Below are 56860 nucleotides of genomic sequence, written 5' to 3' on the forward strand. Positions count from 1 at the left end.
GGATTCACACTGTCGATCCATCCCCCGTTCGACGCGGCTCTGAATTCACCGCCGATCAATTGCAGATAGTCGACGACATTCGACGACGGCGCGGTCGGTGATTCGTTCGTTGCAATTGACATGCTTTTTCTCCCTGGGACAGATCGAAACAGTTATACGACGTGACGTAGGTTCTCGATGATCGTCACATTCGCCGTGCCGCCTCCCTCACACATGGTCTGCAATCCGTAGCGACCTCCGGTGCGTTCCAATTCGTTCAGCAGAGTCGCCATGAGCTTCGTCCCGGTTGCACCGAGCGGGTGACCGAGAGCTATGGCACCACCGTTCGGGTTGACGAGGGCCGGATCGATATCGATTTCCTTCAGCCAGGCCAACACCACAGAGGCGAAGGCTTCGTTGATCTCCACTGCAGAAATATCGCTTGCATCCAGACCCGCTTTGCGCAACGCGAACTCGGTGGCAGGAATGGGCGCGGTGAGCATGAAGATCGGGTCGTCGCCGCGAACCGACAAGTGGTGAATTCGAGCCCGCGGAGTCAAACCGTGCTCCGCGACGGCGCGTTCCGAAGCGAGCAGCAGCGCAGATCCGCCATCTGTGATCTGACTCGACACGGCAGCAGTCAACCGACCACCCTCGACCAACGTTCTCAGGCCCGCCATCTTCTTGAGCGAGGTGTCGGCGCGCGGACCTTCGTCCCGGTCCAGGTCGTTCACCGAGACCAGCTCGTTCGCAAAACGCCCAGCATCCGAAGCCGCGAGCGCACGTCGGTGACTGGACAGCGCGAACTCCTCCATCGCTGTTCTCGAGATGTTCCATTTCTCGGCGATCAGCTCGGCGGCGTGAAACTGCCCGACAGGTTGGGAACCGTAGCGTTCTTGCCACTTCTTCGACCCCGAGAACGGATCTTCGTAACCGTATTCCCGGCCCGCCAGCATTGCCGAGCTGATCGGCAGTGAACTCATGTGCTGGACTCCACCTGCGACGATGAGATCCGCCGTACCGGACAGAATGGCCTGTGCGCCGAAATGTACTGCCTGCTGCGATGACCCACACTGCCTGTCGACTGTCGTGCCGGGCACAGCCTCCGGATAGCCGCCGGCCAACCAACTGCTTCGAGCGATATTTCCTGCCTGCGGGCCGATCGTGTCCACACAGCCGAAAATCACATCGTCGACCGCTGCCGGATCGACGTCGACGCGATTCAACAGTCCTTGGAGGACCTCTGCGCCGAGGTCGATCGGGTGGACCGCGGCAAGCGATCCGCCTCGCCTACCACCCGGCGTACGTACCGCATCGACGATGAAAGCTTCTGGCATGTCGTTCCTTTCGTAATGACCGCGTCGGACCTCGGTGACCGAAAACGTCGATCAAGCCGTGTAACGAGCGGCCGATCCAGCGTTGACGTCGATGACGGACCCAGTGATATGGGGTGTCGACGGCCCGATCAAGAACATCACGGCCGCAGTGATCTCTTCCGGCCTCAACAACGTGACCGGCTGAACGTGATGGGGTGCCAGTACCGGTTCGACGTCCGCCCACGAAGGCGATTCGAGGTCCGGGCGAAGGGCTTTGTACAGTGCGTCGTTGTGCACCATCGGCGTCGAGGTATTGCCCGGGGCAACGGCATTGACGGTGATCCCGAATTGTGCCAGGTCCAGGGCGGCCGCCTTGACCAACCCGATCACCCCCCACTTCGACGCGACGTAGGGCACCGATCCCGGAACGGCCATTCGTCCTTGGTTGGACGCCGTGGCTACGATTCGGCCGTAATTCTGCTCGATCATGATGGGAGACACTGCGCGCATGCTGTGAAATACACCGGAGAGGTTGGTTCCGATGACTCCGCTCCAGACGTCGAGCGACGCGTCCTGGATCGACCCACCGCCGTGTATTCCTGCATTCGCGACGAGAACGTCGATCCGACCGAATCTCTCTCTCACTCGAGCAACAGCATCGAGTGTGGCAGGCCCGTCCGACACGTCCACTTCGACCGAGAAGACGTCGGCACCGACAGCCCGAACGAGTTCCTCGGTCTCGGCGAGATCTTTTGGCCCGGCAAGGGGATACGTCGTTGTTCGGTTGTCTGCGCAGACATCGAGCAGAGCGATGGACGCACCTGCTTCGGCGGCCGCGACGGCGTGCGAACGCCCTTGCCCTCTGGCACCACCGGTAACCAACACCACCTGGCCATCGAGCGCTCCTGTCCGGTCACTCATCGTGTGGACAACCTTTCCGTCAAATGTCCCCACTGCGCGAGCACCTCTCGCCGCAGGAGCTTGCCGCGTCCACCGGACCCATCGTTGGCATGAGGCAGTTCCGCAGCGGTGAAGATCGCGTCGGGCTGTGCCCAGTCGGGTAAGTCGGCTGCCAGTGCCTCACGAATACGCGTTCGGATCTCCGAATCGTTCGAGTCCGCTTGAACCACAAGGAGAATGCGGTCGTCACCTCCTGGTTCCTTGACACCTACTGCTGCAGCTTCGTGCACGCCCGACACCGAACTCGCGGCGTCCTCGATACGCGCGGGAAGAACAAACTGACCGGCTCGCTCGATCGCGTCGGTTCGACGACCCAGGACGGTCAACCGACCGAGACGATCGATCGTGCCCAGATCACCGGTGTCGAACCACCCATCGTCGAGAGCTTCCGCAGTTTTGTCCGGCTGGTTGTAGTAGCCGGATGTGACGTGGGGACCGGAGAGTTGAACTTCTCCTGGCTCATCGGTCACGCGAGTACCTCGTGAATCGACCACCCGTACCGACCCACCGGTGCGCGCGAACCCGACGGCCCCCTCCGGCAACAGACCGTCGTCGCGCCGACCGATAACGCTGTACGGTGCCTCCGTCTGCCCGTAGTACCCGTACAGCTGTAACCGTGGAAAACGCTCGACTATCCGACGTTGCAAGGAAGGCAACAGTGGCTCCCCTCCGAGAAGAGCAACCCTGAGGCTGGTCAAATCGACACCGACATGGGCGTCGTTTCCCAACAACTGGGAGAAGAAGCTGGGTGTGACACTGATATGTGTGATCTTTTCCCGTGGAACGGTCACCAGGAATTGGTCGGGGGCAAAATCGTCCTCGAGCACCAGTCGAGCTCCGGCGGCCAAGGCGGGGGCGGCGACTGCGATAAACCCGACACCCCAAATTATCGGTCCCGTACCGATCGCGCAGTCTTGGCCGGCGGGAACGTCGAGCCACAGCTTCTGAGCGACCGTCAACGCGCTGGCATGCGAATATTCGACTGCTTTCGGTAGCCCCGTTGTACCCGAAGTGAAGAACAGCGCAAGCGGATCGTCACCGCCTGCAACAGCATCGAACGGAGCGTCCGAGGCCACCGACGCCAGCGCATCGAGATCTATCGCACCTTCGGCGGCCCCGCCGACGCGAATCCAGCGCTCGATACCGGTGGAGTGCGGACGAATCGACTCGACCACGTCGTCGAAGGCTGCGTCGTACAGAAAAGTGGTCGGCCGTATCCGCGACAGCACTCCCACGAGAGTGGCTTCGGGCCAGTACGGATTGAGCGCGGCCAGAACGGAACCGACCTTCGACTGAGCGAAATACACCTCGGTTATCGCCAAAGTGGATTGCAGAAGCGTGGCAACAACCTCTCCCCGCCCGACTCCTGCCTGTTGCAGAGCACGGGCACGACGATCGACCGCGCGGTCCAACTGTTCGTTGGTGATCGCCTCGCCGCCCCGATAGGTCACTGCCGGCCCACTGGGATCTCGGCGACGTTGTTCACCCACGATCGCGCTACCGAAGTTGAGGTAATTCGTTCTTGCCATACCGCTGCCTTTCTCGTCGCGTCGTTCGGTGTCGCTCATCGATCACGAACCGGGGTACCCTCCACCGCCATAGATTCGGTCGAGACTGTCGTAGTCGGGAAACCAACCACTCATGGGAATGCTCTCCGCAAAGATCACCGTGCGCGGTTTCTTGTACGACGCGACGCGATCTCGGAAAAACGAGATCAGCTCGTGCTCGTCGACGTGCCCATCTGCGACCACTACGGCCGTGACCGACTGACCCCATGCCGGATCCGGTCTACCGATGACTGCAACGGACTTGACCCGTGGATGGGCGGACAGTGTCTTCTCGACCTCCGCCGGGTAGATGTTCTCTCCCCCCGACTTGATCATTCTCGACGCCGGTCCCACGAACGTCACCGTTCCATCCATCTCACGGCGGCCGAGATCTCCTGTGCGCATCCACCCTCGATGGAACTTTCGGGAATTCAGATCAGGTCGCTCGAAGTAGCCGTCGAACACGTGCAATCCTCTGGCGATCATCTCACCGGTCTCACCATCGGGTACGTCGTCCCAGTCCCGGTCCACGATTCGCAGTTGCACCAACGGGCTCGGTCTACCGTGGGTACCGATCCCGTTCGAGCCGAGGCCGTGGTAGGTCAGCATGCCCGCCACTTCGGTCTGGCCGTAGCCGGCATTCGATCTCCCCCAGGGACTGTCGTCCACGGTGATCATCGAATTCCACACTTCGGTACCCGGACCGAACCTGAGCGAGCTGATGTCGTACAGCTGTTCCTGTGGGCCGGCCCCCGCATTCGCAGCAATGATGGAATCGACCATAGGCGGAAAGAGCACGGCGGCAGTGCACTGCTCTTTCTCGATCAAACGACACGTTTCCAGCGCATCGAACTGGGGCTCTACCACAGTCTTTCCGCCCAGAACGATTGCTGCCCATACGAACATCTGCGTGCCCACATGAAACAGCGGGCCTGTGGTGAGAAAGGTGAACCCCTCTTCGATCCGACGTTGAATCCCCAACACGAGAGAGTGAGAAATCAGTGCCCTGTGAGAGATCATTGCCGCACTCGGCTTGCCGTCGAATGCTGCTGTGTACAACAACAACACTGCTGCCTCGTCGGACACGGGGCTCTCGTGGGCCGGCATTGCTCGGCCTTCAGCGATCACCGACTCGTAGTCACTGTCCTCACCGCCGTCGAAGCGGACCCACCGGGCACGACCCATCCGCGCCAGCGAGGCTTGGTCCGGTGTGTATTGCGTTTGCCAGACAACGAGTTCCGGTCGCAAGTCATCGAGAACGAACACCAGCTCGTCGTGACTCTGCCTCCAGTTGACCGGACACACCATCGCACCGAGCGTCGCAGCGGCCGACATCAACTCGATCAAAGCGTGCGAGTTCGCACCGATCCATACGATCCGATCTCCCGCTGCGACCCCTTTGTCCCTCAATCCTGCGGCCAGCGCGATCCGTCGATCGTCCAGTTCACGGTAGGTCCAGGACTTGTCGCCGTCGACTACCGCGGTAGAAAGGGGCCTACTTCTCCGATTTTCCTCGAATACATCGACCAGTGTCGTTCGGTGACTCATCGATACTCTCCTCGCAACCGAAACATCGGGCCACTCACCTGAATGCCGGCATTACTTCCTTGGCGAAGAACGTGATCGTCTTCTTCAATTCCTCGAACGGCATGTGGCGTGTGGACCCGAAGTCACACATGAGGTGGTTGAAGCCGAACTCCTGCAGCATTGCCACCTGGCCGATGACACGTTCGGGGTCGCCGATGACCTCGAGCTGATCCCAGCGGAAATCGTTGCCAACGCTGCCACCCTTGAGGTACCGGCCCTCCCAGAACTCGAATCCCTTTGCGGTCTCACCCGTTTTGGAATCGATCGGAGCACTCTTCTCGTTGAAGATCCGAGCTCGGTCGAATTGCTTCTCGAACCGTTCCTGATCCTGCCGAGCCTGGTCGACCGTCGGTGCGAGCCATACGGATCGAGAGATGACCAGGTCCGTGTTCTCGGTGTCATGGCCGGCCTCACCGGCAACTTCATGCCACTTTTCGGCTGCCTGGCGGACTTTGCGGAACGGTGCAGCCGGATCCGCGAGAATCGGGAGACCCCTCTTCGCGTACATTTCCACAGTTTCCGGGCTCACCGCGGCCACGTAGATCGGCGGGTGCGGTTTCTGCAACGGCGCAGGGGTGAGCTCGACCTGACCCGTGTTGTAGTACTTTCCGTGGTGCTCGAACGGGGTCTGAGTCCACAGTCCTGTGATCACGTCCAGTGCCTCGTCGAATCGCTCCCGCGCCTCGGACAGGCTCATTGCGAAACCGTCGAATTCGATGCTCTGGTATCCGCGACCGATCCCGAGGTCGACGCGGCCGTTCGAGAGCAGGTCGACCTGCGCGGCCGACTCCGCGATGTGGATCGGATTGTGCAACGGCAGGACTGCCACTCCACTTCCCAGCCGGATGTTCTCGGTGCGTGCGGCGAGATAGCCGAGCATCGTGAACAGGTCCGGCACAGTTCCGTAATCGCGAAAATGGTGCTCGGACACCCACAGTCCGTCGAAATGCAATTCTTCGAGCAGCTCGGCGACCCGAACGTTGTAGTCGTACACATCCTTGAACGACTGATTTCTGTCCGGTCTGTGGAAGAGCAGAAACGAGGAGAATTTCATCGGCCGGTGGTCTTCCGGAATCGACATGTGTGGGACCTTTCTTTTCGCGGCGCCGAACTCGGTGTCAGCGACGTTGTGGATTCGTCGGCGCGGAGGTGCGATCCGCTACGACCGAGGGTCAATTTCTATCTCTGATGACGAGCTTCTCGAATGCCTCGATGGACCGCAGCAATGAGTCACGGTCGCTACCGGAGAACGGAACCGAAAGCCAATCCACTCCCGCGCTCTCGTATTCCGAAAGCTGTTCTCCCAAAGCCGAAAACGTGTCGTGATCGGGATTGTCGGTCATTCGCATACCGAAAGGGACGAAGCACACATCCGGCCGCTTCCGTCCCGCCTCGGTCGCCATCCCTCTGAGCATGTCCACACGTTCGGCCAGATCGTCCATCGTCTCCAGCGCCGGTGTGCGGGTCAGCTTCGATACCCCCGCCGGTTGCGGCATCGGCATCCAGCCCTCACCGAACTCCACGACACGACGCATCGCACGCTTGCTGTTTCCGCCGATCCAGATCGGCGGGTGCGGCTTCTGCACCGGCGCGGGAAGCATGGTGTGCCCCTCCACCACGAAAGGGGGGTCGACCGTGTGCACGGACTCCCCCGACCACGCCTGTGTGATCAAACGAAGCGCCTGGTCGGTACGCGCCGCTCTGTCCTCGTAATCCAGGCCCAACGCTTTGAATTCGGAACGCAGGTAACCGACTGCGGCACCGAACACCACGCGACCTCCTGACAACACATCCAGGCTGGATATTGCTCGCGCAGTGAGGAATGGGTTGTGGTACGGCAGCACATAAATATTGGTCATCAGTCTGATGACCTCGGTGGCGGCTGCTGCGAAGGACAGCGCGACCATCGGATCGATTGCATGATGCCCACCTCCGGCGAGCCACTTGTCCTGGGGGAAGGGATGATCGGTTACGGCTACAGCTCCGAAACCGGCCGCCTCGGCCGCCTGTGCCACCTCGGCAACGGCGTCGGCCGTCAAGAATTCGTGGGGCTGGTGAACCTTGTCGGTGGGCAATCCCAGTACGAACTGCATCGATCGACCTCCACTTCGTCCGAACATGTCGATCGGCTCCGTCAGTTCGGCGCGAGCACTGATCCGGGGAACGGTGCCAGAAGCGTCTCTCGCCACGGTCCGTCGAGGTATTGCCGCGCACTCTTACGCCAATCCAGAAGCCGAGGGTCCGATTCGGCCTCGTCGTCCAGTCCGAGTGCCGCATCGTACGAGCGCTGCGTCTTGAGATGACTGTCGAGATCGGTAGCCCAGAAAGTCACGACCTCGCTGTCCGAAAGAAGAACCTCGTACAGCCCGACCAATTTGTGTCCGTGATCGGCCAAAATGGGCTGACGTTCCTCTCGCACCGCGGCCAGGTAGTCGATGGCCGCACCTGGTCGAACGGTAGCGATTTCATGCAAGAAGAACGGGGATGTGAAGTTGTCCGCGCGCAGTTCCTGCAAATCAGGTGTGCCCTGCACCGCGCCCATGGGGCGCGAGAATGCCTTGTGCCGCAGATCGTCGATCGACGAGAGGAACAGTTCGGGTTTCACGTTCTCGTAGATCTCGAGCATCTGACGCCAACCCCCGTCCCAACCGCCGTGGCAGTCCCACAAGGTGACGGCTTTGAACTGCTCGTGCCCGGAGATACCGATCGCGTAGAAAGCTCCGATCAAGTCGATCGCTTTGGACCGGACCGAAAGACCGCTGGTGAGCTCGGCGTCGGACTTCGAACGCTCCTCGTCCTCCTTCTTGTAGTCCACCAACCACTGCAGGTACTCGCGTGGATTCTTGGAGTTCATCGGGTGGAAATACACTTCTTCGAGTAGGTAGATCCCGCGTGGCATCGTGTCCCTCTTCCTCAAAAGTTGAGCAATCGCTTGGTTAAGTTAAACATACGAGGATCCGACCGCCGGGTCAATCCCCTGCGCTGGCGAACGTGTTTGACACCTTCGAGGCGAGCGAAATATCGTGTGGACAAGCGCTCGCTTGGTAGCCCTTCTGACGCGAACGGATTTCCATGACATCGAACTTGCGAGACCGCGCCGCGATCGCAGGCGTCGGATGGACCCCCTACTCGAAGAACTCGGGCGTCAGCACCCTCGAACTCGCACTGAGAGCTATCGTCGACAGTCTCGACGATGCCGGACTGACCATTCGCGACGTCGACGGATTCATCACCCATGGCGTCGGCGACTCGGTTCCGGCTGCCGCCGTCGCGCATTCGTTGGGGGTCGACGATCCACACGTTCTGCTCGACATCACCGGCGGCGGGAGCATGTCGGCCGCTACGGTCGGCGCTGCCGCAATGGCGGTGGCGACCGGGCAAGCGACCACCGTGGTGTGTTGGCGCGCATTGAACGCGCGCTCGGAATTCAGGATGGGCGGAACAGACCGCGGCGCACCGACACTCGTGGAATTCCAATACCAGGTGCCGCACGGACTGATAGCTCCGCCGCAACAGTTCGCCATGGCCGGTCGTGCTTATATGGCCGCCTCGGGTGCAACATCGGAGGACTTGGGACACGTCGCGATCACGCAACGCCGACACGCCCAGCTCAACCCGAGAGCGATGATGACCAAGCCCTTGGACATGGACGCCTATATGGCCGCACCATGGATCAGCGAACCGCTGCGACTACTGGACTGCTGCCTCGAAACCGACGCCGGGGTCGCGGTGGTGGTCACGACGACCGAACGCGCCAGGGACCTTCGATCGACTCCGGTGGTGATCGGTGGTGCCGCTACCGGCGGCGGGCACAGCTTCTTCTCCGGCAGACGCAAGGAGTACTCGGTCAGCGGTGCCGCCGATCTGGCGCCGAGGCTGTACACGAACGCCGGTATCTCTCCGGCGGACGTCGACATCGCGGAACTGTACGACGCCTTCACACCACTGGTACTGATGCAGTTGGAGGACTACGGGCTCGTACCGCGGCACGGTGCGCCCGAATTCGTGACAGCCGGCGAAACCGCGCTCACCGGTGCGTTGCCGGTCAACACACACGGTGGGCACCTGTCGGAGGGTTATGTGCACGGCTTGAATCATGTCGCCGAGGCCGTGGTTCAACTGCGCGGCGATGCAGGGCCGAGGCAAGTTCCGAATGCCAAGGTTGCCCTGTGCACCGGGCAACCAGGCTACGTCTCGGGCGTCAGCTCAGCGCTTGTCCTGAAGGGAGACTCATGAGTGCCCTGCCCGCACCCGATCGCGATTCTGCACCGTGGTGGACGGCGCTGGCCGACCATCGCCTCATGCTCCAGGCGTGCAGGTCGTGCTCGACCCTCCGCTGGGCTCCGAGAGCACTGTGCAACACCTGCGGATCGTTCGAGTGGTCCTGGCAGCAGTCGAACGGCATCGGTCGCGTCGTGACATGGATGGTGTCGCACCGATCGTACGAAGCAGACAGACAGGTACCGTACGTAGTGGTGCTCGTTTCGATGTCGGAAGCTCCTAATATTGTCGTACCAGGGAACTGGTCCGGTGACCCGACCGGCCGGGATCTGAGTGTCGGAATGGATGTCACCGCGGGATATACGGACTTGCCTACAGACAGCTCGAACGACCCACATTCGATTCTCTGCTGGACCAACACACCGCCACCAACCTAGCGCTCGAGCAGCCAGGGTGCATAATTCAATCATGGCTGCATCATCGAGGTCGTCCCGCAACACCGCCGCGCCTCCTCGCCGCGCCGGTTCGAAGTCCGCCGTCCAACCCAACCAAGGGTCCGAACGACGCCAGGCGCTGGTCGACATCGCTGCCGAGTTGTTCGCCGAACGCGGCTTCCGGTCCACTACCGTTCGCGAGATCGGCGAAGCTGCGGGCGTACTGTCCGGCAGCCTCTATCACCATTTCGATTCCAAAGAAACCATCATCGAGGAGATTCTGTCGAGCTACCTCGACAACCTCATGGCCACGTACAAGGACATCGTGGGGCGCCAGGACGATCCGGTGACCACTCTGCGTGAGCTCATAGTCGCGGCCTTCATCTCGCTCGGTCCCCATCGCGCGGCCATCACCGTCATTCAGAACGAACGAAACTACCTGACGCAGTTTCCTCGCTTCGCTTACCTGACGAAAGCCGAGAACGATGTCCGGCGGATCTGGGTCAAAGTCATCGAGGCAGGCATCGCCGAGGGCGCACTCCGCGACGACCTGGATCCTGTGATCACCTATCGATTCCTGCGCGACTCGGTGTGGGTGGCCGTCCGGTGGTTCACGCCGTCCGGCAAGCTCACCGCCGAGCAACTGGCCGACCAGTATCTGCACCTCGTCCTGGAGGGACTGGAGTCCACTGCGGTCAAGAAGGTCAAATACGCACCGGCCAAGCGAGCCGCCAAGAGTCGCTGAGCAGGTATCAGTTCCACCGAATGCGGTGGCTGCCGGTTGCCGGTGGCCACCGCATTCGCATTTTATCGTCAATCACATTACGCCGTCCACTGTTTCGGATTAACCTTACCAAGCACTTGCTTGCTAAGGAGGACTTGGATGCCGGAACTCACGCCTTGGAACACGTTGCCCAAGATGCTGCGCGATGTCGCGACGCGTCGGCCCGAACATCGAGTGGTCATCGACGGCTCGGAGGAATTGACGCTCGAACAGCTGAGGAAAGCAGCGAGCGACACTGCACGCGCTCTCGCCGCCAAGGGGGTCGGCCCAGGTGACCGGGTGGCGATCTGGGCACCGAACTGCCTGCAGTGGGTGGTGACCGCCTTCGGCATCTGGGATGCAGGTGCCGTCGTCGTACCGTTGAGCACTCGCGCCAAGGGACTCGAGACCGTCGACGCACTTCGCCGCACGGAGGCGACTGCACTCTTCGTCGTCGACCAATTCCTGGGTTCGTCCTACCTGTCGATGTTGTCCGAAGCCGCAGGAGGAGCCGGGGCAGGAGTTCCATACGCTGGCCTGAAAAATCTGCAGACTGTCGTCGTGCTCGGCCCTGACGTTCCGAGCGGCACCGGTCACATTCTCGGGTGGGATGCGTTCCTGTCGACATCCGTCGAGACACCGCTCGAGGTTTCCGAAAGAACGGCGCTCGCTGTCGGGCCGGACGATCCGTTCGAAATTCTCATGACGTCCGGTACCACCGGTGAGCCGAAAGGCGTGGTGCTCAATGGATCTCAAATCCTCCGTGCATACTGGGACTGGAGTGCAATCTGCGGTCTCGACGAGGGCGATCGGTTTCCTGTCGTCAGCCCTTTCGCACACGGATTCGGAATCAACGCTGGTCTCATCATCTGTGTGGCGCGGCTTGCGACGATCGTCCCGATCGCCGTTTTCGACCCGGACCGGGCGCTCGAACTGGTGGAGAGTCTCGGGCTCACTGTTCTCGCGGGCCCGCCCAATCTCTTTGCGTCCATCCTCGCGAACCCGGAGCTCGGTACGCGTGACATCTCCACCCTGCGGTGGGCCGTCGTCGGCGCGGCAACCGTGCCCGAGCCGCTCATCCACGCGATGCAGAACACGCTCGGGTTCGAGCGGGTCACCAACGCCTACGGGTTGATCGAGGGTTCGGTGGTCACGATGACCAGGCCGGGCGACAGTCCCGAGACAGTGGCATCGACTGCCGGCTCACCGGTTCCGGGGATGGCGGTGCGCATAGTCGACGCGGACGACTTCCCCGTCGGCCCCGGCGAGCCGGGTGAGGTGCACATCCGCGGATACGGTGTCATGCAGAGGTATTGGGATGCTCCACAATTGACCGCCGACGCGTTGGACGATGACGGTTGGCTGCGTACAGGCGATATCGGAATCCTCGATGCGGACGGAAATCTGCGAATCGTCGATCGAAAGAAAGAGATGTTCATCGTCGGGGGATTCAATTCCTACCCCGCGGAAATCGAGAACCTTCTCATGCGTAACTCGGCAGTTGCGCAAGCCGCGGTCATAGGTGTGCCCGACGACAAGCTCGGCGAAGTCCCCTGGGCTTTCGTCACGACCGACGGATCGCCGGCTACCGGCGAAGACATCGCCGCATGGGCGCGCAAGAACATGTCGAACTACAAGGTTCCCAGGAGAGTTTTCGTACTGGACGAACTGCCGGTCACCGCCAATGGGAAAATCGAAAAGGCGGCTCTGCGGAGATCAGCTCTTGCCGAGGCACCACAGTCACCCCGGGCGGGCTTGGACGTCGGAGCAGGCATTTGAACACAGGTTCGTTCGAGGATCATCGTGACATCGAACGTTTGATCTTGCTGTACCCGTACTTCTTGGACAATGCTCGATTCGAGCAAATGGGACAGCTTTTCGCCCACGCCGATGTGTATGCGGGCGGAACTCTGGCGGCACGACATGACCCGGCCGCGGTAGCAGATCTGTGGCGAAGCTTCGTTCGGATTCACTCGAACGGAACTCCTCGAACACATCACATCGCCACGAATGTCCTCATCGACTTCGACGATCAGAACCACGCTCGCGCCCACTCCTACATCCTCGTGGTTCAACACACTCGAAATTTGCCTCTCGCACCGATCACAGCCGGCGACTATCTCGACCGGTTCGCCAAAATCGATGGCGAGTGGCGTTTCACCGAGAGGCACGTCGGCAATGACCTGTTCGGCGACATGACCGATCATCTATTGCAACCCATGCAAACCACGCACGATCTACGTCCTCAGCGCTGGCCCGATTTCCCGTGAAGCTCGGTGTTCAGTTCTTCCCGTCCGCGGAATCCATGAGTCCGGTGTCATGTGCATCCGCAGCAGAAGCGCGTGGCTTCGAATCGATGTTCTTTCCGGATCACACTCATGTACCACTCGCGTCGGTTACCGCATCCACCAGCGGTGAGGAAGTACCGATGTTCTACCGGACAGTGATGGACCCCATCGCGACGCTCGGAGCGGTTGCCGCCACGACGACGTCGATTCGAATCGGCACGGCGATAGCTCTGGTGACCGAGCGGGACCCCATCATTCTTGCCAAGCAGATCGCTACTATCGACCACCTGTCCGGCGGACGCGTGATCTTCGGCGTCGGGGCGGGATCGAACGAGCACGAGCTTCGAAATCACGGCACCGACCCTAGAACGCGGTTCGTCGTTCTCCGCGAACGACTGGAGGCGATGACGGCCATCTGGCGCGACGACATTGCCTCCTACACCGGGCAATTCGTGAACTTCGACGACTTGTGGTCGTGGCCGAAACCTGTGCAGCGTCCGCGGCCACCGATCCTCCTGGGAGGGGGCGGTCCAACCGTGTTGGACAGGGTGGTGGAGTACGCCGACGGGTGGATGCCGTTTCGTGCGGGTACAGAACAGGTCTTGGACTGCCCGCAGGGACATGAGGAGCCGTTCGAGCGACAGCTGGCGCACAGAATCCACGTTCTCGGGCAACGCGCCAGGCGTGCGGGACGACGCGCGCCTTCGGTGACGTTGTTCAATCCCCTCCCTCACCACGACGCGCTCTGCCGCTACGCGCATTACGGTGTGGACCGCGTCGTGTTCTGGCTTCCCACAGCGAAGGCGGAGGTTCTGCTTCCCACCCTCGACGCATTGGCCGCCCTCGGAAGCAATCTGACCCGATAGGGCGGCCGAACGGTCAGCTCAGCCGCTGAACGACCATGGCCATGCCTTGTCCTCCTGCGGCGCACATGGTTTCGACGCCGAATTCCTTGTCGTCCCAGGACAGACCATTGAGAAGAGTCGACGTCATGCGAGCACCGGTCATCCCGAACGGATGCCCGAGCGCGATAGCGCCGCCGTGTACATTGACACGGTCGACATCGACATCGAGCTGTCTGTAGCTCGGAATCACCTGCGCTGCAAATGCTTCGTTGATCTCGAACAGGTCGATGTCGGAGATCTTCAGACCGGCCTGCGAGACAGCTCGTCGAGTCGCCTCGACGGGGCTGATGCCCATGATCTCCGGAGACACCGCGGTCACCGCGGTGGACAGAATTCGAGCGATGGGGGTGATTCCGAGTTCACGAGCGCGATCCTCCGACATCACCACGAGTGCCGCCGCACCGTCGTTCACCGGACAGCAGTTACCTGCGGTGACGGTACCGTCGGCTCGGAAGACCGGCTTCAAGTTACCGAGCGAGTCTGCTGTCACACCTGCACGTGGCCCGTCGTCCGCGGTGACCACACTTCCGTCGGGCGACGTCACCGGCGTGATCTCACGAGCAAAGAATCCCGACTCGATCGACGCCTGGGCACGAGACTGACTCAAAGCGGCATACTCGTCCTGTTCGCGCCTACTGATCGAGTACAGGCCCGCGACATTCTCCGCCGTCTCGCCCATCGCTATGTACGCGTCCGGCAGCTGGCCCGATTCGCGCGGATCTTTCCACACGGCGGACCCGATGGACGAGTTGCGTTCTGCTGCCTCGGCGAAGAGTGCATTCCTACTGTCCGGCATGCCATCGGACTTGCCGTGGACGAACCGCGAGACCATCTCCACTCCGGCCGAGATATAAGCGTCACCCTCTCCTGCCTTGATTGCATGGAAAGCCATCCGCGTCGTCTGCAAACTCGACGCGCAATACCGCTGCACCGTCGTCCCCGGGAGGGTATCGAGCCCGAGGAGCATGGATATGACTCGCGCCAAGCCGTAACCCTGCTCGCCCGCGGGCTGCGCGCAGCCAACCATGATGTCGACGACGTCGCGGTCGGATAGTTCCGGCACTCGGTCGAGTGCAGCGCGGATGACGAACGCACCGAGGTCGTCCGGTCGCAGATCTTTCAAGGAACCCTTGTGGGCCCGCCCAATCGGCGAGCGGGACGTCGAGACGACAACGGCTTCGGGCACGTCAACCTCCATCTGGAAGAACAAAACATTTAGCAAGCGATTGCTTGGTAGCCTATCGCAAGAAACAGGTTCGGAACGAGAAGGGATCATCGCTTGTTGAAATTGGGATACAAAGCATCGGCCGAACAGTTCGCACCGCGCGAATTGGTCGAACTTGCAGTCGAAGCCGAACGTTGTGGCATGGACAGCGCTGTGGTCAGCGATCATTTCCAGCCCTGGCGTCACACAGGCGGCCACGCGCCGTTCTCGATGGCATAGATCACGGCAGTAGGTGAGCGGACACGCACGATCGCACTGGGTACGTCGGTCATGACACCCACCTTCAGGTACAACCCTGCCGTGATCGCTCAGGCTTTCGCGACCATGGGTTGCCTGTATCCAGGGCGGATCATTCTGGGCATAGGCACCGGTGAGGCATTGAACGAGGTCGCGACCGGATTTCAGGGGCCCGGAGAACAGACGTGGCCGGAGTTCAAGGAAAGATTCGCCAGATTACGTGAGTCCGTCGCATTGATGCGCGAATTGTGGACGAGCGACCGAGTGTCGTTCGACGGTGAGTATTGCAGCACTCACGGAGCGAGCATCTACGACAGGCCCGAGGTGCCGATTCCGGTGTACGTCGCTGCAGGCGGCCCTGTAGTCGCTCGGTACGCAGGCCGTGCAGGAGACGGCTTCATCTGCACGTCCGGAAAGGGTATGGACCTGTACTCGGAGAAGCTGCTGCCTGCGCTCGCAGAGGGCGCAGCGAAGACCGGCCGTTCGGTCGAGGAGATCGACAAAATGATCGAAATCAAGTTGTCCTACGATCCCGATCCACGACTTGCGTTGGAGAACACCAGATTTTGGGCTCCCTTGTCGCTGAGCGCAGAGCAAAAGCATTCCCTGACCGATCCGGTCGACATGGAACGGGCGGCAGACGCACTACCGATCGACACCGTGGCCAAAAGATGGATTGTCGGATCGGACCCGGACGAAACTGTGGCGGCGATCAAGACATACGTGGACGCTGGTTTCGGTCACCTGGTGTTTCATGCTCCGGGACATGACCAACGACGGTTCCTCGAGCTGTTCCAGAAGGACCTCGCGCCGAAACTACGCGCGCTGCAGTGAAACAGCGGTCGGTCCACGAATCAGCATGTGGACCGACCGCATCGTGCCTCAGTGCACGGACGGGCCTGTATCCACCACGGGCCCAGGCTTCAGAAAGAGTGCAAGCACGGCAGCCGTCAACGCCACAGCCGCTCCGACCCACATGGACATGTGCAGTCCGTCCATGAAGGTGATTTCAGTGGCGCGTTCGACAGCGGAGACTGCGCGCTCGTCCACACCCCCGAGTGCAGGCGGCACGCCCTGCCCAACCGATCGAACGGCCCCGCCCGCAAGAGCGTCGACTGTTGCATCGGGCACACCCTCGTCGACCATCGCTGGACCGAATCGACTTCCCACCACGTATGCCATCACCGCGCCCAGCCCAGAGGTTCCGAGAATTCCACCGATCTGCAGCGCCGTCTGCTGCGCGCCCGCGGCCGGACCGGCATCGTCCACCGCCGCGCTACCTATCACCGATTGCACCGAGGACGTCATCACGAGACCGACACCGAACCCCAGCAGGACGAACGGGACCATCAACTCGATGTAAGCCTGATGCGGCTCGAGCCTGGTGAACAGAACGAATCCGATTGCAGTCAAAGCCATTCCGGCGACAAGGGGCGGGCGAGCTCCGAACCGAACCAGAATCCGGCCACATACCGCGGCCGCAACCACGTTCGCGACACTCAACGGTAGGAAGTGCAGACCCGCCTGCATCGGTGAGTCACCGTTCACCTGTTGCAGGAACAGCAGAATGAAGAACATGGCACCGACCAGCGCGAAGAAAGACATCGCCGACAGCACGAGCCCCAAAGAAATGTTGCGGTCAGCGAACAATCGCAGAGGAGTGAGGGGATCCTTCGCGCGCCTCTCCGCGAAAACGAAGGCGACCGCGAGGACAACACCGATCACGATGAGGGCGACGACATGCACCTCGCCCCAGCCGCTTTCGGCACCATCGATGAGACCGTACGTGATTCCGAGGAGCCCTGCACCCAATAGAACAGCACCGAGGACGTCGAAGGAGGCACCAGTGCTCAGCTTGCCCTTGGGCAGCAGCCGCAGACTGGCGATGATCGAAACAGCAGCGATCGGCACGTTGATCAAGAATGCCCACCGCCAGCTCGTGTGCTCGATCAGGAATCCACCGATCAATGGTCCCGTTGCCGCCGACGCACCGATGAGCGCGGAGAACACGGACAGGGCTTTCGGAAGTTGAGACGGCGGAAAGGTCTCTCGCAGAAGGGCGACTGCGTTCGTCACTATCAGTGCGCCGAACAAGCCTTGGCCGAGCCGGCCTGCGATCACGACAGACACTGCCGGTGCCATGGCGATTGTTGCCGACGCAACCCCGAAACCGACGACGCCTGTCATGAAGACGCGCCTGCGTCCGAGACGATCGCCCAGTTTCCCCGACAGCACCAAGGTCGCCGCCATCGCCAACAAATAGATGTTGGTGATCCACTGCAGTCCCGACAAAGTAGCGCCCAGATCGGCTGCGAGGACGGGGTTGGCCACCGCAGTGATTGTCCCGTCCAGACCCACGATCAGCACTCCGGACGCGATCGCGGCCATCGCGAACCATGGACTTCTCCCCTGCACTCCTGCCCCTGAGTCGGTTACCACCTTCTCTACCAACGGTGAATCAGCCATACTGTGCGTAACCCTCACTGTCGTTGTCCAGCACTGTCGTCGTTTCGTACTGTGGCCCATGGATTTCGCGCTGCAGCACTTCAGTCATCGACGTCGCCCGCCAGGCGTAGCGCCGGCAGCAGCGCCTCGACAGCGCGATCCAGGTCGGTCTTGAGTTCGGTGATGTCGGAAGCACGATGCCGCCACTGCTCTACCGCGACGGTCGACGCCGCGCTGAACGCGGCGACGACCAGCTTCGGATACATTTCGTCGCACCCGTCGAACACGGTGTGGGACGAGATGACGTCCACCAGCATCGCCTGCTGCTCGAATGCTCGACGAAGGTTCGCCGCTCGCAAACTCGGGTTCGTGTCCACCATGCCTTGAAGTGCGAGGTAGTCACGCGCTCGGACCTCGTCGGCCTCGAGCCATTCCCAAGCCGAGCGCAGAGCGAAACGGAGTGTCACGATCGGCAGTTCGTGTCGCGGTCTCGATATGACGGAGTCGAGAAACCGATTGTCCAAGTCGGACAACACCGCCAGAGCCAACTGTTCCTTGGTGGAGAAGTACCGATACACGGTGCGCGGTGCCACCTCGACGGCTTCGGCGACTTGCTCCACGGTCACGTAGTCGAAACCCGATTCCAGGAACATCTTCAGTGACACGCGTACCAACTCGTCCCGAGTCCGCGCGGTGCGCTGTGCGCGAAGATCGACGGTGGCCACACCCAGATTGTGGCAGTCACTGCCAACTGGCGCAAGCTGACACTTTGCGTGAGCTCGACAGGAAACAACCAATCGCTTGCTAGGCTTCCTTGAATCATGACGAGGAGGCACATGACGCGCGAAGTATTCTTGCTGGACATCACCGATTTCCGCCCGCTCGACAGCTCGAAACCGAAAAAATTTCTCGACTGGATCACCCGAGCGCTACGGACATCGGAAGCATCCGATACTGCGCCCGAGGAGAACGACTCGTCAGCCCTGCAGGCTGGTTCTTCGTCCGGCGGCCAATCCGGCATCCAGTTGATCGGTGCCTGGTACGCGGTCGGGATCACCGGTCACGAACAGTTTCGAGCGTTCTCGCTCTACCACTGCCGGGGCGGCTGGCGCGGCGGATGGCTCGACATGATGAAACTGTACGAAGGCGTGCCCGACTCGATGTTTCTATCGTCGATCGACAATCTCCGGCACACGGCGCGTTCGGTGCCCCTGGTCGCGGCGCCAGGATCTCCCACTATCGCCGACCTGGCAGAACCCGGACCGGCGGGTGCGTTCGCGATGATCGAGTTCGCCGAAGCGGCCCCTGGCATGCAGCTCGAATACCTTGCAGCCGTTCGAGTCTCGCGAGCTCCGATTCTGCAAGATCACGGATATCGGCTTGCCGGCCTGTACGAGGTTGCATTTTCCAACACTCGCACGGCCGTCCTGTGGACCCTCGATCTCGATTCTCAGGTTTCGTATCTGGAAGCGCGCGACGCCGCCCGCGGACTCGGCGAGGGACCCGTGGACGAGAGGATCGCCAGATGGGAGCATGAGGTAACCACCTTCTGCAGCGGCGAAGTCCAGGAACTGTACCTTGCCGGCTACCCAGGCCCGTTGCTGTCGCCACACGCTGAAGCTTGAACGCTCACAAGCACACTCGCGAATCAGCACAATGTGAGCCGTTTCGTCCGCTCCCCCCACTGGCACTCACATCGGCAGCCTCGGCTGGCTCGGTGCATTCGACTCATGTCACGACCGGTAGACCAGCCGGACGGTCTCCTGCATCGCTCGACGGATCTCTTCCGCGATTCTCTTGGGGGCGATCGCTTCGACCGTGAACGGGCTGCCGAAAAGTAGATGGGGTCGAGCTCCGGACAACTCCGGAATGCGTATTGCGGCGGGCAGCACCACTATCGGTCGGCCCTGCCGCATCGAACGAGAAACGATGTGTGCTGCTCCGGCTCCGATCGGCTGGATCGATCTGGGATCAGCTTTGTTCCGTGTTCCCTCCGGAAAGATTGCCACATGGTCACCGACCTTCAATCGCTCGACACAGGTCGAGATCAATGCGCGCACTGGGCCCAGAGCGTCCCGTCCGTGATCGGTCGGCCTGAAGACCGGAATACCACCCATCAGGTCTATGCGGTGCCGCTGACGGCGGTCGACGAACAACCCGTCCTTGGCCAACACTCGTATCGTTCCTATGTGGCGACGAAGAGGAGACAGGAACGCTCCACCCGAGAGAACGAACTGATCGATCTCGCTTACGTGGTTCGAGCAGATCACCATCGATGCCCGGGACGCATCGAAGTGCTTCAAATACCGATGCACACCCTCGGCGTATCGGACGACGGGTCGGTACGCGAGCGCGGTATAGCCGTAGAGCGCCGTTGCCTTCAGTCGCGATTGCTGATGCTGACGATAGAAGTCGTAGACACGTGAGAAATTGTCGACGTGCACCGATGGCGGGTGTGGCTGCGTTGTCACGTGAGCCCTTCTCGAGTCGGACCGAACGAATATCCGACCATCCCGAGGTCGTCGTATAACAAAGTTATAGCACATGTGGGGCGACGGTGATCCCACGGTGCTCGAGATCAGCCGGGAAACAGAACGCCCGGCGCTACGAGTTCGTCGGCGGTGTGAAGCCACGGCTTGACCCACGTCATATGTTCCGGCCGCAGTACCTCACCGCAGCGGCTACACACTTCACCGCGTGAAGTCTCCTCGCCGCACGCTCGGTGCACCAACGCCATATGCCCAGCACCGGCCGGCGTGGCGGTGTGCTTCTCACCCCATAAAGCGAGCAGTTGAAGGATGGGGAGCACATCAGCCGCGGCGGCGGTGGCGACGTATCCCTGACGCATTCGCCCGGCGTTGTCGTAATCGACCTTGTCCAACAGTCCAGCGTCGGTCATCTCGCGCAACCGGCGACTGAGCACGGCTTCGGAAATGCCGAGATTGTCGCGGAGCGCATCGAATCGCCCACGTCCGTGCAGCACGTCGCGGACGATCAGCAATACCCACGGGTCGCCGATCACGTCCAGCGAGCGCCGAATGGGACAGTTCTCTCCGGACCAATCCGATCGCAGAGCCATCTCTTCCCATCGTGTCGAGGTTTGAGTACTGTCACCGACAGCATATAACTTCGCTCGAGAAAGTCATCCTCGATGGCAACAGGCTTGCCGTTGGACGCACACACACGGAACGGGTACGACTATGAACATTTTGGTTGTCGGCACCGGAGCAGTGGGCGGATTTCTCGGCACCCAACTGCACCTCGCCGGGCGGGAGGTGACCTTCCTTGCCCGCCCTGATTCGGCAGCCACACTGCGTGATAACGGTCTACGCCTGATCGACCACGCCGGAACCGAGCACGTCGTCGCCCCGGCCGTTACGACCGCACGCGGTATCGACCGGCAGTGGGACATCATCGTGCTCGCAGTCAAAGGCCAGGCTCTTCAGTCGGTGATTGCCGACCTCGCACCCGCAGTGGGTCCGGCCACCGTCATCGTCCCCACCCTGAACGGTATGACCCACATGCGCACTCTCGCAGAGTGGTTCGGGGCCGACCACTTGCTGGGAGGCGTGTGTTTTCTCGCCACCGAGCAACGAATGGACCGCACGATCGTTCAGTTGACGCCTGCGGCGTCGTTGACCGTCGGAGAACTCGATCAGCGCGTCGATCGCATCGACTCCATCGCGAATTCGCTCGATCACGCCGGCTACACGCTTTCGGTCTCCGAGACCATCAGTCACGACATGTGGGAGAAGTGGTTTCTCCTCGCCACCGCGGGGGCTCTGAACTGCCTGCTCGACGCCGACGCAGGATCAGCGGTCGCTGTACCCGCGGGCTTTGCAACCGCGCGAGGATTGATCGACGAAGCCAAGAGAGTGTGCGCGGCAGCTGGTTTCGAGCCGCGCTCCGCCGCGCTGGCCCGAGCGTTCGACCTGCTCACTACCCGCGAGTCACGCTTCACCACATCGATGTATCGCGACTTTCGTGCCGGGCGCGCAGTCGAACACGAGACGATCGTCGGCGACCTGATCGACGAAGGGCACCGTCACGGTATCGATGTGCCATTGTTCGAGGCCGCCTACGCTCGACTCTGCACATACAGCCATGCCTTGGCCGGCAAGTAGGCACTCGACCGGAACTCGGCATCGAAAACCTTGCCGTCTCTGCCCGATCAGTCGATCTCGTCGTGGAAATCAACTGACTAGTGTCTGCCGATAGTCGTCCTGCCGAAGACCGTCTCGGTTCACAATGGAATCATGGAAGGTCTAGCCGAGCGCGTCGCACATCGGACGAACATTCGGGCTCTCAGGTTCGCTCTGACTTTGGCCGAGGAATTGCATTTCGGTCGGGCTGCGCAACGCCACTACATCGCTGCTCAGCCTTTTGGACGGATCATTCGAGGTTTGGAGTCCGATCTCGGTTACCGACTGTTCGAGCGCACCAGCCGGCGGGTGTCTCCCACTGCCCAGGGGTATGTGTTTCTCGATCGTGCGCGGCAGGTCGTCGACGCCTTCGACAGGCTGATCCTCGGCCACCCCATCGGCACGTCGGCGGACCACCTGACGTTCGGGGTGCTCGGCTTCGGAATTTCTACGCTGTGGGAGGACTTCAAGGATGGCTTGTCGGCCGCAATTCCCGACCTGTCCTTCAGTTTCGCTGATTTGACCTTGTCCGAGCAGTACGACGCAGTGCTTTCCGGTCCAGTAGACGTGGGGTTCGTTCAGGCCCTGAGGCCTGTCGATGGAATCGACCTGATCCCGGTGACCGCTGGGCAGCGGGTCGCCGTCGTTCCGAAACACTCCGACATGGCCGACGCGACATGGCTGTCTGTCGCGGACATCGCAGACAGTGTGTTCGTCGATGTAGAGACGGGTGGACTACTCGAAGAATGGGCCGGTCACGCTTGGGCGAACGGACGCGGCGGCGATCGTGTTCGTTACCCGGCCGCCATTCCTTCGGCAGTGGCGTTGACCGGTCGCATCGCGGTACACGCAGCAACCGCTGCGTCGTACTATCCGCACCCTCAGGTCGCGTTCGTTCCTCTGGAGGGTCCGGACTGCACGATCGCCATTGCCGTGAGGTCGGACGACCATCGGCCAGAGATCGATCTGATTCGCACCATTGCGCACGCTCTTCTTTCGACCTGAGAGCGGTAGATCGTAACTTTTTCGACTGATGATGTCGGCGCAGCTGCGTGTTGAACTGTCGTGACCACGATCATAGACAGAAGGTATGCAATGACGCGTCACCGCACAATTGTCCGCGGAGGTCATCTGGTAACGATGGATCCGCAGCTCGGCACCCTTCCCTCCACGGATATTTTGATCGAGGACGGGATTATCGTAGCGATCGGCCCGAACTTGCCTGACGCGCATGCGGAGGTCATCGACGCGAAGAATCACATCGTCGCTCCCGGGCTGATAGACACACACCGCCACACATGGCAGACCCAGATGCGGGCATTGTGCGCGGACTGGACTCTCGCCGATTACTTCTACGGAATCCGGCTCTCGGTGTCGCCGGCATACACCGCGGACGATGTGTACGTCGGCAACCGCCTCGGAGCAGTTGAGGCGTTGAACGCCGGTGTGACGACAATCCTGGATTTCTCTCACTGCATGAACTCGCCCGATCACAGCGATGCTGCGGTGACAGGGCTGCGCGACGCTGGAATCCGCGGCGTCCTGGGCTACGGATTTTTCGATTCGAGTCCGCAGACACCACAGTTCTTCGCAACTCACGCCGACAGGATCGCAGACTTCGAACGCATTGCTGCGCAGCATTTCCCGGATCCCGCTGGCTTGCTGAACTTGGGAGTGGCCCTTACCGAGGTCGGACTGCGCCCTCTGCGCGACACCGCCGCAGAAGTTGCCGTGGCGCGGGCTCACGATGCATTGATCGTGACGCATACAGGGTGCATTTGGTCCATGCCGTCGGGCATCGCGGAGCTCGACGAAGCGGGACTGATCGATGCGAATCAGGTGCACGTGCACTGCAACACGCTCACCGATGACGAATGGGACATTCTTGCGCGCAGGGGCGCGAAGGTGTCCATCTCGCCGGAGACCGAACTGAACATGGGAATGGGGAAACTGGTCTTCGATGCCGCCGAGCGCCGGGGAATCGAACCGACCCTCTCCACCGACATCATGTCGCTCAATTCGGGCGACATGTTCGCACAGACGCGGATGGCGATCGGATTCAAGCGGTGGTCGGACACCGAAAAGGCGAACAACGCTCGCCAAGACCCGGCGGCAGTGTCCGTCTCGGCGCACGATGCATTGAAGTGGACGACGGTCAACGCCGCGAAAGCACTGGGTATGCGAGACCGCATCGGAAGCATCACCGTCGGAAAGCGAGCAGATCTCATTCTGGTCGGCGGCCCCTCCATCACGCAGCACACCCACATCGACCCCGCTGGCACCCTCGTTTTCCAGACATCGGCCGAAGATGTGCGAACCGTGCTCGTGGACGGGAAAGTCGTCAAGCGAGACGGCGAGATGGTCGATGTGGATCTACCTGCACTCACCGCGCGAGCCGCGGAATCCTCCCGGTCGGTGCTCGAACGTGTGCGCCGCGCAGTACCGGTGCTCCCGGGAACACCCGAGGGAATGTTCGAGGGTGTGGGGGCCATGCTCAAAGCGAATCTGAAGGAAATCCGGTGATAGCTGCGGCTCAGCCCGACTCCCTGCCGACGCCGTCCTTCGACGAGATCGCGCCAGCGGTGTGGGCGTGGGTGCAACCCGACGGCAGCTGGTGGATCAACAACACCGGCGTGATCGCGGGCGACGACGGTGACGTCATTGTCGATACCTGCGCAACTGCGCAACGCACTCAGGCGTTCCTTCGAGCCAGACGCCGAGCCCACCGCAGCGACACTCCGATCAGGTTCGCTCTCAACACACATCAGCACGGCGACCATACATACGGCAACAGTCAACTTCCCGAGTCGACCGTCATCATCGGTCAACGGCACATGCGCGCAGGCTTGGCAACCGACACCGTGATCTGCGGCTGCCCGCCGTTCTGGGAGCCCGTGCCGCAATGGGGTGATGTGAGTCTCCGGCTACCGTCGGTGTCGTTCGACCGGTCGATGGAACTACATCTCGGTGACCGAATCGTCGAACTCCACCACCCCGGCTACACCGCACACACAACCGGCGATGCGGTCGCATGGTTGCCCGCCGAAAGGGTTTTGTTCGCAGGAGATCTCGTATTCAACGGTGTTACGCCTCTGGCGTTCATGGGGTCGCTGACGGGGGCCCTACAGTCGTTGGATTGGCTGAGAGAATTCGATGCCGAGATAATCGTTCCCGGGCACGGTCCGGTCATCGAGCGTTCCGGGATAGACGACGCGCTCGAAGCGATCGCGGACTACTACCGCTACGTGCAGAACGCAGGGCAACAGGGCTACCTCCTCGGTATGACTCCGCTGGACGCAGCGCGCACGGCCGGACTCGGTGACTATGCCGCAATGCCGGACGCCGAACGGCTCGTACTGAATATTCATCGCCACTACGCCGACATGTCGGGTACCGAACTGGACATCATCGCAGCATTTGCGGACGCCGTGTCGTTCAACGGCGGACCCATGACGTCGAATCTCTGAAAGAAGCTGATCAACAATGCGATTCGTGAACTTCACTCATAGCGGCAGGCCCTGTGTCGGGCTCGTCGAGGACGGTGTCGTATTCGGACTGGACGACGGTATTCGTATCGTCGATCTGCTCGGAGACGACCACGCGGAACAACTGCGGGCGGCCGGAGACCGAGCGCGGACACACCCTTCCGTCACCCTCGACCTCGCGCAGGCGGACCTGCTCGCGCCGATCCCAGCGCCGCCCACAATCCGCGACTACATGACCTTCGAGCAGCATGTTGCCGGCGTCGCTCGACTGGCCGACGAAGACAGCGTGGTACCAGAGCAGTGGTACAAGGCACCAGCTTTCTACTTCACCAATCCATACGCCGTGGTCGGGCCCTATGCTCCCGTCGCTGTCCCTCCGGGGTGCGAGCTGTTCGACTTCGAGTTGGAGGTCGCGGCGGTGGTGGGCCGGGCCGGGCGCGACGTCGCAGTGGCGGAAGCCGACTCCCACATAGCCGGGTACATGGTCATGAACGACTGGTCTGCACGAGACCTGCAGTTCGCCGAGATGCAGGTCCGGCTCGGACCGGTCAAAGGAAAGGACAGCGCTACATCCTTGGGGCCGTTCTTCGTCACGGCCGACGAACTCGAGCCATACCGGGCCGGCAACGCCTTCGATCTCAGGATGACCGTAACGGTCAACGATGCTGTTGTCGGCGAGGACAATTGGTCGAACATGGCCTTCTCCTACGCGCAGATGCTGTCCTACGCATCGCGAGGAACGGAGGTGCGGCCGGGGGACATTCTGGGTTCCGGGACGTGCGGTTCGGGCTGTCTGGCCGAGATCTGGGGCAGACGGGGTAGATCAGCGCTCCCCCCACTACACCCCGGAGACGTCGTCGCACTCGAGGTAGACCTATTGGGTCGGCAACGTAGCACAATCGTCGCGTCCACAGCCAACGTCCCGATCAGCGAGTTCCGCGCACTGGGCATCCGCGCCGGGGCAGTACCAGGACGACGTGCTGACCACAGCCCGACATCCGCAGACGGCAACGCATGATGGAGGCACACACCACCGCGATCCACCGCTCTCGTCGACAAACATCTTCGTTCCCGACATCTCGGTCTCTGCTCATGTGCTGGCGCGGGCATGCGACGACCCCGACAAGGCCGCGCGGTTCCGGTTCTCGCATGGATGCACTATCGACCAACGAATCATTGCTGTTCAACGACCTTCGTACGGACCCGTAGGAGCAGCACTGATCGGTGTACGCGTTCCCCTGATCATCCGGCACGGCGGAGTTGTTCGCCTATGAACTCTGGTCTGCCTAATGCTTCAGTCGGTCCGGACGCGTGCAGGACTCATCGCCGGAGCCACCAGCGCAGCGAGCACTGCAACCGCTGCAAGGGCCCACCAGGCATGTTGAAATGCCGGGTGCGCTTCACCGAATCCACGAGGCGTGCCGAGAACCGCCACGAGCAGGCTGACACCCAAGGCAGTGCCGATCTGTCGACTCATGTTCACCACGGCACTGCCGGTAGCGGTCTGCGACGGCGGGAGATCCGAGGTGGCCGACGACAAGATCGTCGGGAGTGCAAGACCGATTCCGGCACCGCCGATCAGCAGACTCGGCAGCAGATCCGTCACATAACTGGGTTCCTGACCGACCTGAAGCGAGATCAGCAACGAACTGCACGCCATCAAGGCACATCCGAGGGCAACGATGACTCCGACCGGGATCCGAGATGCGAGTTTATGTCCGACGACCGTGAACAGCGGAACCATCAGGGGTCCCGGCACCACCGCGAACCCGGTGCGGACGGCAGAATATCCCCAGATCTGCTGCATCCAGAGGATGTTGGCCAGCAAGGATGCGGCGAAGGGGATCGAGAACAGGACCGCGGTGAGGTTGGCGAACGAGAACGCACGCACTCGGATCAGGATCGGGTCGATGATGGGCGACGGGTGCCGCCCGGAACGGGCGATGAATCCGATCAGTGCAACCACGGTTGTCGCCCACGCTGCCACGATACGTGCGTCGGTCCATCCCCAGTCGCTCCCTTCTACCAGAGCGAGTGTCAGTGCACCGATGGCGACGGCCAACAGCACAGCGCCCAGGACGTCCGGCATCTTCGTGACGGTCTCGTCGCGAGATCGGGGCACGACAACAGCGGCTGCGATCAATGCAGCAACCCCGATCGGAATGTTGACGATGAACACCCACCGCCAGGAAATCTCTACGAGAACGCCACCCACCGCCGGACCCAGCGCGGCGGCAAGTGCGCCTGTGGCCGCCCAGATTCGCACTGACCTCGCCCGCAGGTGCGGCGCGGCAGCGGCGACGACGAGGCCGAGGCTGGCCGGGGTCAGAATTGCCGCGCCGACAGCCTGGACCGCACGAAAAGCGACGAGCATCCAGATCCCACTGCTTGCCGCGCACGCTGCGCTCGCGGCGACGAATATCGCGAGTCCGAGCAGGAAGCTCCCCTTGCGTCCGTACCGATCCGCCAAACGTCCAGCGGGCACCAGCAGCGCCGCGTAGATGATCGTGTAGGCGTTGAGGATCCATGAGAGCTGCGACAGGCCCGGACCGTCGAAGTCTCGTCCGATGTCGTCGAACGCGACATTGACGATGAACACGTCCAGGCTGGCCATGAACGCGGCCAGGGACAGAACGCCGAGCACGACACCGTCGCGCTGCACCCGCGAATCGGTAGCCATTCCGGTCATCGCGGGCACGTCTCAATTTTCATGCATGGAAACTATCAGACCGGATCGTTTTCAGGACCGGTTGTGTGACGGGTACAGTCCGTTCGGTGTCGAAATTGTGTTCCGAGTACGTCAAGGGGTGAGGCGGGATGGCCACCGTTCTGCGATCCGATTGTCCGCTGAACCTTTCGGTGGAACTGATCGGCGACCGATGGACCCTACTCATCCTGCGGGACATGATCTTTCGCGACAGACGAGGATTCAGGGATTTGTTGACCAATTCTGATGAGGGAATCGCATCCAACGTGTTGAATGCCCGCCTGCACGCGCTCGTCGCCGCGGGCATCGTCACCAGGCGCAAGCACGCTGGTCACAAGCAGAGGATTGTGTACAGCCTCACCGCCAAGGGTGTGAAGCTGCTGCCAGTGATGATCCAGCTGGGTGCATGGGGTGCCGACAACGCCCAGTCGCACTCACCGACTGCACTCTGGTTCCGAGTTGCAGCAGCAGCGGGACCGGACCTCTGGGACCGGATGATGTCCGAACTACAAGTGCGACACAGCAGTACGGAAGCGGCCGACGCAGCCGCCGAGCCTGCGTTCGCAGGCCTCGCGATGAAGGTGGCCGCAGCAACGCGGCCTACCGTCGATGCCGACCCTTCCTGACCAGCTGTCTGCCGTTCATGTTCGGTCTGTCCCGAAGATGGCCTCGGCCTCTACCCCCACGGCCTTCAGGAGGGCCTCGACCTTCTCATCGAGTTGGTGGCCGACCCGGGTGACTTCGGCAATGCCGAGGCCGGCAAACACCGTACTGGGCTGGACGATGGCAAACACTGCACTGCCTTCGGCATCCGCGAACACAAGTGCGCGAAGCGGCGCATAGAGCATCGCCTTCGGATCATGTCGGAACATGGATTCTGCGATGACGTGATTTCCGATCAGATATTCGACGGTCGTGGTGGAGTGACCGGCGAGCCGCATGGCATCAGTGGCGTCGACCTTCGCGTACCGAAGCAGACCGTGAGGTGCCATGCCGTCGACGGCGCGGACCATGTCCTGCCAGGTGCCACCTGCGGTGACGAGGCCCTGCAACGCGGAGAGGTCGGCCTCGGGCACCGCTCGCTCCAGCGCGATGAGGAACTCGTCGATGGGGATACCTGTAGCGATCTCCACCCGCGTCATCGTGTGCGGTGTTCGCCTTATCCGGGTATTTCCGGTCATAGTTGCCCTTCCTTAGCTTCGAGTTGTTTGCTGACCCAGATCACGGGGGACGGGTCTGCGAACTTCGATATCCGCCGGTCCCAGGTCGTCGAGCCCGTCCGCGCTGACACGAACTTTGACAGGGCGCCCGCTGTTGCGCTCGACGAAAACCAGCGGCGGTGTGGCCTCCTGCAGATAGGTGTCGCCCCACTGAATCATGGCGAGCAGGACGGGGAGCAGATCTTCCCCGGCGGACGTCAGCTGATAGCCGTCACGCACACGCGATCCTTCGTCCTGGTACGGCACCCGCACTACCACCCCAGCAGACTCGAGCATGCGCATTGCCCTCGAGACGGCGGGCGCAGACACCCCGGTTCGATCGACAAAGTCGTCGAATCGCGTAGTGCCGTAGAAGCACTCGCGCACAACAAGAAACGTCGTTCTTGTTCCCAAGGCTTCGAGCACCGAGGCGATCGAGCACCGGTCCGCTCTCCACCGCCCTCGGTCGGCCAGCCGGTTTTCGAACTTCATGGGCATGGCCCCCAGTATAACTAACGCTTGCGTTAGTCAGTTGACGATGCTTGACTCTGACTAACACAAACATTAGTCAGATCTTCAGGAGGTAGGCGTGGTCTCATTGGCGAACAAAACGGTTCTGGTGACAGGCGGGCGGCGCGGGCTGGGCTCCGCGCTGGTCGACGCAGCGCTGGAACGCGGTGCCCGCGCTGTCCATTCGACCGCTCGATCTCCGTACGACGATGCACGCGCCAAGGTGGTCACTCATATCCTCGATGTGAGGTCTCCGGAGTCCGTGGAGCATCTCGCGGCAGCCCTCCCCGACGTCGACATCGTGATCAACAATTCGGGAGTCCTGGTTCCGGCACCGCTCCTCACCGGTGACTTCGCCGAATTCGTCGATACTTTCGAGGTCAACGCTTTCGGTCCGTTGCGCGTGGTCCGTGCCTTCGCGCCGATCCTCGCCGGACGCGGCGGCGGCGCAGTCGTCAACATCCACTCGCTCTACTCCTGGCTCGCAGGAAGCGGTTCCTATGGTGCCTCCAAGGCTGCCATCTGGTCGCTCACCAATTCGCTGCGCATCGAACTCGAAGCACAACACACGCACGTCCTCGGTGTGCACGCAGGTTTCATCGACACCGAGATGGTGACAGCCATGGACCTACCCAAAGCAGCCCCCGCAGACGTCGCCACCCGGATTCTGGATGCACTCGAAGCGGGGGAGGTCGAAGTGTCGACCGACGAAACCACCATCACGGCGAAGTCGATCCTCGCCGGACCCGTGCAGAACCTCACCTTCAGCTACGTCCAGTAATTCTGTTACCCCACAGATCAGTTCAGGAGAAACCATTGCCTTTGTGGAAGATCCACCACACTCCCCGCCTCTTCGGCGACACCGAAAAAGCGCAGTTGGCCTCCGATATCACCGACTACTACGAGAAGGTCGGCCTGCCTCGTTTCTACGTCGTCGTAATCTTTGCCGAGACCGCCCCCGCCAACCTGTACGTCGGGGGCGAACAACGGCCGAGCGTGCGTGTCGAAATCGCGCACATCGCTCGACATTCGAACGATTCAGCGGGCCGGCGTCGCATCTCACAGCGAGTCAGCGATATCCTTGCCCCGCACGTCGACAGGCACGAGGGACTGCACTGGGAGTTCCATATCGACGAGACCAGCGAGGAACTCTGGAGGATCAACGGGCTCGTCCCCCCACCCGGCCGGTCTGACGCAGAGAAAACCTGGGCCTCGTCGAACAGCCCGCTGCCGTATTGATCGTCCAGCCACGGAATGCACTGGTGTTATCGACGAACAGGCCATTTCATTTCAGCAGCGCCATGGCGCATTCCGATCGAGGGGCGACACTGATTTCGTCGGCAAGGACGCCTGCGACCACCCCCCGGGCTGTGCGCCGACTCAATGCTTCGAGCCACCGGGGTGCGCTGGAAGGAATATCAACGTCAAGACCGCCACAACGGCAGTCACGGCAGCAGCAACCAGGCTGCCGGTGGACAACCCGTCGACAAACTGTGCCTTGGCGAGGTCGGACAGTTGTTGCCCGAGTACGGCTCCAGGATCTCCGCCGATTTCGGTGGCCTGACGTGCGGCTTCGATAGCGGAACCCACCGACTCACGTGCGGGCTCGATGAGCACTTCGGGCAGATCTGTGGCCTCGAACCCCTCGCGGTAGACGGAAAGCGCGACCGATCCGATCACAGCGACGCCCAAAGTTCCGCCGAGTTCGCGCGTGGCGTCATTCACGGCGGACCCCATACCGGCCTTCTCCGTCGGCACGACGCCCATAATTGCTTCTGTGGCAGGTGAACTGATCAGACCGAGTCCAGCGCCCAGTAGAACCATCTGGATAGAAATTTGTCCGTAACCCGTGTTCGCGTCGACCGTCGCAATCCACAGGAACGCTGTTGTCAGTAAGCCGAGTCCGGTTGCCACCACCAATTTCGAGCCGATCGTGACCGCGAGCCGTGGACCGATCAATGAGAAAGCGGCGAGCGACGCCGCGACGGGCAGTATTCGCAGACCGGTCTCGAGGGGACCGTATGCACGCACCGATTGGAAATACTGGGTAATCAAGAAAATGAATCCGAACATGGCGAAGAAGGCGCTTGTCACAGCCCCACTGGCCGCGGTGAATCTCATGTTGGTGAACAACCGCACATCCAGCATCGGATGCTGCGCCCGAGATTCTCGGACGACGAATACGACAAGAAGCAATGCGGCGACACCGAACCCGACAAAGGTGGCCGGAGATGACCAGCCTCTGTCGGGTGCCTCGATGATTGTGTGAACCAGTGAACCCAACGCCAGCACGGACAACACAAGTCCCGACTTGTCGAGTGGCGGCGTCGATGGATCGCTCGAGTTCGGAACGAGAAGGACGGCCATGAGTACGGTGAGCGCAGCAATTGCACCGTTGAACACCAGTGTCGATCCCCACCAGAAGTGCTCGATCAAGGCCCCTCCTGCGACCGGTCCCACAGCCACCGCCACCCCGGTCGCGGCACCCCACACCCCGATCGCCATCACTCGTTCCGACCGGTCGGTGAACACGTTGGTCAAGATGGACAACGTCACCGGATAGACGACGGCTGCAGCGATTCCTGCGAGTGCGCGCCACGCAATCAGTTGATCGGGGGTCGCGCTCAACGCGCCGCCGATGGAGGCGAACGTGAACAGACCCAGTCCTCCGATCAGAAACCACCGTCGACCGAATCGATCACTCAGCGAACCCCCCGCCAGCACAAGCGCCGCGAATGCCAGATTGAAGGCGTCGACCACCCATAGCAGGTCTCGGGTGGTCGCACCCAAATCGCGGACCAGGGTGGGCAGCGTGATATTGACGATCGTCGTCGACACGTTCACGACAAATACTGCGAGACAGAGCGTGACCAGTACCGCTGACTTGCTCCACGGCCGATCGTCCGGGGTTTCCATCTTGGGCATAACGAACTTATACCAGTGTCGGGACGGCTTCGCGCGACCGGCGGTGCAGGTGATTTACAGCGGAATTGTCACAAGGGGAAGGCGACGCCGGTGAGCTTCTCACTGACGTCCCACAGTTTCGCGGCGAGCGCAGGGTCCTGTGCCATGCGTGTCATGGACGCCGGGCCCGGCTTGCCGCGTGACTCGAACAGCGATGTGGGGCCGCTGTAAGTGCCGCCGCCCGCGACGTCGACAGCATAGATGGTGGGAAGTGCTCCGGCACGGGCAGATTGAGAGATGAACTTCAAACCGATGGGTGCCAACATCTTCAGGATCTTGCTGCTGCCCATACCTTCTGGGCTCGTGTACAGCTCGGTCGACGAGATACCGGGGTGCGCGGCATTGCTGGTCACCTTCGATCCGGCCTTGTCGATCCGACGCTGCAACTCCAGCGCGAACAAGATGTTCGCGAGCTTGGAGTTCGCGTACCCATGCACAGCACTGTAGCCACGCTCGAGCTGAAGATTGTCGAAGTCGAGCTTGGGGCCCTGCTTGTGCACGACCGAGGCGATGGTGGTGATTTTCGCGTCGTCGGAAAGCTTGGGAAACAGCAGGCCGGTCAGGGCGAAGTGGCCGAGATGATTGGTGCCGAGCTGCAGCTCGAATCCGTCCTCGGTCTCGGTCCGCGAGGCCGGCATCATGACGCCTGCGTTGTTGATCAGTACGTCGATCGACTCGGGAGCCGACGCGGCGTATGCACGCACCGAGGCCAGGTCGGCGAGATTCAAAGTCGCCGTGTCGACGGTTCCGTTCGGTGCCTCCGCGGAGATCTTTGCGGCTGCAGCGTCTGCCTTCTGCTTGTTGCGACAGGCGAGCGTCACGTGGTCGCCACGTTTCGCGAACTCCAAAGCTGTGTAGTAGCCGATACCGGTGTTTGCTCCGGTGATGACAACGCGATTCTGTTTGATTTCAGGCACGTTCCCAGAGTACCCTCGAATGTGTAATTTGCATTCGCGCACAGCGGAATTCAGTGGAAATTCGTATTATCCGAGGGGCGATGATCGTCCGTTTCGGACTCGAAGCATCGATGCACTTCAGGACCCCGATCGGCCCGTCATGCAACCAAAAGCGCCGGGAACGAACAATCGATTCGCCTTTCGTGCAGCTGTTGGCCGAGGCCCCTGTTTCGTTCTCGCGACATTCTTACGAGCAGGCTTGGGCAGGACGCGTTCAGCTTTACCCATAGTCGTTGCTGTGCAACGTATTCAGTAGTTCACGAGAGTGCGATCTCCGGCACCGTCGCAAGTGATCCGGTGGCACCGGGACGCCGACGTCGTTGCGAGTGTTGATGCAATTCAAGCAGATTGCCATCCAGCGCTGTTTCCGCCGCTGCCCACGTTGTTCGAACTGTCGGACGAAGGATATGTTGCGAGAAATCGAAGTACGATGTCTGCGAACTCTGCCGGTCGTTCGATTTGTGGCATATGTCCTACATTCGTGAACATGTGGGTCCTCGCATGAGGGAGAACACGAGCTGCGGCCTTCATGTGGCGGGCGGGCAGTATTCGGTCGCGATCACCCCAGACGACGAGCGTGGGCTTCCGCTCAGCGGCTACGCGGGTGTTCAGTGTTCTCTGCCAGTCCGCTGAGATCCCGCTCCGAAATGTCGCGAGCGAACGCACGGTTTCCCACACGACGGTGCCGGTGTCGGGTTGCGCGGCAATTATCGCGGCATGTTCGAGGCGGGCGGATGTTGCCAACGACGAGTCGACGAACAAGGCCTTCTCTGCAGTTGCGATGGTGACCGATGTCTGGTGGGTGGCGAGGAAGCGACCGACCACCGGTGCGCCCAGCAGTCGAAGGAACGGTGTCACCTCTTTGCCGAAACCGGCACTGTTCACGAGCACAAGGCCGACAACGCGATCCGGATCGAGAGCCAGGATCTGTTGTGCGACAGCGCCTCCAAGTGAGTTGCCAATGATGTGAACAGGTCGCAGTTCCTCGAGCTCATCGAGAGTGTCGATCACACCGCGAGCGAGGACCGCTAACGTGGTGGGGTAGGGCGAACGCTCCGAGAATCCTGACCCCGGCAGGTCGGGCGCAATGAGCCGATAACCGTCGAGCCTCGGAAACTGCGGTGCCCAATCCTCCAGGCTGCGACCGATGCCGTGGAGCAGCAGCACTGGAGGGTCTTCGCGGTTGCCGCTCACGTGCACCCTGGTGCGTCTGCCGCCTACCGTCAGCATTGCGACACTCATCGGGCCGGCACGACCGTTTCGACTCGCGCAGACGTGACGTGCAGATCGACCCGAGGTGTGCGCGAGTGGTTCACATAGCCTGAGCGCGACGTCTCGAGGTGGTAGCTCGTGCCGGTTCCGGTGAGGCCGGCACCGACGACATCGACGTGCGCGGGGAGCGTGTTACGCAAAGTGATTCTCCTCTGTGGTCGAACGTGTGCGAATCGCCGGTGTAGCGGATGGTGTCGGTCCGGGTCGGGTTTTTCAACAGCTCCTGAAGAGACTCGGAGTCGTGTGCCGAACTGAGGAACTTCCGAAATGACGGCGGTTTTCGCGGTATCTGTGACTGCTACTGCACGCTAGGCTTGTGTCAGTGCTCTGCGCTCGTCTTCAGGGATCAGACCTGAGAGCAAGTTTTGTGACGTCGTGACAAACTCGGCACGGACTCGAGTGGCCGACCCGGGTAATGGGGGGATGTCGATGGCGATGGCTGAACGTGCGGCTCCCCAATGGGTGCCGCTCCGCGAGGACCGCGCCCGTGAAGTGTGGCACCGGACGCTCCAACCGCTGGCCGTCGAAATCCGGGGGTTGGCGGAATCAGCGGCGAGCGAGATCATGGATCGCGTCCGCTCGATTGTTCCTGACGCCTTTCCGAACGAGCCGATGTTCATCGAGAACGTCAGGAGCGCGGAGGAATTGTTGCGTCTGTTCGCCCAATTGCTCGAAGTCGGTGCTGACCCGAATCTTTCTGAGGCGCCGCTTTCGGCGCTCGACATACTGCGGTCCTCCGTGTGGAGAAATGTGCCGTTCTCTGCGAACGCGCGGATCTATCGGTTGGCTAACGAGCAGGTGTGGCGATGGCTCCACGGACTGATTCTGAATATGGACGTGACCGAGTCGGACAGAGCGGTGGCGGTGGACCTCGTGACGACGATGCTGATGCAGATGGCCGATCGGGTGATCAGTCGTGCCGACCAGGTGTACGAGGCCGAACGGGAGATACGGCTCCAAGGCGCGGCGATGGCGCGCTCAGCCGCGATCGACGAAATCCTCGCGGACCGAAATCGCGACGTGGTGTCTCTATCGAACAGGCTGCGCTACAACCTGAACCGAGACCACGTCGGCATCATTGTCTCGACGGACGGAAAGTCCGGCGGTCCGACGGCACCTGATCTGACCGAGATCGTCGTGGCAATCGCTCGCGCCAACGCTGCCGAGTCGTATCTCAGCCACCCATTGGGAGCCCATGAGGTTGCGGGGTGGTTTGCGCTTCGCCGGAGCGCGCGCGGCGAGGTGGTCGTCGACGAGGGTGGCCGGCTCAATCGTCTGGCGGGCGTAAGGGTGGCCGTCGGCGACGCGATGTCAGGTCTCGAGGGTTTCCGCTCGACCCATGAGCAGGCACGGCGTGCGCGGTCGGTCGCTGATCTCTCTGGGGCCGCGGGGAGCTCGTCGGTCACCCACTACCGGGATGTTGCTTTGATCGCTCTGTGTGTCAACGACATCGAGCACGCCGCTCGATTCGTGGCGCACACCCTCGGTCGGCTTGCCGGTGACGACGAGGCGATGAGACAGCGTGCGCGAACGCTCGGCGTCTACCTGTCGTTGAACCGGAGTCGCGCGGCAACAGCGTCGGCGCTCTCGGTGCATCCGAATACGGTGAGTTACCGTGTGCGACAGGCTGAAGAGGCGCTGGGCAGGACCATAGAAGTCGAGCCTGTCCATCTCGGTATTGCGCTCAGCCTGCTCCCTGCGGTGCGGGCCGTCATTCCTCGGCTCTAGCCGACAACCGCGTGCGCGGTGACCTTGCACCACCGCAGTTGTGAGAAGCTCTGGACCCCGATACAGGAACGCACCCCGCCACCGTTGAACACGGTGGCGGGGTGCTTCTGGACGTGCAGAGGAACGAGCTACTTGCCTGCAGCTTCCGAAGCCCGCAGGTCCTTACGAAGGATTTTGCCCGCTGCAGATTTCGGCACGATGTCGATGAACTCGACGCGTCGAACCTTCTTGTGCGGAGAGACACGCTCGGCGACGAACGCGATGACGCCCTCCTCGTCGATGGTGGCACCCTGCTGACGGACCACAAATGCCTTGGGGATTTCCTCGCCCTCGTCGTCGAGCACACCGATGACGGCCGCGTCGGCGATCTCTTCATGTGTCAGCAGCAGGGCCTCCAGCTCGGCCGGGGGCACCTGGTAGCCCTTGTACTTGATCAGCTCCTTGAGCCGGTCGACGATGTACACGACACCCTCGTGATCAGCGACGGCGATGTCACCGGTGTGCAGGTAACCGTCGGAATCGAGGGTTTCGGCGGTGGCCGTGGGGTTGTTGAGGTACCCGACCATCACGTTCGGTCCCTTGACCCACAGCTCACCGGGCTCGCTCAATCCCTCTGCGGGAAGCTCGATCTCATTGCCCGTGCCCGGGTCTACGAGCTTGTTCTCCGTGTTAGCCAACGGCAGACCCACCGAACTGAGCGGCATGTCGTCGCGATCGAACGGGATCGCGTGACTGACCGGACTGAGCTCACTCATCCCGTAGCCCTGACGCACCCGCGCGTTCAAACGCTTGCCGACGGCCTTGCCGAGCTCCTCGTCCAACGACGCCGCGCCCGAGAAAATGGTGTGCACGCTGGAGAGGTCGTACTGATCGATCATCGGATGCTTGGCGAGCGCGACCGCAACCGGCGGTGCGATGAACAGAAACGTCAACTTCTGGTCCTGAATGATGCGCAGGAACTCGACGAGATCGAACTTCGGCATCGTCACCAGATGCGCACGCAATTTCAGCGCAATGTTGAGCAACACCGTCAGACCGTAGATGTGGAAGAACGGCAACACCGCCAACACCGCGTCGTCGGTGTCGATACCCACCCGCGGTTCCATCTGGGCCACGTTCGCGACGAGGTTGCGGTGGGTGAGGATGACGCCCTTCGGCACACCCGTCGTTCCGGAGGAGTACGGCAGTACAGCAACGTGCGTCTCCGGATCGAACGACACCTCGGGAGCCGGTGCGCCCTGGGTGAGCAGGTCACGCAAACTCGGATGCCCCTTGGCACCGTCCAGCACGATCACGTGATCGGCGTCGAGGCCGACCTTCTCCGCGGCGGACTTCGCCTGCGGGTACAGCGGCGAGACGGTGAACAGGAACTTCGCACCCGAGCCGGTGAGCTGCTTGGCGATGTCCTCGGCGGTGTACAGAGCGTTGATCGTCGTCGCGGTTCCGCCTGCACGCAGAATGCCGTGCAGTACCGACGCGAACGCGGGGACATTCGGCGAGTGCAGTCCGACGACGTCGCCGACCTCGAGTCCACGTGCGGCCAGAGCGCCTGCGATGGCGTCGATCTGGCCGATCAACGTCTTGTAGGTGGTGACGGCACCCGAGGTGCCGTCGATCAGTGCCGGCTTGTCGAGATCGGATTCGGCGATCGATCCGAACAGGAAGTCGTAGACGCTCAGATTCGGAATCTCGACGTCGGGAAAGGGACTGCGGAAGCTCATGGCTCTCCTTATGAATACTGCGGCGGCAATTGCCGAACCTTGCAGTCGATGCGGTCACAATAGATTTGGCACGGTAGCCGCGTCGAGCGTGCCGTGGCTCGAACACGACAACGACGATGGCTCACCGACGAAGTAGCGAATCGTAAACGCCGCCGGCCAGAGCAGCGGGCAACGTGACGTAGAACGACCTAGTTGTTCACCGCCAGAACACGAGGGCGAGGACACCGTTCCTTGTAGATTCCTCGCCCTCGCCGAGTCGAGATCATTCGTCGAGGAACGACACCAGCGCGGGGACGAAGTCGCGGTAATACTGGAAGACGCCACCGTGCCCGGAATCCGGGTAGATGGTGAGCTGTGAATTGGGGAGTCGGCGAGCGAGGTCGGCGGAATGCTCGCTGGCGACCATGATGTCGTGATCTCCGTTGGCGACGAACGTCGGGTGAGCGATCAGTGACAGATCGTCCGGTACCGCCTTGCCACCGGCGACTGTGGCACGCAGCTGGGCCACCCGTGCCTGCAGAGAGATCGGTTGATCACGATCGGTCTTGCGTTCGGCAAGACGCAGGAAGTAATCGTTGGCCGCCTTCTTCCCGTCGGCCGTACGAGGGAAGAAGAGGAAATGTCTCGGATCCTTGCGCGCCAGAGCAGCTTTGAGGTACGCAAGACCCACGATGGGTCCCATCTTGTCGATCCCGCCGCCGCCTCTGGGGCCTGTCCCCGTGAGAACCAGCTTTCGCACCAGGTCGGGTGCTTGCAGAGCGACCATCTGCGCGACTCCTCCTCCCAAGGAAAATCCGAACACGTCGACCTTCTCGTAGCCGAGTGCGCGGATGAAGGCCACGGCGTCTGCGCCCATCTGTTCGATACGAGTCGGTACCGATCCGCCGGTCGCCCCGACGCCTCGATTGTCGAATGCGATCACGTGATGGCCCTGTGCGACACCGTCGATGACGCGAGGATCCCAGTCGTCGAGTACCGCGGTCAGGTGATGCAGGAAGACCACTGGGACGCCGCCAGTCGGCCCCAGTTCGCGGTACGCGAAGGGCACGCCGTCGACACCGACGAATTTGGTCGGTGCGTTCTGCCAGGTCGTCCGGGTGCCGGACGCGTTGTCGATCTTGGACATGTTCGATCCTTCTTTCGATCCCTCGAGATCAATTGTGTTGCGGTTGTGTGTAATCAGCGATGGTCGAGCCGTCACCTGGTCCGTGGGGCCGTGCGTCGTCCGGTTCATCGGGTTCCGCGCCTCGGGTTCAGTGTGATCCGCCCGTTGCGACGCAACATCGCTGCGACGGTGCGTACGCGGCCCCTGTCCGGATCGGGCGCGAGGCCGTCGCCCAGTCGATGCAACTGATCGGTGTGCCACCCGATCGTGAGGACGCTCTCGATGGCCGCTGGGTCGGTGATCTTGCTGACGGCCTTTCGAAGAGGGACCTTGATGTCGCGAGTCACCAATGCACCCGTGCGCCGAGTGAGGATGGAGTGGGCAGCAGCAGCATCGAGAACGGTGGGGCGCGCAACACCGACCGCGTCGCAATCTCCGCTCTCGATAGCGTCGGACATACCCGCCTCGGTGCGAAATCCCCCCGTCACTGCCAACGGGACGGCTCCGGCGACGTCGCGAACCGTGTGGGCGTACTCGAGAAAATAGGCTTCCCGGGCGCGGGTACTCTCCGCCGCGGACCCGCCCATCGCGGGGGACTCATAGTTTCCACCGCTGATCTCGATGAGATCGACCTTCTCGGCGGCAAGAGCCTGCACCACGTCCCTCGACTGTTCCTCGGTGAACCCGCCGCGCTGGAAGTCGGCCGAGTTGAGTTTGACCGACACGGCGAAGCCGGGCGACACGCGAGCGCGGACAGCTCGAACGATCTCGAGCAAGAACCGGCGCCTCCGCACAGCGTCGCCGCCCCACTCGTCGGTGCGCCGATTGGTCATGGGTGAGAGGAACTGGGTTACCAGGTACCCGTGAGCGGCCTGGATCTGTACCCCGGCGAACCCTGCGCTCTCGCAGATCCGTGCGGCCACCGCGAATCGTTCGATGATCTCGTAGACCTCCGAGGACGCCAGCGCGCGCGGTATCGAGGCACCGGGGACTTTCAGCGCGACTGCGCTGGGGGCGACCGGCGTATGTCCGATGGACAACGGATTAGCCTGTCTACCTGGATGATTGAGCTGTACGAAGATCGGAACTCCCGCATCCTTGGCGGCACCGGCCCAGGACGACAATGCTGTGAGGTCGCGTTCGTCCTCGATCACCACGTTGCCCACCTCACCGAGCTGCGATCGATCGATCATCACATTGCCGGTCACGAGGAGTCCGAAGCCGCCATTCGACCACGTCCGGTAGAGACGCACCAACCGTTCGTCGGGAGCGTTCGATGCGTCACCCAGCGCCTCGCTCATCGACGCCTTCACGATGCGGTTGGGCAACGTCACGCCACACGGCAGCGTCAAAGGGTCTCGAAGCGAAGACATGAAGGACCTTTCGTCGAACGTACAGTTTCCCGACCGCTGGCAAATTACGATCGTAATATGATGATCGTAAGACTATGGGATATATTGATTCGAGGCAAGATTCCCTCGCAGATCACGACGAAAGGACAGACGATGGCCCGCTATGACGGCAACCAGAAGGCGCAGACGCGTACTCGCATCGTCGAGAATGCGGGCCGCCGCCTCAAAATCGACGGTGTCGACGGATCAGGGGTCAGCACCCTGATGAAAGACGCCGGACTGACCAACGGCGCGTTCTACGCGCACTTCGACTCGAAGGACGAACTCGTCGCTGCGGCAGTCGCCGACCAGTTGCGGGCCCAGCACGACACGATCGAGGCACTACCCGACAACAGGGCGTCGCTCGACGCATTCATCGCCGATTACCTCTCGCCCCATCATCGGGACCACCCGGATGACGGTTGTCCATCGGCGGCATTGCTCGCAGATGTCGGACGGGCGAAACATGTTGTACGCGAGTCCTACACCTCGGGAGTCGCCGATCTCATCGATCTCCTCGCGACGCGCATACATGTCGAGGATCCATCCGACGCCCGCACCAAAGCGATCGGGCTGATAACCGTGCTTGTCGGGACCCTGCAGATGGCGCGCGCCGCCTGCGACCCCATCACATCGGAGCAGATGCTCGCTGCCGGGCGGACCAACGCACGGCAGTTCTTGGACTGAACACACCGATCGTTCCCGCCTCGCAGCGATAATCCGCTCCGGGCATGCACTCTCGAACGAGAACAGGTGCCCCACCTTGGCCTTGCGCCTTTCGCATCGGCGACCCATGCCAGCCTGAAACATGTTCAGGGTCAACAACTCTCGTTCGATACGCTGAGGAGCGACACCGAATTCACGAACACCGTTCTACGATAATCCTGGACCGATGTCGGCCACGCTTCTGCAACCGGAGACCGGACGCTGCACGACGTTCGAGGACCGGCCTGCGCGATAGTCTGTACCAGTGACCGCCCCCAACAAACGTACCCGCGAAGATCCGCGCGGGCGGACAACAGAACTGGCATTTCTGAGAGCAACGGAGCGTTTGCTCGACGAGGGTGCGTCGTACAGAGATTTGAACGTCAGCCTTGTTGCCGAACGAGCAGGCCGAACACGGACCGCGTTCTACGCGCGCTTCAAGGATCGAAACGATCTACTGTTGTCCCTCTTGGCCGAATCGACTACCGAGGTCCTGACGGTCCTACACCTGTTCTTGGCCTCCGACAGCGAGTTCAGTCTGGTCGAGCTCACAAAGTCGGTCCGGAGCTTGCTGGCAGCTTTCAGTGAGCACTCCACGCTGATTCGGGCGGTGATCGAGGCGGCAGGATACGAGGAGGATATCGCCGAGTACTGGGACAACGTCATCGGCCAAGTCATCGACGCTGCGAGAGAACGACTGAAGCTGAGTGGATTCGGGGACGCGGATGCCGCAGCCGCTGCCACGACACTTGTCTGGATGACCGAAAGAATGTGCTACCAGCATACGGTCCGCGGCCGTCTGGGTCTCAGCGACGACGCCGTGGTCGCCAGCATCAGCGATGTCTGGTTCGCCGTGCTGCGATCGAGAAGCTGACACGGCGGTAGCAGGCCAGAACAACCATGTCGACCCTTGTAATGACAGTGTGTCTGTTTTAGTGTTGTCCCGCAGGCCGGAAGCAAATCCGCTGGACCGACCCTTGTTCTCGAGGACGAGACATGCCGCCACCATGGTTCGGTTCGACCACTCGCCGCAAAGCCTTCGACACTTCACTCGCGCGCTCTGTGCCGCGGGCAGGTGATGGATCCGCAACCGCCAATTTCTCCACATGATCAGTCCGCATACCCCGGGTATCGATCTATCGGCGATCAACCGTCCACAACTCGGCGGCGAGTCGACCGTCGAATGGATCCATCCGGCTTCCGAGCACATGTCGGTCGTGGACTGCGGCCGGTTGGCCGAACGCCAGTGCCGAACAAAGGTTCACACGAGGAGATCTCATGGTCTTGATCAATCGACCGAACAAACGTGGGCAAATACAGAACTTTCCCGATGTGTCACTTTCTCGATTCGCCTTCTGGGCAATCGTCGCGATCGCAATTATGTACATACCCTTGGCTATTACCTACATGTGGTTCGTATTCGATCCGGGCGCACCGCGAATTCAAGAAGCGGTGAACACCGCGATCAATGGCCGCGATTACGCGGTAGGACCGACTACCCTTGCTTCTGTCCGTGATGCCGATTATCACCGACATGCATTCGTGATGACGCTTCATACCGTCGGGGGATCAGTGGCGCTGATCCTTGCTTTGCTACAGTTCGCGTCACCACTTCGTCGCCGCTTCCCCAAGCTGCACCGCTGGACTGGGCGCGTCTACCTGCCGATCATGACCGCAAGCATGCTTGCTGCGATTGCGTTTCTGACCCTGACCTCGACCATTCCCTACCGCTCCGGGGCCGCCTTTCGCCTGCAGCTGTGGGCCTTGGCGGTAGGAACCCTGGCCTCAGCGTGGTACGCCTTCGTAGCAATTCGGCGTCGTGACGTGTTCCGCCATCAGGCTTTCATGGCAATCAATTTGTCGTTGATGATGGCGACCCCATTACTGAGAGTTGTTCTGATCGGGCTTGCTCCTGTATTGCCCGACGCGACCGAATTGACCAATCTCGGCGTTTCTTCGGTCACCCTCGGAACGCCGGCCGTGGCTGCGGCAGCAGTCGCATTCATGCTGACTCAAGCTCGGACGGTCCACCCTCGGAACTTCCAAGGGACGCCTGGAAAAATGACAACTTACCTCGGTCTCGTGCTTGCCAGCGTCATCGGCGGCCTGTTATTGCTCTGGCGTCAACAACCTCTGACAGCGGACGGCGTGCCGCAATCCTACGTCGTCTTCCACTTGATTCCGGCTGGTGGCTACGTGCTGATCTGCCTGGCCGGTTCACTTCGTGCCCGGAGTGCAGGCAATAACGGTCGTGAGCAACAGTGGCGCGTACTTCTCTGTGGTGCTGCCGTCGGATCGCTGTCCGCTTTCCTGACCGGACTGTTCGTTTCGGTTGTCTACGGGCCGCTCGAAGGTTTCATCGCCGGCCTCATGCTGGGACCCACGATGCCGATAGCGACGACCCTCTGTGTGCTGATCGTCCAGTCGGTGAGAACTCGCTCCCGTGCGCACGGGCCATCGGCTTCGAAACTGATCCCTGACCCCAAGTCCGCAGTTGCTCATTGACGGTGCGGCCATGAACCCTGAATTCGGCGGATTGCGACCGGGCGGCTTCGCGAGTACGTGTAGCGTTGGGCTCCAAACACTTTGGAATTGAATAGTTCTGAAATAGCGCCACTGTCGTTTGTCGAGCGCGTCATCACTCGGGTCTGAGGATGACGCAGCTACTGGTGGCCTGCGCAAGAAGCCGCCCTCCGACGTCTCGAAGCTCGGCGTGCGCCAGGGCGGTGCGTCGACCGGAGTGCACCACTGTTCCCGTGGCAGTGACCAACCCGGTGTCGGCGCGGACTGCGCGTAGGTACTTGATCGACAAGTCCAGGCTGGTGTAGCCGACTCCGTCCGGAAGGGTGGTCTGAACAGCGGCACCCGCCGCCGAGTCCAACAGCATCGCCACGATCCCGCCATGCACGGAACCGATTGGATTGTAATGGTATTCGGCAGGATGCAACGCGAAGGCGGCGAATCCGTCGCCGATCTCGACAAGCTCCGTACCGGTGAGCGTCATGACCGGTGGCGGCGGCAGTTCACCCGACTGCATCGCTGTCAGAAATTCGCGACCGCTGCGCCCGCGGGCACCCGCAGCAGTCGCAGTGGGATCTGCCCAGGAGACCGTGCGGGTGCGGCTCGGTGAATTCGGTGCCGTCTCCGGAGGGACCGTTCTGTCGACGGCCGTCTCTTGGATATCGAATTCTGTCCGATCGAGTTCTGCTGATTCGCGCATGAAACGAAGCCTATGGGGATCTGACTAGTTAATCAAGGAGTCAGGTCGCGCCTCTCGTGTCCCGCGATGGACCCGGTAGCAACACCGTGCCGCCCAACGGCACGAGATGGCCACTCCGACAGCGTATCTCGGCGTGGACGGCCTCACCGCATGCCCGGTGAACCGCGTGAAACGGCGGACCTGCGCTGCCGGACGCCCATCGGTCGCCCCAATCTCGCAGCGCGGTCAGGACAACCCTCAGCTCGGACCCCATTCTGGTGAGGGCATATTCGTGCCGCTCTCTTTGGCCAGGCTCGCGATACGGACGGCGTTCCAGGATGCCCGCGGACGTGAGCTCGGCCAGGCGCTTCGCGGCGGACGACTCCGAAACCCCGACGCGAGTGGCGAAGTCGTCGAAGCGCGTGGTGCCCAAGAAAGCTTCGCGAACAATCAGCATCGACACGCGGTTTCCGACAACATCGAGCGCATTCGCAACCGAGCAGTTGGTCAGCTCCCACGCGGAACGGTCATGCAAGAGATCGGTCATGAGCCGAGGCTATCAAGCCTGACTTGCATATACACCAGCCAGCGGTGGGTAATATGGTCTGCGGGCTCCGACTTGCCGAAACAAGGGTCAACGACCACTCGGTCAGACAGTCAGGAACTGCACTGAGGCACGACGTAACCGCTATGGCGCTGTTGTGATCGTGCTGTTCCGCGAAAACACACCGACTCGACACGCACCGATCGACCGATGCACGAAAGTCGCACGTTCCGAAGAGCGACGCTATACACTGTGTATAGTCCACAGCACGGCGGGGAGTAAGCCAGTGCGCCGACTGTAGATTTCGCGCGGTTTGCCTGCGTGATGAGACCCCTAGTCCCCCAGCGTCATACTCACCCCCAATCGCGAGGAAATCACCATGACAACCACTCTCGACAATCCCTTGACCCTCCCCTGCGGCCAAGTGCTGCCCAATCGGATCATGAAAGCCGCACTGAGCGAGGCACTCGCCGACAAGGACAACGCTCCCGACAACCGGCTCGAGACCCTGTACCGAACGTGGAGCCATGGGGGCTACGGCCTGATCATCACCGGTAACGTCATGGTCGACCGCACACAACTGGGCGAACCCGGCAACGTGGTGATCGAGGACGAACGCAACCTCGATGCGCTGTCTCGGTGGGCGAAGACCACGCAGGATGGTGGAGTTCCCATTTGGGCACAGCTCAATCATCCGGGGCGGCAGTCGAATCCGCTTGCACTGGGTCATACGCCGGTTGCCCCGAGCCCGGTGGCTGTCAACTTTCCTGGTTCCACCACCCCTCGTGAGCTCACCAGTGTCGAGATCGAAGACATCATCGAACGATTCGCCACCGCAGCCGCGGTCTGCGAGACCGCAGGATTCGACGGTGTGCAGATTCACGGTGCCCACGGCTACCTGGTGGCTCAATTTCTCTCGCCGCAGTCGAACCTGCGAACCGACGAATGGGGCGGCGACCCCCAACGCCGGATGCGATTCGTGATCGAGATCGTTCGCCGGATTCGCGCCCGGGTCGGTCCCCGCTTCGCCGTCGGTATCAAATTGAACTCTGCTGATTTTCAGCGAGGCGGGTACAGCGAGGACGAATCGCGTGGTGTGATCACAGCTCTGGCCGGTGAGGGCATCGACCTGATCGAGGTCAGCGGCGGGAGCTACGAACAGCCTGCAATGATGGGATCGGCCGCGGCGAGTACACGAGCGCGCGAGGCCTACTTCCTCGAATACACCAGCACTGTGCGCGAACTCGCCGGCGACATTCCGCTAGCGGTCACGGGCGGCTTCCGTTCGCGTTCAGCGATGTCGGCTGCGGTCGATTCCGGCGAGTGCGATGTGGTCGGCCTGGGCCGACCGACGGCCACCTCCCCCGATGCTGCCGATGCAATACTCAGCGGCCGCGTCGACACCTTGCCCGTCACTGCGGTCCGTGCAGGGCTGCGTCCGCTGGTGAGTAAGATCGCCGACATCAAGGCGTTGGACGGCCTGCTCGAATTGGGCTGGCACGCTGATCAATTGCACAGGCTGGGCGCAGGACTCGAACCCGACCTGAATCGCGGTCGCATCGCTACCCTGCTCTCTATGATCCGCCGCAACGGTGTGGGTGCGTTTCGACGCAAGAGAGGAATCTGACATGAGCGAGGGCAACGAACCCACCCGCGACGTTCTGCACGCGCCACCGGGTGCGTTCGTCGCCGCCGCCGGACTCGAGGTCGACGAGCTCTCGGGCACCAAAGTGGTCGGGCACATCGACCTCACCTCGGAACACTTGACGCCCTGGGGAGTGGTGCACGGTGGCGTCTACACAACTGCCGTGGAGTCGGCGGCCAGCGTCGGAGCCAGTGTGGCCGTGAGGGACCGCGGTTCGTTCGCGGTCGGGGTGAACAACTCGACCGATTTCTTGAGAGCCAGCACAGGCGGGCGCGTCGATGTGGTCGCCGAGCCCCTCCAGCAGGGTCGTGTGCAACAGCTCTGGCTCGTCGTGATCACTGCTGCCGACACCGGCAAAGTCGTGGCTCGCGGCCAGGTTCGACTACAGAATGTGCCGTTACCCAGCTGACATCGGTGCCGGATGGATGTTCGCGCGGTAGGTCTCGGTGAACATCGAGAACACTGCGGTGCCGGCCTCCACGGAACCGTCGACGTGCGCGTCGCCGGAGCGCAACGCCTCGTCGAGGTCTCGGTAGCCTGCTGTGATGGCGAGGAACGTAGTAGGTGCACATGTGACCCGCGCGTTCGGGGCGGTCTTCGCCGGCCCGGACGCCGTGGTCATGCGGCCTCCTGCCACCACAATGGTGAACACATCACCGACGTCGAACTCGCAGGTGGCATGGTGTCCTGACAGGCTCAGCGGGTCGACCACAGACGCGACACACATCGCGACCATGTCGGGTCGTGCGAGCGCCAAGTCTTCCGCTGTCATGAGGCGTAGTCCCCAGATCGCCAGTGCAGTCACCGGTTCGCGCAAACCTTCGCCCTCGGGAGTCAGGCCGTACGCCCCTGTCTCGATCTTGTCGACCACGCCGTGGGACTGGAGGAGTCTGAGCCGTTTCGTCAACCGGTTGGGCCCCACACCGTCGAGCCGACGGTCCAGATCTCCGAATCGCTTGGGCCCCATCAAAAGTTCACGTACCACCAGCATCGTCCATCGTTCACCCAGCAGATCCATCGACAAGGCCAGCGGGCAGGCCTGTCCGTAGGAGCGGGGTCCGGTGGTCACACCGGCCGATGATACCGGCAAAGTGGTGCGTGAGGTAACCGCCCGTTCGTCGACCGTCATAGATCGAATGCCGGTGGCCGCTGGTACCCCGCAAGCCGCCCTCCGAGCAGCGCGGCGAATTCGATGGTCGTCAGGTCCCCACCCGCAGGCCCCATTGCCTGAACACCGACGGGCAGTCCGGCCGACGTGCGGCCGACCGGGACGGTCGTGGCCGGACCTCCCGACACGTTGGCCAAGCCGCACCACTTGATCTGGTCCCAGTAGGGCCGTCGTCGGCCGTCGACCTCGAATTCACGGCCGAACTTGTCATTGGGCTTTCCGTGGTGGTTCGGCGCAGCCGTGGGTGAGACCGGCATCAGCACGATGTCGTAGTGCTCGAAGAACCGCACCCACCGTTCGCGAATCTCCTGGCGTAGCGCATCGGCTTCCATCCACGCGTAGTGCGACAGGAAAGTCCCGCGGAAGGCACGCAAGGCATCACCTCGGGGGTTCTGCACGATGCGCGCGGCCGTAGCGGCACCGAAGGCCGGCGTCATCCCCGAGCGGTCGGCTCCCAGCTGCGAGAACAGTAGTGGATGAAAGGCGTTGTGCGACTCCGAGATCGTCACCGGGATCGCGGAGGGGTGGACATCAACGGTGGCACCGGCCTCGCGCAACGAGTCGATCGCCGTCCGCATGGCCCCACGGACATCGGAATCCACTGGACAATCTTCGTCCTCGTACCATGCGGCGACACGGAAGCCCGAGAGCACAGTGGCCCGCGGGGGCGACAGCGTGTAGCCGAAACCGCCGTCGCGGTCGAGGGCGCCGACCGTCGCCTCGAGGATCGATGCGAGATCGCGCGCGTCGCGCACCTGCGCACCGGCACAGGCAAGATCGGGTTCGCTCCACCGCTTGACACCCGGTCCCGGCGAGATGTGACCCACCAGCGGGATCGACCGATAGGTCGCCTTGTGCCCGTAGAGACCGTTGAAATGCGACGGCACACGGGTCGATCCCCCGATCTCCGACGCGAAATCGAACGCAGTGAGTCCGGCGGCGGTTGCCACTGCACCCCCACCCGCCGATCCCCCGGAAGTCTTCGACAGGTTCCACGGGTTGTTCGTGGGCCCGAACAGGGGATTGTCAGCCTGCACGTCCTGGTTACCCGGCGGCATATTGCTCTTGCCCATGATCACCGCGCCCGCCGCGCGCAGCCGCTCCACCGCTACCGCGTCGCGAGTAGGTACGTTGTGCCGCAGGTCTTCTCGACCGCAGGACGTCCGCATGCCGGCAGTCTCGTACGAGTCCTTCACGGTGATGGGCAGTCCGTGCAGCGGGCCCACGTCGCCGGGCGACTCGGCACGAATGCGATCGGACTCCTCGGCCTCCCGACGAGCACGGGCAGCATCGATGGTGATGACTGCGTTCAGTGCCCCATTGTGGCGCTCGATTCTGCCGAGATACATCTCCACGAGGTCGACACTGCTGACCTCGCCCTTGCCGAGCAGTGCGCATAGTTCGTGCGCCGGCGCGAAGGCGTGTGCGTCGCTCATGCCTTCGACGACCCGGTCGCGGACGTCTCCATGCGGGACAGCGCCGAGTGGACGGCAGGAGTCGTCGCGAGCTTGCGGTCGAGGAGTGGTCCGACAATTCCGCGCATTGCCGCCAATGGCTTCCACCGCGACGGCAGCATCAACCGGGTGTCCCGATGTTCGATACCGCGCACGATTCCAGCGGCCGCTGTGGCTGTAGAGATGCGTTTGAGGAGGAAGGATGGCGCGGTGGCGTCGAGTAGATCCTTCGCCCCCGGTGATGCATCGACGCCGTCTCGGATCATTCCCGTGTCGATCAGGGCGAAGTACGCCGTGAGCACCGACGCTCCGTGTCCGGCGAGCTCGGCGTTCAACCCTCGGCCAAGTGCCTCGATTGCGGCCTTGCTCATCGCGTATGGGACCGCGCCGACACCATTGATGTAGGAGTACACCGAACTGATCACAACCATCTGGCCGCGACGGGCGATCACCGATTCGATCGTGGCGGAGACAGTGTTGAGGACGCCATTTACGTTGACTTCCAACACTTTCGCCATTTCGCCCGGAGCAAGGTCGCGAATCGGAGCGCTGCGGCCGAGGATGCCCGCGTTGGCGATGGTCACGTCGACGGGGCCCAACTCGGCGGTGGTTCGCTCGACGGCAACGCGCACCGATTCCGGATCGGTGACATCGCACTGAAGTCCGAGCGCAGACGCACCCGCCAGTTCGGCGGCCACACGCTTCGCTGCGACACCGTCGATATCGGCGACCGCCACCCGAGCACCCCGACTGGCGAGTCGGTTCGCGGTAGTTGCGCCCAAACCGCCACCGCCACCGGTGATCAGAACGACCTTGTTGGTAAGTGGATAAGAACCCATGAGCTGTCTCCTCGATTCCGCAGATGGCACTCGCATCCGGCGGTAGTGTGACCTAGTATACAAACTGCTATACGAAATGTATAGTCTCACTTATCAGGCCAGCCGGGCGATCCGGCATGACCGGAATCGACAACCGAGGAGTCCACAAGTGCCCGACTCAGCCGACTTCATGACCATCGACGTCTTCGACCGACCGCCAGGTGGCCCATGGCTGTGGAGCCGGCGGGTCAAAAAGGCTCTGGACCAACCGATCCCAGGTCTGCGCGCAGCGACGGTGAATCACTCGAATCACGCGACTCATTCGCTGAGCCTCGCCAGCTTCCTTCCTCCGGGGCGGACACTGGTCGCCGCCTGGGACTCCCGGGAGTCGGCACTCGCGGCCTTCCGCGGGCCACTCGCGAACGCCGTCCGCGGCGAGGGACACTTCAGTCTCGACGGCGAGGTGGCCAAGGCGAGCCGTGAGCACGAATGGGACAGCTGGCACGGTTGGATTCCGAGCGACGAGGGAAGCACGAGACTGACCCCCGACGAACCGATGGTCGTCGTGGTGCATGGTGTCCTGCGCCGACGACATCTGATCGGGTTCGTCCGTAACAACGTTCATGCCGCGTCGCGGGCCAAGTTCCACCCCGGTCACCGGGGCAGCGTTGACATCTCCTCGGCACTGCCGTTCGAGCACACCTCGATCAGTACGTGGAAATCGGTGAAGCTTGCCCGCGATTACGCTTACGCACCCGGTGGCCATGCGAACGCGATGGATCACGCGCGCGCCGCCGATACCCATCGCACCGGCTGCTACCTCCAGATCCGCCCGGTCGCGAGCTCAGGTTCCCTTGGACTCGACGAGCCCGTCTTTCCAGACCTTCCCCCGGCCCTGCGCGGGTAGCCGCTCGAATGCGACGGATCTCGAGTTGGACGTCGTGATCGATTACTGCACAAAGGATTTCGAGACCAGCCGTTCGGCGGCGAGAATCCGGAGTAATCGCTGCGCGATCCGGCCCCGGACGCACAGCGACCAGCAGGGGCTCTGCCGGCACACCCGTAATCCACTCTCCTCCAACTCGGAAAGCTGTTCCTCATGAACCACCAGAGTTCTTATGCTCATGCCCCAACGAAAACGGTCTCGGTGGGCGGCACCACCTACGCCTATCGAGAGCTGGGGCCCTCGGGCGACATCCCGGTCGTCTTCCTCGCGCACCTCGCCGCCAATCTGGACAATTGGGATCCGCGCATCGTCGACGCCATCGCCCGGGACCGCCACGTCATCGCTTTCGACAACGTCGGAGTCGGAGCGTCGACGGGCAAGATTCCCGCAACCGTCCTGAAAGCCGCGACCGATGCCTACAGGTTCATTCGCGCACTCGGATTCGACACCGTCGACATCTTCGGGTTCTCCCTCGGCGGGATGATCGCTCAGGACCTTGCCATCGCTCATCCGCAGTTGGTTCGCAAGATGGTCCTCACCGGAACCGGACCGCGCGGCGGCAGGGGCATCGACAAGATCGCCCGGGTGACGTTCTACGACATCGCGCGTGCGACGCTGACACGGGCCGATCCCAAGGAATTCCTGTTCTTCAACCGGGACGCGGCCGGCAAGAAGGCCGGGAAGCAGTTCGTCGCACGGTTGGACGAACGCACCGTCGGCCGCGACAAGGACGTCGCCCCCACTGCGGTCCTCAGGCAGTTGTCGGCGATCAAGAAATACGGTCGATCGACTCCGTCCGATCTGTCGGTGATCACGCAGCCGACGCTGATCGCCAACGGCGACAACGATCGAATGGTGCCCAGCGTCCTGTCCGAGGACCTACACCGCCGCATCACGAACAGCGAGCTCGTCATCTACCCGAACTCCGGACACGGTGGCGTCTTTCAGTTCCACGAACAATTCGCACCCGTCGCGGCACGTTTCCTGGCGCCCAGTCCCGACGAGAGTGTGGACTCGACCGAGCGCCACAACGAAGCCGAGGCGACCATCGATCGAGTCAGCACGACTGCGGCCCAACAACGCACGCTGCAGTTGCGGGTGGAGAACGTGATCAAGGAGACGTCCGACGCTCTCACCCTTGTTCTGTCTCGCACTGACGCGGACAGACCGACAGGGTTCGGCTATCGACCCGGACAGTTCCTGACACTCGAAGTCCCACACGAGGAACAGCTCTCCGTTGCGCGCTGCTACTCGCTCTCGAGTAGCCCGGACAGTGACGACTTGCCGGCAATCTCCATCAAGAGAACCGAACACGGCTACGCGTCGAATTGGTTGTGCGACAACGCCGCTGTCGGCCTCACCTTGTCCGCACTCCCACCCGCGGGCACGTTCGTACCGTCGCGGTGGGACAGGCCTCTCGTTCTCCTCGCGGCCGGCAGCGGCATCACCCCCGTCATGTCCATCCTCAAGACTGCGTTGGCGACTCACGACCAACACGTCACGTTGATCTATGCCAACCGATCTCCGCAGTCCGTGATGTTCGCCGACACCCTCGAGGAGTTGACTCGGCGTTACCCGACGCGGCTGACTGTGACTCACTGGTTCGAATCCGAGCGCGGTCTGCCGACTCTCGACGGACTGTCCGACGCGATCCCCGCGGACCCCGGATCCGACGCCTATCTCTGTGGCCCGGCAGCGTTCATGGATCTGGTCCGCGACGCGCTCGTCACCGCCGGTATCGATCGCGATGCCATTCATCGCGAGGTCTTCGTGTCCATCAAGACCAACCCGTTCCTCGGTGCGACAACCCACGTCTCGAACGACGCCGAGCCGAACAAGGGCACACCGGTGACCGCCGAGGTCGCAGGCACGAGCTTCTCGTTCCTCTGCCCGCCCGAGACAGTGCTGCTCGATGCAATGCTCTCGCAGGGAATCGATGCGCCCTTCGGATGTCGAGAAGGTGTCTGCGGCGCATGCGCATTCACGCTTACAGCAGGCGAAGTCGAGATGCGGGCAAACGAGACTCTCGGTGACCACGAACTCGAACAGGGCGTGCGGTTGGCATGTCAGTCCGTGCCGATCTCCGACACCGTGGACATCGTCATCGAGTAAGGCGCCGGGTCCAACCGAGGCGATGAGGTCACTGTCCCTCGTGCGGGGTATCCGGCAAATCCAACCCACACGTGAGCGGCGGAGCTGGGGTGTCAGTACCGGGTGTCGAGCCATCAGCGTGGACGATCCACATCTCGTAGGCGGCAAGGGCACCCCGGGTGGCACGAGCGCGGTCGTCACCGATTCCGACGAGCTGAGCGATTGCCATCGGTGCCAGGACGTTCGCGACTGGGTCGCCGTGTTGGGCGAAGTGACCTGCCGCTTCCAGAGACACGAATCCGTGTACCAGACTCCACAACTGAGCGGCCATCTGTTCCGGGTCGTCGACATCGACGCGTCCGGCCGTCACCAATCCGTGGCAGGTACGCACCAGAACGTCGTAGGCCTCGCGAAAATACTGGTGCGGAACAGGAGGAGCCGATGCGCGGTACGCCCCTCGTGGCGACAGCCCGAACATCAGATCGTAGAGATGTGGGTTGCGGCGCGCGAAGTCTCTGACTCCCAGCGCCAGCGCGAAGAGCTGAGTACCCGGGTCGTCGTTGGATGCAGCCGCGTCCGAAAGCGCCTGTGTCAGAGTCGAATAGCCCCGTGCCACAACGGCGTCGAGCAGTCCGCTCACATTGCCGAAATGGTGGTAGACCGTGATCGTCGAGGAACCGGCCTTCTCGCTGATGCGACGAACCTTCATCTCTCCGGGACCTTCCTCGGCGAGAACGGCGACGGCCGCGTCGATCAACCGCTCGCGTGTGGACCCGTCATCCGGTCCTCCGCCCTTCTCACGTCGACTGACCATGACGCCATGATTGCACAGCGCATCCGCTCGACGATGGGCTCACTCGACCCATTGTAGTGACGCCGGCCGACTGCTATAACTTTGTTATGACGATTCTCGCAGCAGTGCCTGCCATCCGATCGAAAAAGATGGCCGCACTGATCACGCTGTGCTCCGCGGTGTTCGTGGTGAACGTCTCCACCACGATCGTCAACATCGCCCTACCTACTCTGGTGGGGGATTTGGGAGCGTCGACTCGCGATCTGCTGTGGATAGTCGACGCGTTCAACCTGGCGTTCGCCGCGTTGGTACTGGCCGGGGGGTCGCTCAGTGATCGGTTCGGGCGCCGCCCTTTCTTGATCGGGGGGCTCGCGCTCTTCGCGGTCGCATCGGTCGGCGGGGCATGGAGTGGTGAGCCCAGTCATCTGATCGCCTGGCGCGCGCTGGCTGGAGTGGCGGCTGCCGTGGTGTACCCGGTAACGCTCTCGATCCTGACCAACGTGTTTCAGGAGCGGTCGGAACGCGTCGTGGCAATCGGCATCTGGGGCGCAGCGACCGGCGTCTCGGTCGCCGTCGGACCCGTCGTGGGCGGGTCACTGATCGAACATTTCTGGTGGGGATCGATCTTCGTTTTCAACGGACTCGCCGCTACCGGGGCCTTCGCTCTGGCGATTCGATTCGTTCCGAATTCCATTGACCCGTCGACGCCGCCGCTGGACAAAACGGGCCTTGTTCTTTCTGTGCTGGCCCTGGGGTCGTTGGTGCACGCGATCATCGAGGGCCCCGATCGCGGATGGTCGTCCACGTCGACACTGCTCGGATTCGGTGTGGCTGCCGCACTGTTGGTCATGTTCGTTGTACGAGAATCACGCGCGCGCCACCCGATGCTGGACGTGCGACTGTTCACCAACATGCGCTTCACCGCGGCCAGTGGAGCGGTCACCAGCGCGTTCTTCGCCCTGTTCGGCTTCATTTTCCTTGTCACACAATACTTTCAGTCCGTCCGAGGGTTCGGCCCACTCGACACCGGGGTACGAATGCTCCCTGTTGCAGGGTCTTTGGCAGCGTTCTCGTTGGTGGGCCCTCGCTTGGCTGTATTGGTCGGGTCCAAGGTGGTGGTCGCGAGCGGATTGGCATTGTTGACTGCTGCGTTCCTGTGGATCTCACAGGTCGAGGCCGGGACCTCCTACCTGCAGATCGCCGGCCAGATGGTGTTGCTCGGCGCAGGCCTCGGTCTGACGAGTGCACCTGCAACAGAGGCGATCATGGGCGTCGTCCCGACCGACAAGGCCGGCATGGGGTCGGCAGTCAACGATGCCACCCGTGAGCTCGGCGGAACACTGGGTGTCGCCGTGATCGGTTCGGTTGCGCTGTCTGTTTACAGGGATGGGCTCGACACAACACAGTTGCCCGCCGCCCTGGTGGAACCTGCGCGCGAGTCGGTAGGTGCCGCTCTCGAGGCTGCACGCCAGGCTGCAGAGGCGCTGGGTGACCCCGGCGCGATGCTCGGGTCGCAACTGACCGAGCTTGCACGCGAACAATTCATCGACGGCTTCGCCACCGGCAGTCTCGTCGCCGGAGCGGTCACCGCAGTCGCAGGCGTCTTGACGCTGATCTTCCTCCCGTCGCACCCCAGCGACGACGAGGCTCAACCAACGAAAGGCTCGTAATGGATGTCAAAGCAGGCCGTTACACCGCAAATTACCCGGACGACTTCGTAGTGCTGTTCATCGGTTTACGAATGAACAGTATCTGGCGCATCACAGAATGGTTGCCAGTCTTCCGAGCTGCGTTCTCCATGACGAAGGAAGCGTTGGCCCTACCCAGCACACCCCTGCTCAAATCCAATACCGTGTGGTCGGTGTCCGATCCACGACTGTTCTTCTTCGTCCAGCACTGGCGCTCGTTCGACGAACTGCAGAAGTGGGCCAACGATGCCGACCTCGAGCACAAGCCGGCGAAGAAGGCGTTTTTCAAGCGCACCGCGTACAACGGTCACGTCGGCGTCTGGCACGAGGCGTACGAAGTCCCGGCCGGTCGCTTCGAGGCAATCTATGCCAACATGCCGCGCATGAGCCTGGCATCGGTCGGGACCTATCGTGAACTGCGCGCCACGTCTCGGGCAAAAGACCGAATGGGAGATTCGCAGGCGCACTGACAGAGCGGAGGGAGTCCGCCGTTGCTGTGCCGGCCCGAATCCCTCGGCCGAGCTGCTCACGATCCTTTCGATGCCCGACGAGTCGGTCCTGACACCGGTAACAACGTGAGTGCAACCGACAGCTCCATCGAGTTCTCGTCGATACTCCGGCCGAGAAGGGCCTCTGCCTGCCGCACCCGGTAGCTCACAGTATTCGGATGGATCGACAGCGCAGCGGCAGCGTGCACGCGACTGCGGTTCTCGCGCATGTAG

54 protein-coding genes and 2 pseudogenes (2 of these 56 cut by a window edge) are annotated in these 56860 nt (G+C 62.0%); 27 read left to right on the top strand and 29 right to left on the bottom strand.

What is annotated here, in order from left to right; genetic code table 11:
• The 8 genes from ACNEOT_RS23980 to ACNEOT_RS24015 form a co-directional block, all read right to left on the bottom strand.
• A protein-coding gene (locus tag ACNEOT_RS23980) for an aldehyde dehydrogenase family protein (RefSeq protein ID WP_415977192.1) crosses the window boundary here: on the bottom strand, positions 1 to 122 show its start. Its footprint begins 1384 nt before the window's first position; the window shows 122 of its 1506 coding nt (coding positions 1-122); it begins with the start codon at positions 120 to 122; its stop codon lies off the left edge, out of view.
• A 30-nt stretch (positions 123 to 152) separates the two neighbouring features.
• Entirely contained in the window at positions 153 to 1316 is a 1164-nt protein-coding gene (locus tag ACNEOT_RS23985) for an acetyl-CoA C-acetyltransferase (RefSeq protein WP_415977194.1), read from the bottom strand.
• A gap of 51 nt (positions 1317 to 1367) precedes the next feature.
• The gene (locus tag ACNEOT_RS23990; protein WP_415977195.1) at positions 1368 to 2216 is read right to left on the bottom strand and encodes an SDR family NAD(P)-dependent oxidoreductase; all 849 of its coding nucleotides are present in this window, start codon (positions 2214 to 2216) and stop codon (positions 1368 to 1370) included.
• Complete coding sequence (locus tag ACNEOT_RS23995; RefSeq protein WP_415977196.1) at positions 2213 to 3823, bottom strand: AMP-binding protein; 1611 nt, start codon at positions 3821 to 3823, stop codon at positions 2213 to 2215. Before ACNEOT_RS23995 ends, ACNEOT_RS23990 begins: the two co-directional genes overlap by 4 nt.
• A 3-nt stretch (positions 3824 to 3826) precedes the next feature.
• Entirely contained in the window at positions 3827 to 5350 is a 1524-nt protein-coding gene (locus ACNEOT_RS24000; protein WP_415977198.1) for an AMP-binding protein, read from the bottom strand.
• A gap of 34 nt (positions 5351 to 5384) precedes the next feature.
• Entirely contained in the window at positions 5385 to 6470 is a 1086-nt protein-coding gene (locus tag ACNEOT_RS24005; protein WP_415977200.1) for an LLM class flavin-dependent oxidoreductase, read from the bottom strand.
• Between the two features lie 91 nt (positions 6471 to 6561).
• A complete protein-coding gene (locus ACNEOT_RS24010) occupies positions 6562 to 7482 on the bottom strand; it encodes an LLM class F420-dependent oxidoreductase (protein WP_415977201.1) in 921 nt (306 codons plus the stop codon).
• Between the two features lie 41 nt (positions 7483 to 7523).
• Entirely contained in the window at positions 7524 to 8288 is a 765-nt protein-coding gene (locus tag ACNEOT_RS24015; RefSeq protein WP_415977202.1) for a hypothetical protein, read from the bottom strand.
• Between the two features lie 173 nt (positions 8289 to 8461).
• Here ACNEOT_RS24015 and ACNEOT_RS24020 point away from each other — a divergent pair, with 173 nt between their 5' ends.
• From ACNEOT_RS24020 to ACNEOT_RS24045, 6 genes are all read left to right on the top strand, one after another.
• Positions 8462 to 9625 carry a thiolase C-terminal domain-containing protein gene (locus ACNEOT_RS24020; RefSeq protein ID WP_415977204.1) on the top strand — a complete coding sequence of 388 codons (1164 nt, stop codon included), beginning with the start codon at positions 8462 to 8464 and terminating at the stop codon, positions 9623 to 9625.
• Entirely contained in the window at positions 9622 to 10047 is a 426-nt protein-coding gene (locus tag ACNEOT_RS24025; RefSeq protein WP_415977206.1) for a Zn-ribbon domain-containing OB-fold protein, read from the top strand. The genes ACNEOT_RS24020 and ACNEOT_RS24025 overlap by 4 nt, the downstream gene beginning before the upstream one ends.
• A 31-nt stretch (positions 10048 to 10078) precedes the next feature.
• Positions 10079 to 10789, top strand: coding sequence for a TetR/AcrR family transcriptional regulator (locus ACNEOT_RS24030; protein WP_415977208.1), 711 nt, complete (start codon positions 10079 to 10081; stop codon positions 10787 to 10789).
• 138 nt (positions 10790 to 10927) lie between these two features.
• On the top strand, positions 10928 to 12586 hold the full coding sequence (locus ACNEOT_RS24035) for an AMP-binding protein (RefSeq protein WP_415977209.1): 1659 nt from the start codon (positions 10928 to 10930) through the stop codon (positions 12584 to 12586).
• Entirely contained in the window at positions 12583 to 13077 is a 495-nt protein-coding gene (locus ACNEOT_RS24040; protein ID WP_415977210.1) for a nuclear transport factor 2 family protein, read from the top strand. The genes ACNEOT_RS24035 and ACNEOT_RS24040 overlap by 4 nt, the downstream gene beginning before the upstream one ends.
• A 35-nt stretch (positions 13078 to 13112) precedes the next feature.
• The gene (locus tag ACNEOT_RS24045) at positions 13113 to 13961 is read left to right on the top strand and encodes an LLM class F420-dependent oxidoreductase (RefSeq protein ID WP_415977312.1); all 849 of its coding nucleotides are present in this window, start codon (positions 13113 to 13115) and stop codon (positions 13959 to 13961) included.
• A gap of 13 nt (positions 13962 to 13974) precedes the next feature.
• On the opposite strand, the gene ACNEOT_RS24050 is transcribed toward ACNEOT_RS24045, so the two are convergent.
• A complete protein-coding gene (locus ACNEOT_RS24050; protein ID WP_415977212.1) occupies positions 13975 to 15186 on the bottom strand; it encodes an acetyl-CoA C-acetyltransferase in 1212 nt (403 codons plus the stop codon).
• A gap of 93 nt (positions 15187 to 15279) precedes the next feature.
• Between ACNEOT_RS24050 and fgd the strand changes: the two are divergent.
• Positions 15280 to 16296, top strand: a pseudogene (gene fgd, locus ACNEOT_RS24055) (glucose-6-phosphate dehydrogenase (coenzyme-F420)).
• Between the two features lie 48 nt (positions 16297 to 16344).
• Here fgd and ACNEOT_RS24060 read toward each other — a convergent pair.
• A complete protein-coding gene (locus ACNEOT_RS24060; RefSeq protein WP_415977214.1) occupies positions 16345 to 17850 on the bottom strand; it encodes a DHA2 family efflux MFS transporter permease subunit in 1506 nt (501 codons plus the stop codon).
• 158 nt (positions 17851 to 18008) lie between these two features.
• Entirely contained in the window at positions 18009 to 18632 is a 624-nt protein-coding gene (locus ACNEOT_RS24065) for a TetR/AcrR family transcriptional regulator (protein WP_415977215.1), read from the bottom strand.
• A 111-nt stretch (positions 18633 to 18743) separates the two neighbouring features.
• On the opposite strand from ACNEOT_RS24065, the gene ACNEOT_RS24070 reads away from it, so the two are divergent.
• The gene (locus ACNEOT_RS24070) at positions 18744 to 19532 is read left to right on the top strand and encodes a hypothetical protein (protein ID WP_415977216.1); all 789 of its coding nucleotides are present in this window, start codon (positions 18744 to 18746) and stop codon (positions 19530 to 19532) included.
• 108 nt (positions 19533 to 19640) lie between these two features.
• On the opposite strand, the gene ACNEOT_RS24075 is transcribed toward ACNEOT_RS24070, so the two are convergent.
• The gene (locus ACNEOT_RS24075) at positions 19641 to 20378 is read right to left on the bottom strand and encodes a lysophospholipid acyltransferase family protein (RefSeq protein ID WP_415977217.1); all 738 of its coding nucleotides are present in this window, start codon (positions 20376 to 20378) and stop codon (positions 19641 to 19643) included.
• A gap of 107 nt (positions 20379 to 20485) precedes the next feature.
• On the bottom strand, positions 20486 to 20986 hold the full coding sequence (locus ACNEOT_RS24080; protein WP_415977218.1) for a winged helix-turn-helix transcriptional regulator: 501 nt from the start codon (positions 20984 to 20986) through the stop codon (positions 20486 to 20488).
• 121 nt (positions 20987 to 21107) lie between these two features.
• Here ACNEOT_RS24080 and ACNEOT_RS24085 point away from each other — a divergent pair, with 121 nt between their 5' ends.
• From ACNEOT_RS24085 to ACNEOT_RS24105, 5 genes are all read left to right on the top strand, one after another.
• Complete coding sequence (locus ACNEOT_RS24085; RefSeq protein ID WP_415977219.1) at positions 21108 to 22031, top strand: ketopantoate reductase family protein; 924 nt, start codon at positions 21108 to 21110, stop codon at positions 22029 to 22031.
• A 132-nt stretch (positions 22032 to 22163) separates the two neighbouring features.
• Positions 22164 to 23054 carry a LysR family transcriptional regulator gene (locus ACNEOT_RS24090; protein ID WP_415977220.1) on the top strand — a complete coding sequence of 297 codons (891 nt, stop codon included), beginning with the start codon at positions 22164 to 22166 and terminating at the stop codon, positions 23052 to 23054.
• 90 nt (positions 23055 to 23144) lie between these two features.
• The gene (locus tag ACNEOT_RS24095) at positions 23145 to 24572 is read left to right on the top strand and encodes an amidohydrolase family protein (protein WP_415977222.1); all 1428 of its coding nucleotides are present in this window, start codon (positions 23145 to 23147) and stop codon (positions 24570 to 24572) included.
• Complete coding sequence (locus tag ACNEOT_RS24100; protein WP_415977224.1) at positions 24569 to 25516, top strand: MBL fold metallo-hydrolase; 948 nt, start codon at positions 24569 to 24571, stop codon at positions 25514 to 25516. Before ACNEOT_RS24095 ends, ACNEOT_RS24100 begins: the two co-directional genes overlap by 4 nt.
• A gap of 25 nt (positions 25517 to 25541) precedes the next feature.
• Entirely contained in the window at positions 25542 to 26552 is a 1011-nt protein-coding gene (locus tag ACNEOT_RS24105) for a fumarylacetoacetate hydrolase family protein (protein ID WP_415977225.1), read from the top strand.
• A 276-nt stretch (positions 26553 to 26828) separates the two neighbouring features.
• Here ACNEOT_RS24105 and ACNEOT_RS24110 read toward each other — a convergent pair whose 3' ends face one another.
• Entirely contained in the window at positions 26829 to 28223 is a 1395-nt protein-coding gene (locus ACNEOT_RS24110; protein ID WP_415977313.1) for an MFS transporter, read from the bottom strand.
• A gap of 128 nt (positions 28224 to 28351) precedes the next feature.
• Here ACNEOT_RS24110 and ACNEOT_RS24115 point away from each other — a divergent pair, with 128 nt between their 5' ends.
• The gene (locus tag ACNEOT_RS24115; RefSeq protein ID WP_415977226.1) at positions 28352 to 28867 is read left to right on the top strand and encodes a winged helix-turn-helix transcriptional regulator; all 516 of its coding nucleotides are present in this window, start codon (positions 28352 to 28354) and stop codon (positions 28865 to 28867) included.
• A 15-nt stretch (positions 28868 to 28882) separates the two neighbouring features.
• Here ACNEOT_RS24115 and ACNEOT_RS24120 read toward each other — a convergent pair whose 3' ends face one another.
• Positions 28883 to 29422: a DUF302 domain-containing protein gene (locus ACNEOT_RS24120; protein ID WP_415977227.1), complete on the bottom strand. Its 540-nt coding sequence runs from the start codon at positions 29420 to 29422 to the stop codon at positions 28883 to 28885.
• Positions 29423 to 29434: 12 nt separating this feature from the next.
• On the bottom strand, positions 29435 to 29932 hold the full coding sequence (locus ACNEOT_RS24125) for a winged helix-turn-helix transcriptional regulator (RefSeq protein ID WP_415977315.1): 498 nt from the start codon (positions 29930 to 29932) through the stop codon (positions 29435 to 29437).
• A 97-nt stretch (positions 29933 to 30029) separates the two neighbouring features.
• On the opposite strand from ACNEOT_RS24125, the gene ACNEOT_RS24130 reads away from it, so the two are divergent.
• Entirely contained in the window at positions 30030 to 30731 is a 702-nt protein-coding gene (locus tag ACNEOT_RS24130; RefSeq protein WP_415977229.1) for an SDR family oxidoreductase, read from the top strand.
• Positions 30732 to 30766: 35 nt separating this feature from the next.
• Positions 30767 to 31189, top strand: coding sequence for a tautomerase family protein (locus tag ACNEOT_RS24135; protein WP_415977230.1), 423 nt, complete (start codon positions 30767 to 30769; stop codon positions 31187 to 31189).
• Between the two features lie 141 nt (positions 31190 to 31330).
• Here the strand turns inward: ACNEOT_RS24135 and ACNEOT_RS24140 are convergent, their stop codons facing one another.
• The 3 genes from ACNEOT_RS24140 to ACNEOT_RS24150 all read right to left on the bottom strand — a co-directional run bounded on the left by ACNEOT_RS24140 (position 31331) and on the right by ACNEOT_RS24150 (position 35112).
• Positions 31331 to 32875, bottom strand: coding sequence for an MFS transporter (locus tag ACNEOT_RS24140; RefSeq protein WP_415977232.1), 1545 nt, complete (start codon positions 32873 to 32875; stop codon positions 31331 to 31333).
• A 68-nt stretch (positions 32876 to 32943) separates the two neighbouring features.
• Positions 32944 to 33831 (bottom strand): oxidoreductase, encoded by an 888-nt coding sequence (locus ACNEOT_RS24145; RefSeq protein ID WP_415977234.1) that lies wholly within the window; start codon positions 33829 to 33831, stop codon positions 32944 to 32946.
• Positions 33832 to 34209: 378 nt separating this feature from the next.
• A complete protein-coding gene (locus ACNEOT_RS24150) occupies positions 34210 to 35112 on the bottom strand; it encodes an alpha/beta fold hydrolase (RefSeq protein WP_415977235.1) in 903 nt (300 codons plus the stop codon).
• Between the two features lie 465 nt (positions 35113 to 35577).
• Here ACNEOT_RS24150 and ACNEOT_RS24155 point away from each other — a divergent pair, with 465 nt between their 5' ends.
• Entirely contained in the window at positions 35578 to 36870 is a 1293-nt protein-coding gene (locus tag ACNEOT_RS24155) for a PucR family transcriptional regulator (protein WP_415977236.1), read from the top strand.
• A gap of 128 nt (positions 36871 to 36998) precedes the next feature.
• Here ACNEOT_RS24155 and ACNEOT_RS24160 read toward each other — a convergent pair whose 3' ends face one another.
• The 3 genes from ACNEOT_RS24160 to ACNEOT_RS24170 all read right to left on the bottom strand — a co-directional run bounded on the left by ACNEOT_RS24160 (position 36999) and on the right by ACNEOT_RS24170 (position 41069).
• Complete coding sequence (locus ACNEOT_RS24160; protein ID WP_415977237.1) at positions 36999 to 38591, bottom strand: AMP-binding protein; 1593 nt, start codon at positions 38589 to 38591, stop codon at positions 36999 to 37001.
• 262 nt (positions 38592 to 38853) lie between these two features.
• Positions 38854 to 39717, bottom strand: a complete 864-nt coding sequence (locus ACNEOT_RS24165) for an alpha/beta fold hydrolase (protein WP_415977238.1) — start codon at positions 39715 to 39717, stop codon at positions 38854 to 38856.
• Positions 39718 to 39821: 104 nt separating this feature from the next.
• Positions 39822 to 41069 (bottom strand): NADH:flavin oxidoreductase/NADH oxidase family protein, encoded by a 1248-nt coding sequence (locus ACNEOT_RS24170; RefSeq protein ID WP_415977239.1) that lies wholly within the window; start codon positions 41067 to 41069, stop codon positions 39822 to 39824.
• Positions 41070 to 41201: 132 nt separating this feature from the next.
• On the opposite strand from ACNEOT_RS24170, the gene ACNEOT_RS24175 reads away from it, so the two are divergent.
• The 3 genes from ACNEOT_RS24175 (at position 41202) to ACNEOT_RS24185 (ending at position 44297) form a co-directional block, all read left to right on the top strand.
• Positions 41202 to 41774 carry a TetR/AcrR family transcriptional regulator gene (locus ACNEOT_RS24175; protein WP_415977241.1) on the top strand — a complete coding sequence of 191 codons (573 nt, stop codon included), beginning with the start codon at positions 41202 to 41204 and terminating at the stop codon, positions 41772 to 41774.
• Between the two features lie 283 nt (positions 41775 to 42057).
• A complete protein-coding gene (locus ACNEOT_RS24180; RefSeq protein WP_415977243.1) occupies positions 42058 to 42666 on the top strand; it encodes a TetR/AcrR family transcriptional regulator in 609 nt (202 codons plus the stop codon).
• Positions 42667 to 43070: 404 nt separating this feature from the next.
• Positions 43071 to 44297 carry a DUF2306 domain-containing protein gene (locus ACNEOT_RS24185; protein WP_415977245.1) on the top strand — a complete coding sequence of 409 codons (1227 nt, stop codon included), beginning with the start codon at positions 43071 to 43073 and terminating at the stop codon, positions 44295 to 44297.
• Between the two features lie 133 nt (positions 44298 to 44430).
• On the opposite strand, the gene ACNEOT_RS24190 is transcribed toward ACNEOT_RS24185, so the two are convergent.
• The gene (locus ACNEOT_RS24190; RefSeq protein ID WP_415977246.1) at positions 44431 to 45012 is read right to left on the bottom strand and encodes a PaaI family thioesterase; all 582 of its coding nucleotides are present in this window, start codon (positions 45010 to 45012) and stop codon (positions 44431 to 44433) included.
• Between the two features lie 40 nt (positions 45013 to 45052).
• Positions 45053 to 45538, bottom strand: coding sequence for a winged helix-turn-helix transcriptional regulator (locus ACNEOT_RS24195; RefSeq protein WP_415977248.1), 486 nt, complete (start codon positions 45536 to 45538; stop codon positions 45053 to 45055).
• A 376-nt stretch (positions 45539 to 45914) separates the two neighbouring features.
• On the opposite strand from ACNEOT_RS24195, the gene ACNEOT_RS24200 reads away from it, so the two are divergent.
• Positions 45915 to 47162, top strand: coding sequence for an NADH:flavin oxidoreductase/NADH oxidase family protein (locus ACNEOT_RS24200; protein ID WP_415977250.1), 1248 nt, complete (start codon positions 45915 to 45917; stop codon positions 47160 to 47162).
• Between the two features lies 1 nt (position 47163).
• Positions 47164 to 47589 (top strand): PaaI family thioesterase, encoded by a 426-nt coding sequence (locus ACNEOT_RS24205; RefSeq protein WP_415977252.1) that lies wholly within the window; start codon positions 47164 to 47166, stop codon positions 47587 to 47589.
• On the opposite strand, the gene ACNEOT_RS24210 is transcribed toward ACNEOT_RS24205, so the two are convergent.
• Genes ACNEOT_RS24210 through ACNEOT_RS24220 form a run of 3 tightly spaced genes read right to left on the bottom strand, consistent with a single transcriptional unit; the run spans position 47578 to position 50641 of the window.
• On the bottom strand, positions 47578 to 48249 hold the full coding sequence (locus ACNEOT_RS24210) for a winged helix-turn-helix transcriptional regulator (RefSeq protein ID WP_415977254.1): 672 nt from the start codon (positions 48247 to 48249) through the stop codon (positions 47578 to 47580). The two genes, ACNEOT_RS24205 and ACNEOT_RS24210, sit on opposite strands and share 12 nt — an antisense overlap.
• 56 nt (positions 48250 to 48305) lie before the next feature.
• A complete protein-coding gene (locus ACNEOT_RS24215; RefSeq protein WP_415977256.1) occupies positions 48306 to 49784 on the bottom strand; it encodes an amidase in 1479 nt (492 codons plus the stop codon).
• Positions 49781 to 50641, bottom strand: a complete 861-nt coding sequence (locus ACNEOT_RS24220; protein WP_415977258.1) for an SDR family NAD(P)-dependent oxidoreductase — start codon at positions 50639 to 50641, stop codon at positions 49781 to 49783. The genes ACNEOT_RS24215 and ACNEOT_RS24220 overlap by 4 nt, the downstream gene beginning before the upstream one ends.
• A 148-nt stretch (positions 50642 to 50789) precedes the next feature.
• On the opposite strand from ACNEOT_RS24220, the gene ACNEOT_RS24225 reads away from it, so the two are divergent.
• The 3 genes and pseudogenes from ACNEOT_RS24225 (at position 50790) to ACNEOT_RS24235 (ending at position 53678) form a co-directional block, all read left to right on the top strand.
• The gene (locus tag ACNEOT_RS24225) at positions 50790 to 51527 is read left to right on the top strand and encodes a hypothetical protein (RefSeq protein ID WP_415977259.1); all 738 of its coding nucleotides are present in this window, start codon (positions 50790 to 50792) and stop codon (positions 51525 to 51527) included.
• 192 nt (positions 51528 to 51719) lie between these two features.
• Positions 51720 to 52556: pseudogene (locus ACNEOT_RS24230) on the top strand (alpha/beta fold hydrolase); the annotation flags it as partial.
• A 117-nt stretch (positions 52557 to 52673) separates the two neighbouring features.
• Complete coding sequence (locus tag ACNEOT_RS24235) at positions 52674 to 53678, top strand: 2Fe-2S iron-sulfur cluster-binding protein (RefSeq protein ID WP_415977317.1); 1005 nt, start codon at positions 52674 to 52676, stop codon at positions 53676 to 53678.
• Positions 53679 to 53706: 28 nt separating this feature from the next.
• Here the strand turns inward: ACNEOT_RS24235 and ACNEOT_RS24240 are convergent, their stop codons facing one another.
• Positions 53707 to 54471 carry a TetR/AcrR family transcriptional regulator gene (locus tag ACNEOT_RS24240; RefSeq protein WP_415977260.1) on the bottom strand — a complete coding sequence of 255 codons (765 nt, stop codon included), beginning with the start codon at positions 54469 to 54471 and terminating at the stop codon, positions 53707 to 53709.
• An 86-nt stretch (positions 54472 to 54557) separates the two neighbouring features.
• Here ACNEOT_RS24240 and ACNEOT_RS24245 point away from each other — a divergent pair, with 86 nt between their 5' ends.
• The gene (locus ACNEOT_RS24245) at positions 54558 to 56120 is read left to right on the top strand and encodes an MFS transporter (RefSeq protein ID WP_415977262.1); all 1563 of its coding nucleotides are present in this window, start codon (positions 54558 to 54560) and stop codon (positions 56118 to 56120) included.
• Positions 56120 to 56608 carry a monooxygenase family protein gene (locus ACNEOT_RS24250; RefSeq protein ID WP_415977263.1) on the top strand — a complete coding sequence of 163 codons (489 nt, stop codon included), beginning with the start codon at positions 56120 to 56122 and terminating at the stop codon, positions 56606 to 56608. Before ACNEOT_RS24245 ends, ACNEOT_RS24250 begins: the two co-directional genes overlap by 1 nt.
• A 56-nt stretch (positions 56609 to 56664) precedes the next feature.
• On the opposite strand, the gene ACNEOT_RS24255 is transcribed toward ACNEOT_RS24250, so the two are convergent.
• A protein-coding gene (locus ACNEOT_RS24255; protein ID WP_415977264.1) for a PucR family transcriptional regulator crosses the window boundary here: on the bottom strand, positions 56665 to 56860 show its final stretch. It continues 1109 nt past the right edge of the window; 196 of the gene's 1305 nt are visible here — the last part of the coding sequence; its start codon lies beyond the right edge, outside the window; its stop codon occupies positions 56665 to 56667.

It is taken from the genome of Rhodococcus sp. 077-4, from assembly GCF_047782425.1.
Classification (GTDB): Bacteria; Actinomycetota; Actinomycetes; order Mycobacteriales; family Mycobacteriaceae; genus Rhodococcoides.

Bases quoted from the DNA above. Each gene is read 5' to 3' on its own strand.
- ACNEOT_RS24120 (WP_415977227.1), bottom strand. From the start codon at position 29,422: ATGACCGGAAATACCCGGATAAGGCGAACACCGCACACGATGACGCGG.
- ACNEOT_RS24150 (WP_415977235.1), bottom strand. From the start codon at position 35,112: ATGAGTGTCGCAATGCTGACGGTAGGCGGCAGACGCACCAGGGTGCAC.
- ACNEOT_RS24080 (WP_415977218.1), bottom strand. From the start codon at position 20,986: ATGGCTCTGCGATCGGATTGGTCCGGAGAGAACTGTCCCATTCGGCGC.
- ACNEOT_RS24155 (WP_415977236.1), top strand. From the start codon at position 35,578: ATGGCTGAACGTGCGGCTCCCCAATGGGTGCCGCTCCGCGAGGACCGC.
- ACNEOT_RS24195 (WP_415977248.1), bottom strand. From the start codon at position 45,538: ATGACCGATCTCTTGCATGACCGTTCCGCGTGGGAGCTGACCAACTGC.
- ACNEOT_RS24095 (WP_415977222.1), top strand. From the start codon at position 23,145: ATGACGCGTCACCGCACAATTGTCCGCGGAGGTCATCTGGTAACGATG.
- ACNEOT_RS24215 (WP_415977256.1), bottom strand. From the start codon at position 49,784: ATGAGCGACGCACACGCCTTCGCGCCGGCGCACGAACTATGCGCACTG.
- ACNEOT_RS24045 (WP_415977312.1), top strand. From the start codon at position 13,113: ATGAGTCCGGTGTCATGTGCATCCGCAGCAGAAGCGCGTGGCTTCGAA.
- ACNEOT_RS24250 (WP_415977263.1), top strand. From the start codon at position 56,120: ATGGATGTCAAAGCAGGCCGTTACACCGCAAATTACCCGGACGACTTC.
- ACNEOT_RS24085 (WP_415977219.1), top strand. From the start codon at position 21,108: ATGAACATTTTGGTTGTCGGCACCGGAGCAGTGGGCGGATTTCTCGGC.
- ACNEOT_RS24245 (WP_415977262.1), top strand. From the start codon at position 54,558: ATGACGATTCTCGCAGCAGTGCCTGCCATCCGATCGAAAAAGATGGCC.
- ACNEOT_RS24125 (WP_415977315.1), bottom strand. From the start codon at position 29,932: ATGAAGTTCGAAAACCGGCTGGCCGACCGAGGGCGGTGGAGAGCGGAC.
- ACNEOT_RS24035 (WP_415977209.1), top strand. From the start codon at position 10,928: ATGCCGGAACTCACGCCTTGGAACACGTTGCCCAAGATGCTGCGCGAT.
- ACNEOT_RS24140 (WP_415977232.1), bottom strand. From the start codon at position 32,875: ATGCCCAAGATGGAAACCCCGGACGATCGGCCGTGGAGCAAGTCAGCG.
- ACNEOT_RS24015 (WP_415977202.1), bottom strand. From the start codon at position 8,288: ATGCCACGCGGGATCTACCTACTCGAAGAAGTGTATTTCCACCCGATG.
- ACNEOT_RS24025 (WP_415977206.1), top strand. From the start codon at position 9,622: ATGAGTGCCCTGCCCGCACCCGATCGCGATTCTGCACCGTGGTGGACG.
- ACNEOT_RS24240 (WP_415977260.1), bottom strand. From the start codon at position 54,471: ATGGTCAGTCGACGTGAGAAGGGCGGAGGACCGGATGACGGGTCCACA.
- ACNEOT_RS24205 (WP_415977252.1), top strand. From the start codon at position 47,164: ATGAGCGAGGGCAACGAACCCACCCGCGACGTTCTGCACGCGCCACCG.
- ACNEOT_RS24220 (WP_415977258.1), bottom strand. From the start codon at position 50,641: ATGGGTTCTTATCCACTTACCAACAAGGTCGTTCTGATCACCGGTGGC.
- ACNEOT_RS24000 (WP_415977198.1), bottom strand. From the start codon at position 5,350: ATGAGTCACCGAACGACACTGGTCGATGTATTCGAGGAAAATCGGAGA.
- ACNEOT_RS23995 (WP_415977196.1), bottom strand. From the start codon at position 3,823: ATGAGCGACACCGAACGACGCGACGAGAAAGGCAGCGGTATGGCAAGA.
- ACNEOT_RS24160 (WP_415977237.1), bottom strand. From the start codon at position 38,591: ATGAGCTTCCGCAGTCCCTTTCCCGACGTCGAGATTCCGAATCTGAGC.
- ACNEOT_RS24090 (WP_415977220.1), top strand. From the start codon at position 22,164: ATGGAAGGTCTAGCCGAGCGCGTCGCACATCGGACGAACATTCGGGCT.
- ACNEOT_RS24030 (WP_415977208.1), top strand. From the start codon at position 10,079: ATGGCTGCATCATCGAGGTCGTCCCGCAACACCGCCGCGCCTCCTCGC.
- ACNEOT_RS24005 (WP_415977200.1), bottom strand. From the start codon at position 6,470: ATGTCGATTCCGGAAGACCACCGGCCGATGAAATTCTCCTCGTTTCTG.
- ACNEOT_RS24010 (WP_415977201.1), bottom strand. From the start codon at position 7,482: ATGCAGTTCGTACTGGGATTGCCCACCGACAAGGTTCACCAGCCCCAC.
- ACNEOT_RS24110 (WP_415977313.1), bottom strand. From the start codon at position 28,223: ATGACCGGAATGGCTACCGATTCGCGGGTGCAGCGCGACGGTGTCGTG.
- ACNEOT_RS24165 (WP_415977238.1), bottom strand. From the start codon at position 39,717: ATGTCCAAGATCGACAACGCGTCCGGCACCCGGACGACCTGGCAGAAC.
- ACNEOT_RS23985 (WP_415977194.1), bottom strand. From the start codon at position 1,316: ATGCCAGAAGCTTTCATCGTCGATGCGGTACGTACGCCGGGTGGTAGG.
- ACNEOT_RS24115 (WP_415977226.1), top strand. From the start codon at position 28,352: ATGGCCACCGTTCTGCGATCCGATTGTCCGCTGAACCTTTCGGTGGAA.
- ACNEOT_RS23990 (WP_415977195.1), bottom strand. From the start codon at position 2,216: ATGAGTGACCGGACAGGAGCGCTCGATGGCCAGGTGGTGTTGGTTACC.
- ACNEOT_RS24070 (WP_415977216.1), top strand. From the start codon at position 18,744: ATGACGCGCGAAGTATTCTTGCTGGACATCACCGATTTCCGCCCGCTC.
- ACNEOT_RS24185 (WP_415977245.1), top strand. From the start codon at position 43,071: ATGGTCTTGATCAATCGACCGAACAAACGTGGGCAAATACAGAACTTT.
- ACNEOT_RS24170 (WP_415977239.1), bottom strand. From the start codon at position 41,069: ATGTCTTCGCTTCGAGACCCTTTGACGCTGCCGTGTGGCGTGACGTTG.
- ACNEOT_RS24175 (WP_415977241.1), top strand. From the start codon at position 41,202: ATGGCCCGCTATGACGGCAACCAGAAGGCGCAGACGCGTACTCGCATC.
- ACNEOT_RS24020 (WP_415977204.1), top strand. From the start codon at position 8,462: ATGACATCGAACTTGCGAGACCGCGCCGCGATCGCAGGCGTCGGATGG.
- ACNEOT_RS24060 (WP_415977214.1), bottom strand. From the start codon at position 17,850: ATGGCCGCGATCGCGTCCGGAGTGCTGATCGTGGGTCTGGACGGGACA.
- ACNEOT_RS24190 (WP_415977246.1), bottom strand. From the start codon at position 45,012: ATGCGCGAATCAGCAGAACTCGATCGGACAGAATTCGATATCCAAGAG.
- ACNEOT_RS24200 (WP_415977250.1), top strand. From the start codon at position 45,915: ATGACAACCACTCTCGACAATCCCTTGACCCTCCCCTGCGGCCAAGTG.